This is a genomic window from Pedobacter sp. Hv1 (assembly GCF_001412215.1).
Taxonomy (GTDB): Bacteria; Bacteroidota; Bacteroidia; order Sphingobacteriales; family Sphingobacteriaceae; genus Pedobacter.
The window spans coordinates 288,358-346,028 of sequence record NZ_LLWP01000008.1; the positions used below are offsets into that span (position 1 = coordinate 288,358).

Sequence of the window (57,671 nt, forward strand, 5' to 3'; positions counted from 1 at the left end):
GAGATTAACGTACGTGCAAAAGACGACCAGAAGAACAATTTGGAAGTGCTTCGTAATTTGAAAATGACCTATCGTGATATGGCTATGGGTGGTCAGATTAGGCAAGTTCCAATCTCTTCTTTTGTCAATATCCAATATGTAAATACCTATGGCGGTATTAAACGTAAACAGCAAAAACGAATCATTATCCTTTCTTCAAACGTATTGAGCGATGCCAACCCAAATCAGGTAGTAGCTAACGTTACACAAGAAGTTAACCAGTTTAAAACACCAAATGGTGTAGAGATTAAAATGGCCGGAGACCAAGAAGAACAAGCAGAAACCATGGGCTTTTTAGGTATGGCTTTCTTAACCGCAATTGGATTGATCTTGATCATTTTGGTAACGCAGTTTAACTCGATCAGTAAACCAATTATTATTTTGGTTGAGGTATTGTTCAGTTTAATTGGTGTACTGGGTGGCTGTATCTTATTCAATATGCCATTCTCTGTAATGATGTCGATGTTGGGTATTGTAGCCCTTGTTGGTATTGTGGTAAGAAACGGAATTTTGTTGGTAGAGTTTACTGAACTCTTGATTAGCCAAGGTTCTACCGTTAAAGATGCGGTAATTGAGGCTGGCCGTACCCGTATGACACCGGTATTGTTAACCGCAACTGCAACCATGTTAGGTCTAATTCCATTGGCTGTAGGTTTAAACATCGATTTTGTGAAGTTATTTACAGAATTGAACCCACACTTGTACTTTGGTGGAGATAATGTAGCCTTCTGGGGACCACTATCATGGACCATGATTTTCGGTTTAAGTTTTGCTACTTTCCTAACCTTAATCTTGGTACCATGTATGTACATTGTAATGGATAAAAATTCAAGAGCCATTAAAGGATGGTTCAAGAAAAAACCAACTTTACAAGCCGCTCCTACAGCAGTAGCTGATGATACCGCTAGTGAAGGTTCAACAAATCACTAAATAAAATAAACATTAAAAAAGCCCTTTAACCTCAAAAGTTAAAGGGCTTTTTTATTTAACATCCATCCACTCTATTCCCTATTTCCCATTCCCTATTTACTACTTCCTATTCCCCATTCCCTATTCCCCGCCCCTACCTAATCGCACTAATCTTAGCCACAATTACAGAAATCAATAAGCCGAAACAACCAATTACAGCATAAGAATAACGCAGGCTAGACAATGCAGAAATATAACCGATTAAAGGCGGCCCCATTAAAAAGCCAAAATAACTCACCCCCGAAACCATGGCCAAAGCAATGCCCGGCGAAACCTTGGTATTGCTCCCTGCTATGCTATATACCATCGGCACAATACCAGATACCCCAATGCCCACCAACATAAAACCAAGCGTTGCAGGCACTAGAAAAGGGAAAATAACAGAAATAAACATCCCACTAGAAATGATGATCCCACTAACCTGAAGCAATCTTTTTCTACCATAACGGGCAATCACCTTATCTCCCAAAAATCTACCGGTAGCCATCATGATCATAAAAGAGGTATAACCTAAAATGACCAAGGCCTGAGGCGCTTTTACAATTTCCTTAAAATATACTCCACTCCAATCGAACATGGCACCTTCTGTGGCCATGCTACAAAAACCAATAATACCCAACTGTATCAATACGCCTTGAGGTTTGGTAAACAATTTCGGTTTCTCTGTTTCCTTTGGTTTTTGCCAGCCCAATAAATACCGATAATTGATACCAATATGTAACCATGCCAAAGCTGCAACGATACAAAAATGCACATAGGGCGAAAGATGAAGGTTGACCATTAACAAGCCTATCAGCGCACCAGAAAAACCACCTACACTCCATGCGCCATGAAAAGAAGTCATAATTGGTTTGCCATAATAACTTTCGCCGGCCACACCTTGCGTATTCAATGCAATATTGCAGATATTACCCGTTACTCCAAACAAGAATAAAAAAAGTGCCAACTGCCATCCTGCTGTGGCCAAGCCTAAAATAGTTAAAGCCAGTGCATAAAGTGGCGCACCAATAGTTAACATCTTTCTGCTCCCAAAAATGGTGGTCAATCTGCCAGAAATGGGCATGGTTAACAATTGCCCCAATGGCAAGGCCAATAAAACACTACCCAAAGCCGCATCAGAAAGTTGCATGCTAGCTTTTAGATCTGGAATACGACTAGCCCATGAAGCAAAACAAACCCCTTGCCCAAAATAAAATAAAGAAACGGCCAGCCTTACTCTTTTTCTACTATAAGGATGGTTTAAAAACGGATTTGCTATAGCCGGAGCTTCAATAATTTCGGACATAATTGGTGTAAGGAGAATGAAAAATGCGGAAGCACAAAGGTCTTCAAATCTATTGGCAAAAGAAAGCCCTGTTTATCATCTGGATATAATTATTAGCACTTCCCCCTAATAAAGAAAGCTGATCATCCAACCAAATGGAGTGTCAGCCTGAGCCTGTCGGAGGATAATTCCAACAAAAAAGCCAGTAATCAATTACTGGCTTTCTATTATGTTAAAGTTTTGATACCTACAATTTATTAGGCTGATAAAATCTCATTGTTCCATCTTCTTCGCTGGCTACAATTAACAAACTTCTTCCATTCGGGCTATCTTTAGCTTTCACAAATAGTAAACCCTCTGGTGCATCTCCTGTTTCAAAAACTTGTATAAATTTAGGTGCATTTGGTATGCTGATATCATAAACTGCAATAGCATCAGCACGTTCCATTCCAATAAAGGCAATGGTTTTTCCATTGATCTCTGCTACCGTAACGCTTTCAACTTCTACTCCTTTTTTAGGCGAACGTTTATCATCGTATTTATTATTAAGATCGGCTGCAACATGTTGCTCTAAATCTTTTCCAATATGTGCAACCACAGCACCAGTAGCGGCATTGTGAATGCTCATGCTTCTGCCACCTACTGCATATAATTCTTCATAAAAACCATCCTTGTTTTTACCAGAGGCTTCGGTAATCACCAACTTGCCCATATTGGCATCTAACTGTAAAGTGGCAGCATTAGGAAACTTAACAGGATCTAATTTCACTTTTTTAACCGTAGTTTCTTCTTTATAGCCATCGTACTCACGGGTATCGCCTTCATTGGCCAAGGCAAAATAACCTGTTCCATTTACAGTAAAATGAGAAATGGCATCTGGCAGGTAATAGGCTTTAAGTGGCCAAGTTTTTGCTTCGTATTTACCATCTTCTGTTACATCAAATGCATTTTCTGCTAAACTGATATCACGTGTACCCAAAGGCATTACTTTGGTAATTACACCAGCAACAATATCAACCTCTGCTACGCCATTATTTTCTTGCAGGGTAACGTAAGCTTTTTTAGAATCAGCACTAATGGTAATATATTCTGGCTCAATATCTTGGGCAAAGCTAGATTTACTGCCTTCTGGACCACCGAAAATTCTAAATCCACCAGCCATTAAAGTGGTTTGATTGCCTTCGAAACCTGCAAAGTTCAATGTTTTAACAGCATAATTGTTTTTAACATCAATAATAGAAATAGAACCTACTGGATCAACGGTATAACTGGCGTTAGGCTCGCCCTCGTTGGCCGACATGATATAGTTGCCATCTGGACTAAAAGTTACCATATCTGGCAAGGCTCCAACTGTTACTTTTTTAACTTCTTCGTAAGTAGACGTTTTAAATACATAAATGCTACCATTATCTTGTTTTACTGCAGCCTCTACAGCTACCGCTAATAATCCATTTGATACCGCTACACTATTTGCCCAACCTTGGCCAGCAAATTCAATGCTTTTAACTTTAGTTACCGTTGGGAAATTGCTCAGGTCAATTACATCAACTCTCGATGTAGTTTCGTTATTGACTACAAATAGTTTTTTGGTCAAAGGGTCATAGGCAGAAATTTCTGCGGCAGCAACGCCACCCAAATCGATCATGGCAGCCTGTTTAAAAGTTGCTACATCTTCTTTAATTTCAACCTCAGGTTCAATTTGAGTGTTCTTTTTACAGGCACTCAGGGCTAGCGAAAAAATCACCAATCCCGTCAATAATTTTGTTTTTACGGTCATCTTGTTATCTGTTTATCTAACCGCAAAAATATTTCACGAACCCCTCAACAATGTTTACTCAGGATTATCATTGTATTAAATATAACATCTTTTTTAGTATCAAGATTGGAGTGTCAAGTATCAAGACCGTTTGTTTATCCTTTATCTAACTAAACTTTCTGATTCCAGACTTTCAACCTTTAACTTTCAACTTCCCTCAATAAGCTCCTATTGGCGTCCCCACCAATAGTGGCTAGCAAATTCCAGACTCTAAACTTTCAACCTTTAACTTTCAACTCCATACGATAAGCTCCTGTTGGCGTCCCCGCCAATAGTAATTAGCAAATTCCAGACTTTAAACTTTCAACCTTTAACTTTAAACTCCCTACCTCCTTCTCCAATAAACAATAGCTACCAACATTAATAAAAACCCACTAAAGCCTAAGGCAATAGGCAAAGAGAAATGATGTGCAATTACACCTAACAAAGCCGGTCCGGCCAATTGTCCGGCATAACCAATGGTAGTAATGGCCGGGATAGCAATAGCAGCAGGCACCTGTTTTAACTTTCCGGCCTCGGTAAAAAATACAGGCACAATGTTAGCCGCACCAATACCCAAAAGCACAAAGCCCAGTAGCGAAACCAAAGTGTTTGGAACTATTACCGCCAAAAACAGACCAAAAGCAGCAATAAGTCCACCACCTACTACTATTTTTTTGGCATTTAATCGATGGATCAAACCATCGCCTAATAAACGCATGGTAGCCATGGCCAACGAAAATGCAGCATAACCCATTCCTGCAAATGCTTCTTCAACGCCTCTATTTTCTTTCAAAAATACAGCACTCCAATCCAATATTGAACCCTCTGCTAAAAAAGCAGCAAAACACATTGCCCCCACAGACAGCACACTGGCATGTAGCCATAAAAATTTGCCTACTGGTTTAACAATAAGTTCCTCAGTTTCTTGTTCATTATTCGCGATTTCTTTTTCAACAGAAAGTGTAAACAGTGAACTATACATACTGCATACAATCACAACAATTAGTAAAGCGATACTAACTGCTGCATACATAGGCTGTAAACCTAATTTAATTAAAAAACCTAAACCTAATGAACCCAATAAACCACCCACACTAAACAAGCCATGCATAGCCGACATGATGTGTTTACCATGCTTGTTCTGTACTTGTACCGCATGCGAGTTCATGGCTACATCTAAAGTACCAACCGCAGCCCCGAAAATAAACAAGGCCACTCCCATTAGCAAAACAGAAGAAAATAACAGCAATAAAGGCAGCATTAGCGCTAATACCAATGAAGCTGCCAATATTAGAATTCTACTTCCATACTTATGTCCCAATATGCCACTAATAGGCATCATGCTAATCGCACCTCCACCTAAAAAGAGCAATAAAAGACCTAAACTGGCATCATTAATCCCCAGCCTTTCCTTTACCAACGGCACCATAGGTGCCCAACTTGCTATACCCAAACCACATACCAAAAAGATAGCCCTTGTTGCAACAGCAGCACGTTTTACACTATTCGAATTCATTATTTCTATATTAACAATTGCAAATATATGCAAATTTGCATATATTTGCAATTGTTAAGCAATGAGTACTGCTTGGCAAACAGTTTAATTGAAAAAAACTATACAATATAGGCTATGCAAAAGGAAGAAAGGTTCGACTACATCTTAAACCAATTGAACACAAAAAAACGTGTCGATTACAAATCGCTCGCTAAAGAAATAGGTATTTCTGAAGATACCATAAGGCGAGATATTGCGATGTTGTATAAAAATGGCCTACTCTCTAAGGTAAGTGGTGGTGCAGTTATCCGTAGCAACAATCCTTTAAGCTTTCAAGACCGATCAAAGCATTACTCGGCTGCAAAAGACGTCATTGCCATTAAAGCACAACAATTTGTAAAAAAGGGGCAAACCATATTTATGGATGGAGGAACAACTATTTGTGCCATTGCCGCACGTTTCCCTATCGATGCTTCCTTTAAAGTGGTTACCAATAACATGGCTTTATTGCCTATTCTAGCACACCACAAAAATATAGAGGTTACAGTATTGGGAGGCGCCTACCATAAAGACATGAAAACCAATTTTGGGATCCAAACTTATAGAGAGGTAAACAGTTATATGGCCGACGTTTATTTTATGGGTACCTGTGCTATAGACGCGTCTGAGGGCATTACTGCTGGTGTTAGCGAAGAAGGAGAAATTAAACGTGCCATGTTGGTTAATGCCATGAAAACAATAGCTATTAGTAATGTTGAAAAATTAAACAGCACCTTTCACTTTAGGGTTTGCGATATTGAACAGATCAACGTGCTGATTACAGATCTACCTAGTAACGATATCCGATTAGATGACTTCCGTAACCTGGGTATTGAACTAGTTTAACCTAATAAAAGTTAAATCTCGTTGGCGAGGACGCCAACAGACAGCATAAACCTACACCTTATTATTGTTGGCGGAGATGCCAACAAAAGCATCATTGAAATATCAAGGCTATCTGTTTATCCTTTATCTAACTAACCTTTCTGATTCCAGACTTTCAACCTTTAACTTTCAACTTCCTTCCATAAGCTTCTGTTAGCGTCCTCGCCAACGGCAAGATTCCAGCTTACCATCAACGAATAGACCTACCAATCTGCTGGATAAAACCATGGAAGTTCAGTTTCTTTTGTCTATCGCCCAAACGCACAACAATTACTTTGTTTTGTGGATTGATATAAACCGATTGGTGAAACATTCCTTGCGCCTTATAATCGTAAACTTTATTGGCATAAAAATATCTACCATCTGGACTTCTTTCTACCGGATAGTTCAATCCATCCTTCTGCAATTGGTTAACTGCACTTAGCGAATCTTTAAAATATCTAAAATCTCTGGTGGCCCAAAATTGATTTTTGTACCTGTATTTGGTTAGCGTATCTGGATTGGAGGTAGCGGTCACCCATTTTTTAGAAACGAGCTGTTTACCTTCCCAATTGCCATCTTTCAGATAAAGTCGACCAATTTTGGCAAAATCAAGTGCCGTAGCATTCAAACAGCAAAAGGCTTTAATGTGGTCTTCATCATCTAAGCTCCATAATGCATCACTTTCTGCACCTAAAGGTTTCCAAAGCCACTCTTGCATTAACCATTGTAAAGGTTTTCCGGTAGCTTTTTCCAATATAAAGGCCAATACTTGGGTATTGATACTCTGGTATTCGAAAACCTTTCCGGGTTCATGTTTCATTGTCAACTTCCCTACCATCTTTTTCAGGTCGGCGCCATAATAGCTTCTTGTAATTTTCGAAAAAGGATTAAAAGATCTTTCTGTAAAACGAAAACCACTTCGCATATCCAATACCTGTTGGATGGTTAAACGGTTAAAACGCTCATCATTTTTTGCCAGTTCTGGCAGGTATTTAATCACTAACTCGTTGGTCGATTGAATGGCGCCTTTGTCTATGGCAATGCCCACTAAAGTACCCACAAATGATTTAGACATCGAAAAGCTAGGTTGCCTGGCTTTCAATGTTGTGCCTTCAGAAAGGTATTGATAAATAATACTATCGTTTTTAATAACCAAAAACACATTGGTTTTGGAGTTTTTCAACGAGGTATCTAGCTGTGTTTTTAAAGAGGCATAGGTTGGGTTTGGGTAATTGTACTTAAAATGAAAAGGTGTAACCGATTTTTCAATAGTTACATTTTCAAATTTGGCACTATCGCCCAAATCTGGAATTAGATATTTAACAGCCCTTAAGGGCACACATGCAGCCAAAAAAAGTAAAACAGCAAGTAATAAAAAACTTATCCTCATCATTGCTAAAATACAAAACTTACCATAGCCATTGTTAACCTAGTCAAATAATTACATCTTGTTCATCTATCCTTTACATAAAAAATCCCACGGTACTTACCGCAGGATTTTTATTTTCTTTATCCGTTACTCAATTGAGAACTGTCAACTGGAAATTGTCAACTGAAAACTTAAATATGGATCGCTCTATTTTCGGTTGCTGCCATAGCCGCTTCCTTTAAAGCTTCTGTATAAGTTGGGTGCGCATGACAGATTCTTGCAATATCCTCAGCCGAAGCACGGAACTCCATAGCCACAACAGCTTCTGCAATCATATCAGCAGCACGTGGACCAATCATGTGTACGCCTAAAATTTCATCGGTAGCTTCATCAGCCAATACCTTTACAAAACCATCGGTATCCATACTCGCTTTAGCTCTTCCGCTTGCTTTAAAAGGGAAAGAACCTGCTTTGTATTTGGTGCCTTTTTCTTTCAATTGCTCTTCGGTATAACCTACAGAAGCAACCTCTGGCCAAGTGTAAACTACACCAGGAATTAGATTATAATTGATGTGTGGTTTCTGTCCTGCAATGGTTTCGGCCACATAAATTCCTTCATCTTCAGCTTTGTGCGCCAACATGGCTCCGGTAATTACATCACCAATGGCATATACACCTTTAACAGAAGTTTCTAAGTGCTCGTTTACTGGAATTTTTTTACCTCTCTCTTCTAAGGTAATGCCAATTTTATCTAAGCCTAAACCTTCGCTATAAGCAGTTCTACCTACGGCAACAATACAGTAATCGGCTTCTACTTTAACTGGTTCACCTTTGGCGTTATCGGCAGTAACGGTAACTGTTTTACCTTTAACACTAGCGCCAGTAACTTTATGGCCCATTAAGAATTCCATGCCTAAAGATTTCTTTAACACACGCTGCAATTCTTTACCTAAACCAGCATCCATGGTGCCAATAATTGCAGGCATAAACTCAACAACAGTTACTTTGGTACCCAAACGAGCATATACTGAACCAAGCTCTAGGCCAATTACCCCACCACCAATTACCACCATGGTTTTTGGCACTTCTTTAATATTTAAAGCTTCGGTAGAAGTAATGATGCGTTTTTTATCGATCGGTAAAAAAGGTAGCGCTGTAGGTTTAGAACCTGTAGCAATAATTACATTTTTTGCCGAAAGTGTTTCGGTAGTACCATCGGCCTTAGTTACCAAAATGGTGTTTTTATCAACAAAAGAACCTACACCTTCAAAGGCATCGATCTTGTTTTTCTTAAATAAATAAGTGATACCAGCAGTGTTTTGCGCCACTACATCATCTTTGCGGGCAATCATCTGTTTCATATCAACCTTTAAATCTTTTAGGTTAATACCGTGTGTAGTAAAACTGTGCGCCGCATTGTGATAATGCTCAGAAGAATCTAATAAAGCTTTAGAAGGAATACAACCTACATTTAAGCAGGTACCTCCATAAGTTTTATATTTTTCTACTACTGCTGTTTTTAAACCTAACTGTGCACAGCGAATGGCACCTACATAACCGCCCGGGCCCGAGCCTATAACAACTACATCGTATTGCATAACCTAAAAAATTTTGATGTGGCTAAGTTACACATTAGTTTTATTCTAGTAAAGGTGATTGGCAAAAAGTAATGTGTAAAAAGTACTAAGTACTAAGTATAAAGACATAGTTGTTCATTGGTTCATTAGTAAAAAGTACCAAGTATTAAGTATAAAGACACAGTAGTTCATTGGTTCAATTGTTCATTAGTAAAAAGTACCAAGTATTAAGTATAAAGACATAATAGTTCATTCGTCATTAGTTCATTAGTAAAAAGTACTAAATATAAAGTATAAAGACACAAGAGTTCATTCGTCATTAGTTCAATAGTTCATTTGTATAGCCTATCCAGTATAAAGATTTAGCGAGACATCCCAATTTTGTGAATACGCCTAACAAACTTCACATTTTGTGAACAACACAACTTATAACTTAAAATGTACAACTTTTAACTTTCAATCCATTTTCCATCTTACCTCTTACATATCTATTCCCTATTTACTATTCCCCAAAAAACCATCACAATCTTGATACCTATCTTCAAATAATTTATACAACAAAACCATTTTACATATATTTATACAATTAACCTACCCTATTAAATATGAACCGCTTAAAATCTACCCTGTTACTCCTCAGTTTTGTATTTTTCGTTACCAACCTGAAGGCCCAAAACACCTATATCAAAGACAATTACACCAAAACCGACACCTACATTACCATGCGAGATGGGGTAAAACTCTTTACTTCTATCTACACACCAAAAAATGCTTCGGCACAAAAAAAATACCCAATGATGATGCAGCGTACCTGCTATAGCATTGCTCCATACGGTATAGACAAATACCCTGGCAAGTTAGGTCCATCGGCTACCATGATGAAAGAGGGTTATATCTTCGTTTACCAAGATGTACGTGGTAGGTATAAAAGTGAAGGTACCTTTACCAACATGACCCCGGTAATAGCCAGCAAAAAAAGCAAAACAGATGTGGATGAAGGTTCTGATACTTACGACACGATAGATTGGCTGATCAAGAATGTAGCCAACAACAATGGCAATGTAGGCCAATGGGGCATTTCGTACCCTGGTTTTTATACCGCAGCTGGTATTTTGAGCAACCACCCTGCGCTAAAAGCCTCATCGCCACAAGCCCCAATATCTGATTTCTTTTTCGATGATTTCCATCATAACGGAGCCTTTTTACAAGGCTATTTCTTTACCTTCCCTGTATTTGGGGTACAGAAAAAAGACACCACTACTACAGCATGGTACAACAACCAAATGGTTAAAACAGGTACCAGAGATGGTTACCAGTTTGGTTTAGACCTTGGCCCATTAAGCTATGCCGATAAATACTACAAAGACAATTTCTTTTGGCAAGAGACCGTAAACCATCCCAACTATGATGAGTTTTGGCAAAAACGTGGCTTATTGAAACATTATACTGCCGATATAAAACCAGCAGTGATGACCGTTGGTGGTTGGTTTGATGCCGAAGATTTATCAGGTCCGCTTAACATTTATAAAACCATCGAAAAGAAAAATCCAAATGCCTATAACACCATTGTAATGGGTCCATTTGGGCATGGCCGATGGTCTAGTGAAGCAGGCCATACCATGCACAGCAACGTGTATTTTGGCGATAGCATTGCTACTTTCTACCAAAAAGAGATCGAATCTAAATTCTTTAGCCACTTTTTAAAAGGCAATGGCGATAAAAACACAGGCCTACCAGAAGCCTATATGTATGATACCGGTCTAAAAAAATGGAATACTTTTAGCAAATGGCCAGCAGCAAATGCAACCAAGCAGAAATTATATTTAGGTGCCAATGGCAAGTTGAGCATGACGGCACCAAAAGCTGCCGGTTCTACTACTTACCTTAGCGATCCTTTAAAACCAGTACCTTATACAGAAGATATTACTACCACTACAGGTTTTACCCCACACAACTACATGAGCGAAGACCAGCGTTTTGCAGGTCGCAGGCCAGATGTTTTGGTATTCCAAACTGATGTTTTAACAGAAGACATTACCTTGGGTGGCGAAATTATGTCGCATTTAAAAATAGCTACTACAGGCACCGATGCCGATTTCTTTGTAAAACTGATTGATGTTTATCCGGCAGACGAACCAAACAATGCCTACATGCCCAACAAGAACATTACCTTGAGCAATTATTGGCAAATGGTACGTTCAGAAATTATGCCTGCCCGTTTCCGTAACAGTTTCGAAAAACCAGAAGCCTTGGTTGCTGGTAAAAAAACAGACGTTAACTTCCGCTTGCAAGATGTGTTGCACACCTTTAAAAAAGGACACCGTATTATGATTCAGGTACAAAGCACCGCTTTCCCTTTGTTTGCCCGTAACCCACAGAAATTTGTACCTAACCCATACAAAGCGGCAGCAGCAGACTATATCAAAGCCACCCAAACCATATTTAACGATAGTTTTATTGAAGTAGACATTATCAAATAATGAAAAGCCTAAAATTAACCCTATTCACTGCCCTGATCTCATTTACCATGACAGCTACTGCTCAAGTAACCGATTCGGCTTACGTGAGAAACAACTATACCAAAATAGAAAGACAAATTCCCATGCGAGATGGCGTAAAACTATTTACAGCCATTTATATACCCAAAGACCAGAGTAAAAAATATCCCTTTTTAATTAACCGTACTCCTTACACGGTATCACCTTACGGCGAAGACAAATACAAACTTAGCTTGGGCAGTTTTCCGGGGCTGATGCGAGAAGGATTCATCTTTGTATATCAAGACGTTCGTGGCCGATGGATGAGTGAAGGCGAGTTTGAAGACATTAGGCCACAGACTACTAAAAAAGGAAAAAAAGACATCGACGAAAGTACCGACACTTACGATACGATTGATTGGTTGGTTAAAAACATCCAGAATAACAATGGCAAGGCGGGTATCTCTGGTATTTCTTACCCAGGCTTTTATTCTACCACTTCGTTACCCAATGCGCACCCAGCCTTAAAAGCGGTTTCGCCACAGGCACCTGTAACCGATTGGTTTTTGGGTGATGACTTTCATCACAATGGAAGCCTATTTTTAATGGATGCCTTTAGTTTCATGAGCAATTTTGGTGTACCACGTCCTAAACCGATTACCCCAGATAAAGGTCCTAAAGGTTTTGTTTTCCCTATTCAAGACAATTACCGCTTTTATTTAGAGGCCGGATCGGTTAAAAACCTAAAAGACAAATATTTTGCAGACAGTATCAAATTCTGGAACAACCTGTTCAAACATCCTAACCTAGACACTTTCTGGAGAGCCAGATTAATTACCCCACATTTAACCAATGTGAAGCCTGCAGTGATGGTGGTGGGCGGTTTCTTCGATGCCGAAGATGCCTATGGAACTTTTGCTACCTACAAGGCCATTGAGAAACAAAATCCTGGTGCCAACAATATTCTGGTAGCTGGCCCTTGGTTTCATGGTGGTTGGGTACGCAGTACAGGCAGCAGTTTTGGCGATATCCAATTTGGACAACCAACAAGTACCTATTACCAAGAAAACCTCGAGCTGCCTTTCTTTAAATTCTACCTTAAGGGCGAAGGCAACTTCAATCCTGCCGAAGCCAATATTTTTGTAACGGGCAGCAACCAATGGAAAAGATTTAATGCTTGGCCTCCTGCAGAAACCGAAAGTAAAAACCTGTACCTACAGCCCAATGGCAAACTGGCCTTTACCAAAGTTGGCCGTACAGATAGTTGGGATGAATATGTAAGCGACCCCGCAAACCCCGTTCCCTACCAAGATGGGGTACAGGCCAGAAGAACCCGGGAGTACATGATAGACGACCAACGTTTTGCAGCCCGAAGACCAGATGTAAAAACCTATCAAACTGATGTCTTAACAGAAGACATTACCTTAACAGGACCTGTTTTGGCCAATTTGGTAGTAGCTACCACTGGTACCGACGCCGATTATGTGGTAAAACTGATCGACGTTTATCCAGAAGATGCACCAAATCCTAGCCCTAACCCTAAAAATTTAATGATGGGTGGTTACCAAATGTTGGTACGTGGCGAAATTATGCGTGGCAAGTACCGCAACAGTTTCGAAAAACCAGAAGCTTTTGTACCCAATGCCATTACCAAAGTAAACTATGCCCTGCCAGATGTGGCACATACCTTTAAAAAAGGACACCGTATCATGATCCAGATCCAAAATACCTGGTTTCCATTGGCCGATAGAAACCCGCAAAAGTTTATGGACATTTATCAGGCAGAGCCGAAAGATTTTCAAAAAGCAACCCATAAAATATATCACGACACCTTTAATAGTTCGTTTATTACCGTAAACGTACTAAAGCCATAACCCCATGAAAAAATTAAGTTTCGCCATACTCGCTTTATGCTTATTGAGCTACGGTACAAAAGCCCAACTTTTGGGCCCCGAAAAGAGCCATAGCAGAGCTGATAGCCTAAGAGGGATGTTAACTCCCCTTCGTACTTGTTACGACATTAATTATTACCATTTAGATGTGAAGATAGACATCGACAATAAATCGGTAAGTGGCAGTAATGAATTTGCCTTTACCGCAACCCAAGATTTTACCAAACTACAATTCGATCTTTTCGAAAACTTAAAAATTGAAAAGGTAGTTTACAAAGGAGCCGAGCTTCCCTTTACCCGAGAATTTGGGGCTGTATTTGTAACCTTCCCAAAAATCATTAAAAAAGGCAGTAAAGATCGTTTTACAGTTTTCTATAACGGAAATCCTAAAGTAGCACGCAACCCACCTTGGGATGGCGGTTTTATTTTCAAAAAAGACAAAGCAGGCAATCCATTTGTATCGGTAGCCTGCCAAGGTTTGGGTGCCAGTGTGTGGTGGCCAACCAAAGACCACCAAAGTGATGAAGTAGACAGCATGTTGATCAGTATCTCAATACCTAAAGATCTGGATGAAGTTTCTAATGGCCGCTTACGCAGTATAGTAAATAAACCAAATGGTTACCGCCAGCACAATTGGTTTGTGGCCAATCCTATTAACAACTATAATGTAACCTTCTATATTGGTAAATATGCCCATTGGACAGATAGTTACAATGGCGAAAACGGGCCATTAAGTATTGATTATTGGGCGTTAAGAGAAGACAGTGCCAAAGCTCGCCCACATTGGGATGCTGATGTAAAACCAATGCTAAAATCGTTCGAATATTGGTTTGGCCCCTACCCTTGGTACAAAGATGGCTATAAACTGGTACAGGCACCACATTTGGGCATGGAACACCAAAGTGCAGTAGCTTATGGCAACGAATTTAAAAAAGGCTACTTAGGTCGCGATATGTCTAAGACAGGACATGGCTTAAAATGGGATTTTATTACCGTACACGAAAGTGGCCACGAGTGGTTTGCCAATAATGTAACTACCAAAGACATTGCCGACATGTGGGTGCACGAAGGTTTTACCACCTACTCTGAAGCTTTGTTTACCGAATCTACTCAAGGCAAAAAAGCCGGCGAAGAATATGTAATTGGCTTAAGAAAAGGCATTGGCAACCAAACTCCGATTATTGGCCCCTACAATGTAAACGAAGAGGGCAGCCCAGATATGTACCCGAAAGGCGCTAACCTGATCCACACCATTCGCCAGTTGATTAACAACGATGAAAAATTTAGAGCCATACTAAGAGGCATTAACAAAACCTTTTACCACAAAACCGTTACCACCGCAGAAATAGAGAACTATATTGCCAAACAAAGTGGATTAAAACTCAACAAAATTTTTGACCAATACCTACGTTACATCAAAATACCGGTACTGGAATATAAAATTGCCAATGGTACGTTATCTTACCGCTGGGTTACCGACGTAACGGGATTTGACATGCCTGTTAAAGTTACGCTTAAGGCAAATGCATACAGCCTCATTAAACCAAGCAACGATTGGAAAACCATTAAAGTAGATGCTTCTATTAACGTGGACAATTTTAAAGCCGATCCAAACTTTTATATCAACATTAAAAAAGCCGAATAACAAACCTTATTCAATTATATCCATGCCCAATTGTTAATCTTTAGCAATTGGGCATTTTCTTTTGTAAATCTAGGGAATAGAGAATGGGAAATAGGGAATAGAGAGTTAGAGTTCAAAGTGGAAAGTTTAAAGTTGTAGGTTATAAGTGGGCTTTGTTCACAAAATGTGAATTTTGCTATGTGTATTCACAAAATTTGGATGCTTTGCTAAGTCTTTATACTAATGAACCAATGATGAATGAACTATTGTGTCTTTATACTTAGTACTAGGTACTTTTTACTAATAAACTAATGGCAAATGAACCAATGATAAAAAGTATGTCAGTCTGAGCCTGTCGAAGACCTCTTGGTAAAACATTTCGACAGGCTCAATGTGACAATTATTAGTTTTCAGTAAGCCAATTAACTAATGAACGATTGAACCAATGAACAATTCTGTCTTTATACTTAGTACTAACTACTTTATACTAATGAACCAATGACAAATGAACTATTATATCTTTATACTTTGTACTTACTACTTTATACTATTGAACTAACAAACAAATTTTCCCTTCCCATGCAACGTTTTCAAAATAGAGAGCGTCTAATAAGAAAAGACCATTAATCTGGAGTGTTAGGACTCTAGAGCAACCATAAAAATAAACCAAAATGAAAAAATTATTTATCTCTTTAAGCCTTAGTGTAGTATTGCTTAGCTTAAGCCTCGAGCCAGTTTTGGCTAGCTATCCAGTTTCGGTTTCCTTCTCTAAATCTAAAAAACAAGAAAGAGACGTTAAAAACTTTAATGGCGTAGCAGCTGGCGGGCCTATCAATGTAGTAATTACCTTAGGTAGTACCGAAGGTTTGAGATTTGAAGGCGATGCTGATGCAATCTCCACCTTAGTTGTTGAAGTAAAAGGCAATATCTTAGTGATTAGACCAGAAAATAGTTGGAAAAGCTGGTCGAGAAAATACGACAATAAAAAAATCACAGCCTACGTTTCGGCCAAAACCATTAAAAGCTTAACCATGAGTGGATCTGGCAATCTATCTGTTAATGGAAAAATTAAAGAAAATACGCTAACAACCACTTTAAGTGGATCAGGTAGCATTACTGCAAATGCAGATATCGCTAATTATACTGGCGTGATCAGTGGATCGGGCAACCTGAACATTAGTGGTGGAGCAGACGATGCTACCATTACCATTAGCGGATCGGGTGCATTTACCAGAAAAGGATTTTCGGTAAGTCGTTTAAGCACGGTAATCAGTGGATCAGGTAGTGTTACAATAGTGGCTCAAGACAATATTGATGCAGTAATCAGCGGATCAGGTAGTATCAACTATAGCGGTGACCCTAAAGTAGAAAAAAGAGTATCAGGCTCTGGAAGAGTAAGAAAAATATAAACGCTTTTAACACACACACAAAAGCTAAGCTTCTCAATGGTATTGGGAAGCTTTTTTGTTTATTGACTACACCATGTTGGTCTGGATTTGCATGTTGGTCTGGATTTGCAATCCAGACTTATGATGAATTGAGATTTGTAATCTCTATATCGTATTTGTTTCATATGTATTACAATGGTCGAGAAAATATTTCCAGACCAACATCCGACCAACAGCACAACAAAAAAGCCAATCCTCAACAGATTGGCTTTTAAAGTTTATTTAGAACTGGAAGCCTAAAACGGTTAGGCTTTCTACATATCTTATGGTTTGACTGGCCTTATCAATACTATTTCTGCCAGTGGTATGAATCTTAGTCAAGTCTGTAAAACCTACTTTAGCAGAACTTTGCAAATAGAACTTCTTGGTAAAATTGAATTTTAATCCTGCTTTTAGAGAAACGCCATAACCTGCAAAATTCCAGAAATTGTTTTCTCCAACGCCAAACAACCTTACATCGGTACGTGGGATCATGGCTCCTACACCAACACCTGTTTCTAAGGTCAACATCTGTTTTTGCGAACGGGCTACCCAAATATCATCGTAACGCTCTAACTCCGTGCTTACATAATTAAACCCATCGGTATGCTCAAAAGTTAACATTTCTTCCTTTACCTGCAATGGGGTATTGTTGTACGTACCTGCATAAGCACCAGTTGCAATATCAGGGCTAGAGATAGTAGAATTGATATAACCATCAACCTTAACCGTTTGCGGAATCTCCATTACATATTTCATGTGATCCCAACCCAAAGAGATGCTGTAATTATCTTTAATGAAATAACCAAAACGCACATTGAACTGTGGTGTGGTCAATTCCATTGGATTGACGTAATCCCAAGATAATTTAGAAGGTCTGTCTTTTGCCTTTACATCCTTTAAGGTAAAATCGTAGCCAGGTCCTTTAAAGTTAATATCGCTGGTATCGTACCAAGAAAAGTTCCAGCCCCAATGCACAAACCATTCTCCTTTACGAGAGAAATTTCTTTTGGGCTCTCTAGAGAAAAGACTTCTACCAATTTTAGGTTGATCAACAGCTCTAGGGATGATATCTTGTGCACTTACTTTTTTTCCAAAAAGTAGCGCAAAAACTAGGATAGGTAAACGTCTCATGTTTCAAAAATCGGCAAAAAGTGTGATTTTTTATTTTATTTAACATTTCAAATGTATCAACAATGTTAAATATGACTTTAAATCATTAAAACCTAGTGTACACCGCCAACTGCACTACATTATTTACCGTGGTATTATTAACTCCTTTAATTGCTTGGTTAAGGTAACCAGCTTCGATATCTATCTTCTTAGAGAAACGGTAACCTGCAGCTAAATAAGCTCTGTTCTGATCAAAAAAACTCTTGTTCAACAAATCCTTATTTTGGATATTCAAGAAGGTCTCATTCTGCAAAGCAACAAATGCACCTTTGGTAAAAGCATCCTGCTTTTTTTGCAGTGGTTGGATCAACCTAAAGAAATAGCGCAAACGCTGTGAAAAGATATCATCGCCATTGGTTTCGATAAAACGTTGCTCTAACCTAAAACGATGCATGGCAAATACTGAGCTCATTTTATGATTGACAATATACTGCTCCCAGATACGGTGCTCTAACAAGGTTTGTTTATTGGGTATAGGAGAAAATTTATTGTTGGTGGTAGCCAACATATAACCTGCGGTTACATTACTTTTATCGTTAAGGTAATACGTAAGCCCTGGTCTGAACAGGGTATTTCTTACATAGCCCCAGTCATCTGCGGTACGTACTTGTACATCGAGGGCAAGCCCCCACTTCTTGTTAAATTTGGTGGCATTAAAAAAGGCAAACCAACCCGAGTTTTGTTGTGTGGTTTGCGCACTTAACTGATTTACGCCTAAAAATAAAAAAAGGGCTACTGCTGCTATTCTTCTCATAAAATGGATCTATAGGTATACTTGCGAAAATAGAAGAAAAATACAACTACACCCAATTGTAACATCATTTTATCGTAAACAAAAAAGTCATTGCAAACAAAAAGCCCCATCAAAAAATTGACGGGGCTTAAAATATAATCAATTAAGGTTTTACACCCCTAATAGCAATCTAGCTGGATCTTCTAACAATTGTTTAACACGTACCAAGAAACCTACAGACTCACGTCCATCAATAATTCTATGATCGTAAGATAAAGCAATGTACATCATCGGACGAATAACCACTTCTTTGTTCTCAGCAATAGGACGCTCGATAATGTTGTGCATTCCTAAAATAGCCGATTGTGGCGCATTGATAATTGGTGTAGACATCATTGAACCAAACACACCACCATTGGTAATGGTAAACGTTCCACCAGTCATTTCTTCAATCGTCAATTTGCTATCTCTTGCTTTGGTAGCCAATTCAATTACCGTTTTTTCAATCTGTGCCAAGCTCATGCTCTCAGCATTTCTGATAATTGGCACTACCAATCCTTTTGGTGCAGAAACGGCGATAGAAACATCTACAAAATCATTGTACACAATTTCTTCGCCCTCAATACGAGCATTTACTGCAGGGAAATCTTTAGCTGCCTCACAAACTGCTTTGGTAAAGAAGCTCATGAAACCTAAGCCTACACCAAATTTCTCTTTAAATTGGTCTTTATATTTACCTCTCAAATCCATGATTGGTTTCATGTTCACTTCGTTAAAAGTGGTTAACATGGCTGTTTCATTTTTAACAGTTACCAAACGTTTGGCTACTGTTTTGCGCAATGGCGACATTTTCTCTCTGCGCTCTCCTCTAGCTCCTGCAACAGCAGCTGGTTGAGTTGTCGCTTTCGGGCTTTCTGCCTTTGCACTTGGTGCTTTTTCTGCTTTAGCAGCATCGTCTTTAGTAATGCGGCCATCAACACCAGTACCTTTTACACTACCTGCATCAACTCCTTTTTCTGCCAATATTTTAGCAGCCGATGGCGATGGTGTTCCTGTAGCATAGCTATCGCCAGATTTTTCTGCAACTGGTGCACTTACTTTATCAGCAACCGGAGCTGCTGCTTCAGCTTTAGGGCTTTCGGCCTTAGGGCTCGCTGCTGCGCCACCTTCTTCAATAGAACAAACTACCGCACCAATTGGCAAAGTATCACCTTCGCTTGCTACAATTTTTAAAGTTCCCGCTTTTTCGGCAGTTAATTCAAACGTTGCTTTATCCGATTCTAACTCTGCAATGATTTCGTCCATTTCAACAAAATCTCCATCGTTTTTAACCCAACGAGATAAAACTACTTCTGTAATCGATTCGCCAACTGGCGGAACTTTTATTTCTAAACCCATAATTTAAAATATATGTTGTATTGTTAAGATGTTGATTGGTTCATTCGTTCAATTGTTCATTGGTTCACTAGTTGTGATCCTTCTCCAATCTCACTTCTCCAATCTCATGTCTTTATTAATCTATGTTAACTAATTTCTTTGTCGCTTTGCCTACAATTTCTTTCACTTTCTCTGTTACCGGAACATCAAAAGCTGTTGCTACAATATAAGCTTGTTGGTTGGCATGTTGTTTAGCAAAACCAGTTGCTGTACTGCTGCTTTCTTTTCTCGAGATCACATCCATTTGGCCAAATGAAGTTTTTCTCAATCTGCGCAACAAATAAGGCCAAGCGCCCATATTTTCTGGTTCTTCTTGTACCCAAACTGCATCTTTAGCATTTTTGTAACGTTTGTAAACAGCCTCCATTTGGTCAACAGGTGTTGGATACAGTTGCTCTACACGTACCAAGGCTACATCACCTTTTTCGTTTGCTTTCTGTGTTTCCAATAAATCGTAATAGATTTTACCGCTACAGAAAACCACACGTTTTACGTTAGCTGGTTTTACATTGGCATCGTCTATTACTTCTTTAAATTTACCTTCTGTAAAGTCTGCTAATGGGCTTACACAAAGTGGATGACGTAATAAACTCTTAGGTGTAAACACCACCAAAGGCTTACGGAAATCGCGTTTAAACTGACGACGCAAAGCATGGAAGAAGTTAGCTGGTGTAGTACAGTTGGTTACTTGCATGTTGTAGTCTGCACAAAGCTCCATAAAACGTTCAATCCTTGCCGATGAGTGCTCAGGTCCCTGTCCTTCGTAACCATGTGGCAACAACATTACCAAACCATTTTCTCTTTGCCATTTGGTTTCGGCACTGGCTACATATTGGTCTACTACAATTTGCGCTCCATTAAAGAAATCGCCAAATTGTGCTTCCCAAATGGTTAAGGCATTAGGGTTGGCCATGGCATAACCATATTCAAAACCTAAAACACCATATTCTGATAAATGCGAGTTGTAGATATCAAACTGAGCCTGTTGCTCAGAAATGTTAGCTAATGGAGTATACTCTTCTTCGCTATCTTCTAAAGTTAATACCGCATGGCGATGAGAGAAGGTTCCTCTTTTCACATCCTGTCCACTTAAACGAACTCTTTTGCCTTCGGCCAATAAAGTACCGTAAGCCAATTGCTCGCCCATTGCCCAATCAAATACATGAGTGGTAGTGGCCATTTTATTACGTTCATCAAATAACTTCTCAATTTTTTTGAAGAACTTTTTATCTTTTGGTAAAGTAGAGATTCTTTTGGCAACTTCTAACAAAGTTGTTTTCTTAACTGAAGTATCTGGAGAAACATCAAAATCTTTGGCTGTAGCAATACGCATATCGGCCCAAGCTCCTCCAAATTTCACATCGTGATAAGTAGAAGTAATTTCTTTGGCTTCATTTAAACGCTCTTGTAAAATGCCTTTAAATTGTTTTTCCATCTCTTTCGCTAAACCAGCCTCTAATTCGCCTGTTTTAGTCAATTTATCGATATAGATATCTCTAGGATTGGCATGTTGCTCAATCGCTTTGTATAACAATGGTTGTGTAAATTTAGGCTCGTCTGCTTCATTGTGACCAAATCTGCGGTAGCATAAAATATCAATAAACACATCGTTTTTATATTTCTGACGATACTCCATGGCCAAGTTGATGGCATATACCAAAGCCTCAACATCATCTCCATTTACATGGAAAACTGGTGACAGGGTTACTTTAGCAATATCAGTACAATACGTACTTGAACGGGCATCTTTATAATTTGTAGTAAAGCCAATTTGGTTGTTGATCACCAAGTGGATGGTTCCACCGGTTTTGTAACCTTCTAATCCGGCCATCTGGATCACCTCGTACACAATTCCCTGACCTGCTACAGAAGCATCGCCATGGATCAAGATTGGTGCCAAGCGACTGTTATCGCCTGCATATTTGAAATCTATTTTAGAACGAGACATCCCTTCAACCACACCATTCACCGTTTCTAAGTGCGACGGATTTGGGCATAAGCTCAAGTGTACATTTTTACCATCAATAGTGGTTACATCTGTAGAGTAACCCAAGTGGTATTTCACATCACCCCCAAAAGGAGACTCGGCACTGTAGCCCTTGCCTTCAAACTCTGCAAAGATATCTTTATAAGTTTTTTGCATGATATTGGCCAATACGTTTAAACGACCACGGTGGGCCATACCAATTACAAACTCTTCAATACCCAATTCTGCACCTTTTTCAATTACTGAATCTAATGCTGGGATCAATGCTTCTGCACCTTCTAAAGAGAAACGTTTTTGTCCCAAAAATTTGGTACCCAAAAAGTTCTCGAAACTTACTGCTTCATTTAGTTTGGTCAAGATGCGTTTTTTCTCCTCGATAGAAAACTTAGGCGTATTGCGTTCGCTTTCCATTTTGGTTTCAATCCATTTTAAAATTTCAGGTGTACGTACATACAAGTACTCTGCACCAATAGACCTGCAATAGGTCTGTTCTAAGAAAGCAACAATGTCGCTTAATTTGGCAGGAGCACCAATTCCTGTTTCGATAGCTGAGTTGAAAACCGTATCCAGGTCGGCTTGTGCCAAACCAAAGTTTTCAATAGCTAAGGTTGGTAAATGTTTACGTCGCTCTCTTACCGGATTTGTTTTGGTAAACAAGTGTCCGCGTTGACGGTATCCGTTAATTAGATTTAAAACGTTAATTTCTTTTAAAAAATGTTCAGGAGCTTCAGTACTAACATGTGTTGCATCAGAACCTCTCCCAAAATCAAAGCCTTCAAAAAATTTCTGCCAGCCAAATTCTACCGAATTTCGGTCTTCTTTATAGCTTTGGTATAAGGATTCAATATATTCGGCATTAGCGCCATTGAGATAAGATAAGTTATCCATTGTGTATTTATTACGATAAGTATTGCAAAATTAGGATTTTACCTCAAGAAATGGCAATAAACTTAACAATTAATTAAATAAAAAGTGCTTTTTCTAACAGGGCAAATCTGGTCGTGTAATTTAATCCTACTTACAGCATAAATCGTACCAAGCGATTTCCCAAATTCATGACCAAAATCCGAGCAGAACAGTTGTGTTTCTATGTGGTGAAACTCCAATTGCTAAATTGATGAATTGCTAAACTGTTGAAATCGGTTAACTGTTTAAACTGAAGACTAGAGCACACCATCAATCTATGTGTCCTATGTCCCTATGTGGTGAAATTGATAAATTGCTAAACTGGTTAAATTGGCTAACTGTTTAAACTGAAGACTAGAGCACACCGTCCATCTATGTGTCCTATGTCCCTATGTGGTGAAATTGATGAATTGCTAAACTGTTGAAATCGGTTAACTGTTTATATTTATGCTCTTGCTGCTTGTGCGTAGGCACCCTTAGGATCTACAATTTTGAGCTGTTTCTGAAAATCGAAACTTGAAGTTAAACGTTGGTCGTTGCCTACACCTGCAACAGTTGCCCAATTGCCCCAGTTACTTGCCGGACAATAATCGATCAGTTTTTCTTCGAAATAAGCAGCCCCCATTACCCAATTCACCTTCAGTTCGTAAACCAAATAAGTAGCCACCAATTGCCTAGCGGCTGTATTGATATAACCAGTAGCATTGAGTTCTTGCATCATGGCGTCGACCAATAAATGCCCAGTATTTCCTGTTTTCCACGAATGCAATAGCTCGCTATCGGCCAATGGCACCAAGGCAAGTTCTTGTTTGAAACCTTCTGGTTTAAAAAAGGTATTGCGGTATTTTTTAAACATGAAACGATAATAATCGCGCCATAATAAGCCGAGTACAATCTGATTGAAATAAGGTTTTAGCCCATAGTTGGCTTCTGCCTCTTTCATTTTCCAATACACCTCTCGTGGTGACAAGCAACCTAATGCTAACCATGGGGAAAGTTTAGACACAATTTCATTCTTTTTTAAAGAAGCATTGGCCAAGGCCATTCCCTCTCCTGTATGCAAGAAATCGTGCAAATGGTTGAGCGCTTCTTCTTCGCCACCTTTAAATTCAGAATCCTGACTGAGTCCTTCTATATCTTCGTTCACTACCAGTTCGCTCAATTCGGGTAAAATCCCCCAATCTTGTACGGTCACAAAACTGATGGCATCTGGCGTTAAAAAACAAGGCTTTACAATGGCATCACGCTCTGTTTTCTTTTTAAACTGCGTAAAAACATCAGGAATATCCTTAATTGGGAAAGGTAAATCTTCTTTATTGTAAAGCGTATGTCCGATAAAGTGTTTCAGGTTTACTTTTTGTTTCCACAACAAGTCTTCTATTTGGGTAGAAATAGCTGTTTCTTCGCTTGCTACTTCCCTATGGTGATATACTTCTGCAATTTCATGCTCACTTACCAATGCTGGTAAAAGCTCTTCAGGTTTTCCATTTAAAATGAGGATATCGCCACCATAACTTTGCAAAGATTGACGAAGTGCGGCTACACTTTCTACTAAAAATTGAGCTCTTTTTGCACCTGTTTTAATACTATGGTAATTGGTGAGCTCAAACTGACGGGGATCAAAACAATAAACGGGCAAAATTTCATCAGATTTGGCAATGGCTTCAACCAGCATTTCATTATCATGCAAGCGTAAATCATTCCTAAACCAAACCAAAATCTTTTTGCTCATATCCGTAGCCATTTATATTGACCTGCAATTTGCACAAATTCTAGCAATTAGCCTTTTTAATAGCTCATTTTTTACATAGCGATAACACTATTTTGCCATTTGATTAACAAATTTGTTAAAAACAGAAACACAAAGCCTTATATTGCTAGTTGTAAAACTAAAACCTTGTGTTAAGGGTTTATGCTATATGTCGAAAAACATTTTAATTACAGGTGCCACAGGTTTGGTAGGCCGAAAACTGATCCCTGCTTTACAAGCAAAAGGACATCAGATTGCTATTTTAACCAGAAAACCAACTGCGATCAAAGATGTGAAGGTATACCTGTGGGATGTATACCAACAGACCATAGATGAAAAGGCCTTAACAGGAATAGATACCATTATCCATTTGGCTGGCGAAGGCATTGCCGATCAAAAATGGACACCAAAACGTAAAAAAGAAATTATAGATAGCAGGGTGCAATCTTGCCAGCTTTTATATCGGGCCATTGCCGCTACAAAGGCTCCTGTTCAAACTTTTATTTCTGCATCGGCCGTTGGTTTTTATGGCGATAGAGATGAAGAAATCTTAACAGAAACCAGCGCTCCAGGTGATGGCTTTTTAGCCGACTGTTGTATGGAATGGGAAAATGCGGCAACAGCTGGTCTTGAAATGGATATCCGTGTAGTTAAAATTAGAATCGGCCTGATTTTAAGCAAGGAAGATGGCGCATTGGCCGCAATGGAAAAACCCATCCGATTTTTTGTGGGTGCACCTCTAGGCTCTGGCAAACAATGGATGCCTTGGATCCATTTGGATGATATTGTGAAGATTTTTACCACTGCTGTTGAAGACCCCAACCTAACTGGGCCTTACAATGCCTGTGCTCCCTATCCCGTTACCAATAAATTACTCACCCAAACCATAGCCAAAAAACTACACCGACCAGTTTGGCCAATCAACGTGCCTCAGTTTGCATTGAAAACCCTAATGGGCGAAATGAGCATTTTACCTTTAATGAGCAGCAATACCTCTGCACAAAAACTGTTAGATGCTGGTTACCGATTTGAATATGTTGATTTGGAAAAGGCTTTGGATTCAATTTATCATTCCTAACTTTTAAAGTCGCTGATTTAAACTGACCATGTTGTCAGTCTGAGCTTGTCGAAGACTTACTTATGCAGGATATATTTATCTAGAATATATTTGGTCATCGGCATTAGTACCTTCTTATTATTTAATGGATAATTGCCACTATCTGTATAAAACTCTGCGCTATCCTGTTTAATCTTTACGTACCAAACTCTCCCCAAATCCTTCTCTGTAATTGTATCTAAACGATTAATTTTCTTTAATCCGACCAGTTTCTGTCTATCCAGAGCAATTACTGTAGCGTGATCAACCTTTACACTACAACCTACCGATTGGTATTCATTACCTGTCCAATACATACATTGTGTACTGATATGCTCAAAAAAAGTATAGGAAGCTAGAGCAATTAAGGTTACAGGAACGAGGGCTACTATGAATTTTTTCTTTTTAGCATTTGGCTCTCTTTCTAACCACTGAATAATTTTTTCAAGGAAGGAAGGCGAAGGCACTGGCTGGGGTGGTTGAGGTGGTAGCGGTGATATTACTATCCCTCCTCCACTATTGCTTCCACCTACTTTTGTTTCTTTCCAAGTGTCAAATGGTCTAGGCTCAAAATTGATTAGCCATGCAACTAGCTCTACTACCCTACGATTAGGATTACTCGTCTTATCAATAAGGAAATGATTAACTGGTCTAAATTTATCTATATCCAATTTACCTATCCCTACATTTTCAGATCCTTTGTAATTTCCTTCTGAGAATTTTAAAAGTATTTCTCTACCATCCTGCCTTTCCTCGTAAAGTTTCACTGCCTCATCTCTCAAATTAGCTGGCGTAGGGTTTTGCAAATCATGAGAAAGGTTAGGCTTTAATTTTTTATAGGCGACTAATATTTCTTCTTGATATTCTTCTATCATTTTCGAGCATTTTAAGCAAAAATAAACCGGAATTTCCGGAATTTTTACGGTTTTCCGGAATTCTAAACCGCACCAAAGGAATTAGCGGAATTCCTTATCACAAGCCGATTTCAGCCCACATCTTTGCTTCAGAAATCGAAACAAGCGTTTGCTCAAACTATAGTAAATGTACGAAACAGATTTCAGAACGAGTGAACATCGTGGAGGTTCGTAACCGGTTTGGGAAGCAGTTATAAGCTTCCGCGATTGACACTCAAAAAACACTTCCCAAAAATTTCAGAAGGCCTTCTGAATAACCCGCAGTAAACCTAGCGCATGGTGCGCTAGGAATTGCAATTATTCAACTTTTAAATTTTTGAAAAAAATGTTTTTACCATTAATTATAGCCATTTTATTAGGCTTAGTAAACCCAGCAAACTATAATACCAATTGTAACAGCGGAAGTACCGTTTATGTAAATGCTAACGGAACAAACTCAGGCGATGACCCTAACGATCCAGGAGATGGTGGTGATGGCGGCGATGAAGGCGGTGGAAATGAAGATGGTCCTGGTCATGGAGGTCCTGGTGGAAATACAGGACAGAACCCACCGATAAAACCACCAACACCATAAATTAATGAATAGGGCGATGATATCGCCCTATTCATTTTAACACTAAAATTAGATTAAGGAATGCGCTTTAATTTATTTTTTTAAATTTGGGTTAAACCCTAAACCGTGAAACGCCTCAATCTCCTACTTTTATTTTTAAGCATTTGTTTATGGTCTTGCTCAAAAGATCAGCTTAAAGAACAAAAAAAAGAACCTAATCCTCTATATGATCGAGCATCGGCTTATAAGGAAAATGGACAGGTCGATAGTGCCTTCATCTATTTCAATAAGGCCAAAGATTTAGCGCTACTCCAAAAAGACAGTCTTGTTGTAGGGCAATCTTTAGCAGGCTTGGCTATATTTTTTACAAACACTGGAGATGACCCTAATGGACAGGAATACTCATTAAATGCGCTTTCTTATTTAAACGAGAAAAAAAAACAGCATTATACAGCTCTCTCCTCCAACTATAACAATCTCGGAATTGCGACACATAATTTAAGGGATTATAAAAATGCCCATAAATATTATGATCTCGCCATTAAATTTTCAACAACCCTAGCGGATACAAATCTATACCGAAATAACAAAGCCTATTCCTATCAAGAAACTAAACAATATAAAAAAGCTTTAGAGATATATGATCTGATCCTGAAAACTGCTAGTAAGGACATGGAAGAATATCCACGAGTACTATCTAACATTTCTACTACAAAATGGTTGCTAAACCCAAATTACAATCCTTTGCCTGAGCTTTTAAAAGCTGCACATATTCGTGAAAAAGAAAATGATCTTTGGGGTCGGAACTCCAGTTATTATTATTTGGCTGATTATTATGGAAAAAGCAAACCAGATTCTGCTTTATATTATGCCCATCAAATGTATGATGTTGCAAAAAAATTAAAAAGCAATGATGATCAGCTGTTGGCACTTCAAAAATTGATCAAATTTAGTCCTGCACCACTAAGTAAGCAATATTTTGAAACCTACCTTAAACTTGATGACAGCGCCCTAGTTATTCGCAATAATGCCAAAAATCAATTCGCCATAGTTAGATATGATGTCGAAAAACATAAAGCAGCTAACTTTGTACTTCAACAAGACAACACCGAAAAAAAATACCAACTTATTATATTGATAACTGGCACCATTGTTTTGTTGATAGCTGGCCTATTTTGGTACCGAAAAAGAAAACAGCGACTACAGTTAGAAGCCCAAAACACCATTCGTGAAAACCAACTCAAAACCTCCAAAAAAGTACACGATGTTGTGGCCAATGGTTTGTATCGGGTAATGACAGAAATCGAAAATCAGGAAGATTTAAACAAAGACCATATCTTAGACAAGATTGAAGACATGTATGAGAAATCTCGTGACATTTCTTACGACCAACCTTCCTTGACACTCCAACCCTTCCACGAAAAGGTAAATGAAATCCTCTCTTCTTTTGCTTCAGAAAACAGGGTGATACAACAGTTGGGCAATACTGCCCAACTATGGAAAAAGGTGAATACTCAGATTCAATACGAAGTTGAGCATATTCTTCAAGAACTGATGGTGAACATGAAAAGACATAGTCAAGCTAACCTTGTAATACTACAATTTGAGCAAACAACAGATCATATCAATATCTATTATACAGACAATGGCATTGGCCTCTCAAAAGATACACTTTTTAAAAATGGACTCACCAATACGGGAAACCGTATCGATCACATCCATGGCACCATTACTTTTGATACCGAAACCGAAAAAGGACTGAAAATCAAACTTTCATTTCCAATTTCTTAACTACCTAAAGTATGTTTAAAAAAGTATTGATTGCTGAAGACCACGAAATTGCCAATTTCTCTGTACAAAAAACCCTCGCCGACCTAGGTATAACACATGATAGCAGAAATTATGTATACTATTGTGATGATGCCTTAACACGGATTCAAAAAGCATTGAACGAGAATGAGCCTTATGAATTGCTGATCACCGACCTTTCTTTCGACGATGACCATACCCAACAAAAAATTTCTAAAGGAACCGAACTGATCAAAGTTGCCAAACACATGCAACCAGATTTAAAGGTTTTGGTCTTCTCTATCGAGAACAGAACAACTGTAGCTCACACCTTGGCTCAGGAATTAGGTATCGATGCTTATGTACCCAAAGCCCGTAGAGATGCTCAGGATTTGAAGTTGGCCATAGAAACTATTTATAAAAACAAAAAATATCTTTCACCCAATTTAAAGCGGACACCAGAGGATAGAAATCATTATGACTTTACCGATTTCGACAAAACCATTCTCCACCTACTTTCGCAAGGAACGCTACAAAAAGATATCCCATTTCATTTACAGCAAAAGAACATCAAACCTTCTGGCCTGAGCAGCGTAGAAAAACGCCTCAATTTCATCAGAGAAGTATTAGATTTTTCGACCAATGAACAATTGATTGCTTATTGCAAGGACAAACATATTATCTAACTTTCATTTCCTCCCGATCGCATTGCAAAACTCTTTTATGTTATAGCAATCTCGCTTTCATTTACGGCATCTCAACCCTAAATAAATTTCCTTCTACAAGCTCAGGATGACAAATTTATTTGGGGTTTGTTCTATCTATACCATCTACAAGTTTAGGCTTACAGACCAATGTTTCGTTGTGAGATCCTCTTCACGAACACCTCAGACCAATCAAATACAATAAGCTGTTTATCAACAACTCACACCAAAACATAAGCGATCTAACCTTTTTAAAAATACTTTCTTGCTTTACGGTTTCCCGTAAATAAAGGGTTTGGCATCTGTATACATTTGAAGAGTTAACCAAATAAACATTTACAAACAATAAGTACATATGGAATATAAAGTTGTACCCTTCACTGCCATTTTAAATCAGCAAAAAGAAACAACAGATGTTGTAGCTAGACAGTTGGAAACACTAATTATGCGATTCACCAATGAGGGTTGGGAATACATCAGATTAGAAAGTGTTTCGACTTATATTCAGCCAGACCCAGGATGTTTTGGCTTTGGTGCAAAACCGGGTTACTTGGCGTCCTATCAAATGGTAGTTTTTAGCAAGGTTTAGTCATGAAAATACTGCTCTTGCTAATTATCAAATTATACTGGCTTACCGTCCCTAAAAACAAAAGAAGAAAGTGCATTTTCAAGATAAGCTGCTCTCAGCACGTATATCATACCACAAAAAAAGAAGGTCTCTTTAAAGGATTAAGCGCATTAAAATATCGATTTAGGAATTGCAGAGCGGGATACTACATTTTTGAGCATCCCATTACCAAATCTAAAATAATGGCATTGCCAAACGCTCAAATTATTACTGAGGCAGAAATTTCGGAAAGATTTATCAAATAACATTTAAACTCAATAAACAATGGGAAACTTCATCATCACCAAAAGAACAAACGGCGAATATCAGTTTAACCTGAAGGCCTCAAACGGACAAGTTATTTTAACCAGCGAAGGTTATGTAGCAAAAGCATCTTGTAAAGCAGGTATTGAATCTGTAAAAACAAATGCACCTACAGATACCAGATACGACAGAAACACAGCCAAAAATGGCTCTCATTATTTTAACCTAAAGGCTGGCAATGGCGAAATTATTGGCACCAGCCAAATGTATACCACAAGCTCGGCTAGAGACAACGGGATCGAATCGGTAAAAACAAATGCGCCTGGTGCAGCAACAATAGACGAAACTATCTAATTAAAAACATGGAACTCAAATTAAAGCTCGAACAATTGCACCAGCGTGTAAGCGGCTTAAAAGATCAGATCAATACAGAAGAAGCCACCAAAAATGCTTTTGTAATGCCTTTTATTCAAATCTTGGGCTACGATATTTTTAACCCAACTGAAGTTGTTCCAGAGTATGTCTGCGATATCGGCACCAAAAAGGGTGAGAAAGTAGATTATGTGATCAGAAAAAATGAAGAGCCAATCCTCATCATAGAGTGCAAACATTGGAAAGAAAATGTGGATGCGCACAACTCTCAACTTCATCGGTATTACCATGTTTCTAAGGCAAGGTTTGGTGTGCTGACCAATGGCATCATCTATAATTTTTACACCGATCTGGAGAAAACAAATATTATGGACGAGAAGCCTTTCTTAACCGTTAATATCGAAGACCTAAAAGATAGCTCCATTAAAATCTTAGAAAGTTTTACCAAAAATGAATACAATTTAGAAACTATTCTCGATTCGGCCGAAGCATTCAAATACATCAAAGCAATCAGGAAGGAGTTTGAAAACGAGATCGAAAACCCATCTGATGAAATGGTGAAATTATTGGTCAACCGATTTTTCGACAAGCCTTTAACCGCCAATCGGATGGTATCTTTTAAAGAATATACAAAAAAGGCTTTGACCATTTCAATTAACGAATCGATTAGCTATCGTTTAAAATCTGCTTTGAGTATCAACGAAAAGATTGAAACTAAAGTTGACGAAAAGGTTAACCTGATTGATGAAAACAATGGTTTACCTAAAGTGATTACCACAGTAGAAGAGCTTGAAGCCTTCCAGATTGTGAAAGCTATTTTAAGAGAGAAGATCACTGCCGAAAGAATTGCCCATAGAGATACCCAATCGTACTTCGGGGTATTGCTCGACGACAATAACAGAAAACCAATTTGCCGTTTCCATTTCAACAGCACCAATAAATACTTGGAGATATTCCATAAGGGTAAAGACGCCGGAGAAAAAACGCTCTTAAATAACCTGGATGAGATTTATAACCACAGAAGTGAGTTACATCAAACGGTAGAGAAATATAGTTCATAGAAGGATGAAAAGACTTTTTGGATACTTTATGTGTTATAGTCCTTTAATTTTAACTAATACTCTTTTGTCTAAGGAATGAGACGTTTTTACATAATTTGGCTTTGGATAAAACATTCCTTTAATTCTGGAAAACCTAGTTTCTCTCATTTAACTTATGCTAACTATGTAATTGAAGGTAAAAGCTATTTTATTTTTAGTTGGAAAATGAAAAATGCGTACCAATTAAAAGTTAAATCTGCAAACTTTACCTCTATTTTAAACTCAGGCTCAGCATACATTGCACTACCTGGCAATAATGATCAAACAACCGTTATAATTTCAAATTCATGGAGAAATCAAAAAGTTCTAATAAAACTAAAACAGATTATCCTTTGCAATCCGATAGAATTCTCTGCATCAATAAATAGGAGCTTTGTTGCTACAATTACTATCCCAAATCCAAAATCCAATTTTTCAAGCATCAAAGTAAATTCATTTAAAGCACACATTGTAAATAAAACACAAATCAAAACAATTATTAATATTTCATATCCAAATTAATATCTCATGAATAGCGAATTTTACCAATCCCCAAAATCTAGCAGTTTTATGCGCCTTTTCTGGAAAGCTGCTGGCGCTGACCGTTTTATTCTAGAAAGAAGCACTTATGGTGATCAAATTAAATATGTTTGCTTGGGTGGAATTATTATCGCTACTGGAGTTATGGCCGCCATCGCTGGAGGATATGCCTTCTATACCATATTTGCACCAAAAGGCAATGCAATAGACTCATTTAAAACAGTACAAGGTGTAGTAGGAGATTATGATTCAACAGATATTCCAACTGCATTAATTTCGGTAGTATTCGGTTTTATATGGGGCGCTATCATTTTCAATATTGATAGATTTATCGTTACCTCAACTGGAAAAGGTGATGGCACAGAGGCTATCACAAGAAAAGAGCTAGTAGGTGCCCTACCTAGAATTATTATGGGCGCTATCATAGCCCTCACAATTTCTAAACCAGTAGAAATAAGGATGTTCAAAACTGAAATTGATGTTGCCCTTCACGCTAAACAAATACAGCAAGAGCAGAGATATAAATCGGAGATTGAAAAGGTTGCAAATAGTGAAATTGAAAAAAAACAAAATATCATTAGAGAGCAACTTAATAGGATATCTAGACTTGATAGCATTAGTACAGTTAGAAAGGCAGATATAGCATATGAAAATTCTCATGGAGGATGTTCTGTCAAGTGTATTGAATTTAAAAACCAACTTGCTGCAAATCAAGCTGAAGTTTCAGCTATAAAAAGTGATCCTGAGTTTATTAAGGTAAAAAGAGATCTTGAAAACTTAGAGAATGATAAATTAAATAAACTAAAAGAAAGTGGAAAAGTTGCTGCGGGTTTAGATGGTTTACTTGAACGAATTAAGTTAGCACATGAAGAGGCTGGTTGGATAATTTCATTATTTGTTACGCTACTCTTTATGACAATTGAACTCACCCCAATCTTTTTCAAGTTAATGCTGATCAAAAGTCCTTATGATTATATGGAGGAAAATATTAAGGAATTAATCAAGGCGGATAAAGGAATAGAAATTAAACACAATTATTATCCAGATGGTGAAGGAATAGAAAGAGATCTCATAATCAATCACCAAGTACTAAGAGTTCTCAAAGAGAAAGTCCAGTTACTTGAGGCACAAAGCCAGCTTAGTAATGAAGCAATTAACGTTTGGAAAAATAAAAAGCATACTGACATTAATAATAATACAGAATCATACTTAAGTGAAGAATGATGGATAAGCAAAGATATGTGAGATTTTGGAGCAAAAAATCTATTGTGAGTTTAATTGGCATCGACTACCCAATTCTTGAACAATCAGAACATGATAATATATCTAAATTCTATTTTGCAGGTTTTCTTGTGCTAGTCATTTTAATGATAAGTTTTTGTTCTGTGTTTTATGCTTTTGATTTAATGTTTGACATGTGGCATGCAGAAATTTTGCTCTCATCTTTCTTTTCGCTAATGTTTTTTACAATTTATATATTTTTAATTCAAACATTCTCGAAAGAAGTATTTCCGACAAAGTACAGGTTTAAATTTTTTAACCTATCAAATTTATCTAGAATAGGATTTGTATTAATGATAGGATTTTTAATTGCACAACCTATAAAAATATTTGTGATTAGACATCAGTTAAGTAATGATTTAGAAATATATAAATCTCATTTATATCAGAACTTCTGCAGAATTAATAAGAACCTATATCTCTCAGACATCAAAAAACTTATCAATGATAAAAACCAATATCTATCAATGCCTAAATCCGAAACTTTAGATATTGAAATTATTAACATTAATAATGATATTGCTAGAATTGAAAATCAAATCAATTTGGCCAACATTAAGGCTAAAAACAGCATTTCAGATTCTAATTTTTTCATTAAACGAATAGAACTTGCTAATAGACACCCACTTACATTCTTTATCATTCTCTTTATATTAGCTCTTTTTTTTACACCAATTTTGTTAATTTATTCGATTTCTGGGACAAGTAGGTATTATAAACTAAAAAAGAATAATGACAAAAATTTAGTTTTAACAGAGTATTCAAGTTTTAAGTCTAAATACACATTACTATTTCAAAAGAAATATAATGTGCATAATATTCATTTTCATGAACCTTTTTTAGACGCTCCATTTAATACAAAACGTAAACCGAATCCTGATTATTTATCTCAGGACGATTTTTTTAATAATCTAATAAAGTAATGAAAGACTTTCAAAAAGATTATTATAAAACTCTAGGAATAGAAATATCTGCAACTGCAGATGAAGTTAAACTTGCCTATAGAAGACAGGTTAAAAGGTATCATCCTGACTTACACCCGAACAATCCTGAGTATGAAGATTTAATTAAAGAAATTAACGAAGCATATGAGATTCTAGGCAATAAAGATGAACGTTTCGCATATAATCAATATTTATTAAACAAAATTGAAAAGCAAAACGAGCAAACAAATTCAGAAAGTCCATTAAGCAAAAATAAAAAGACTTACACAAAAACTACGACTGTATATACAGAAGAGAAGACTTATCTAAAAGGTACAATCTTTATTAGATATTTTGGCCAACATGAAGAACAAGAAGCAGAAAACATCCTTAGAGAAATCTTTTACAAAATCACTGTCACCCAAACAGATGCTATAATAGAAACAATCTTTAAACAAAATTTAACTAAGGAATTTCAGAAAGTTTTCACTGCAAATAAACCAATAAAGTTAAAGATTAAACAACCTATTAATTGCAAGGTTCTCAATGAGAATAAAGATACTGTTGATTACAAATTAGAAATATTAGATCTCACCATCCCTAATCCAGAAATCATAAATGTTACTAAACACGAAGGAGAAAGTTTTGGAACAATAACAGGAACTTTCTATGGCTATTTAAAAGAAATCAAAAATCATGATGAAACTGTCATTGTAGAAGAGTGCTTTGGAGAAACAGGTCGAACCGAAGAAAAGAATGAAAATGGTGTAAACTATTACCGAAAAGAATATTACAATACCGACTGCAGCAAATATTGGGGAAATTGGATTGCTCAAGTCATTAGAGCTACTACTAAAACTACTGGCAATACTCAAAATAAAGGAAGCTATACAAGAACTGAGTATTATTATAATGATTATAAAAAAACCTATTGGGGGGATTGGAAACAAACTACTAAGACTTCCGCTAGTGGCGGTTGCTTAAATTCCTTAGGTAATATATTTGGAATAGGATTAAGCTGTTTGCTCTTTTTATTTTTATTTCCACAACTTGCATTTATTGTCCCTTTCATTGTTATACCTTTTCTATTAAATTTATTACCCATTAAATTTTGGAATTGGATAGTTAAGATCACTTTTGTTTTATTTGGGTTAATATTTATACTGGCTATTATTACGTCAATAGCATCAAATACTTATAAAAAGAAAGAAAGATTAGTTGTTAGGCCAAAATCAATTATTGAGAAACCCAAATACATACCTGTTTTAGATTCTCAATCAAAAAATTATATTATCGACACCCTCATATCTCATCATATGGTCTGGGATGATTATGATGGGCAGACTTATAACGGGGATTTTTCGATTAAGAAAAGCTCATTCAATCAGGCACACTCTTTTAAAGAAAATCTTAATATATCTGCTAATAGTGAATATAATTATGATAAAATAATTTTCTCTTTAAAAGAAAATGATAAAAACAATCTAGATGGACTATACTCAATGTTCGATTCATTAAAGTTAAATAATAAATCTAACTCAATGAAGTTTGCCGAAATAATAGTGTCTTTTGTGCAAGCCATCCCTTATACAATTGTACTTCCTAAATCGTGTAATGCGCAATTCTATAATGATGAATTCACTTCGAAATACTTGGCTTCTCCAAATGCTAGATGTGATGGATATGAAAGATATGGCATTAATACTCCTGTTGAATTTATGACAACCTTAAATGGTGATTGCGATACAAGGACCTTATTACTTTATACTATACTTTCACATTACAATTACGATGTGGCCTTGTTAAGCAGTACATACTATAGTCACTCAATTCTTGGTATAAATCTACCTTATGAAGGCTCAGCATTTCAATATAACAACCAACGATATGTTTTTTGGGAGACAACAGTTCAAAATGTTAAACCTGGAATTCTTTCAAATGAAATTTCAAATACAGACTATTGGCGTATATCATTAAAATCAAAATAATATGAATTCATTAAAATTAATTATCATTTCATGCTCTATTATCTTATTACTTATTCTATTACTACTTATAACTCATCTTCTAACTAAAAATTTCAAATCTAAAATTAATAATGATGGCAAGCTCAAAATATCATTTGGGATATGGTATTCAGCTATATTCTTATCTGGAGCGAATGTAATTTCTATTGTAATCAATACTCTCTCCGAAGTAGTAGATAATCTAATTAAAATACGTCCGGTTAATTTATACCTAGAGTTAATTAAAATAACATCACTAGTTATTGGGGTTGGTTTTACATGGCTAATCCTTTGGTTTATTGTAATTAAATTTTTAACCAAAATAACACACTTAAAAATGGATGAAAATGAGGAAATGGATGATGACAACTTTAGTTACTTTATTATAAAGGGAATAATGTTGTTTGCAATAATATTTAGCCTATCATCTATACTTTCTCTGATATTAAGATTATTTATTCCCAATATTGAAACACCCTTTTATCATTAAAAATCTATAATGAAAAAATTAAGTCTAATTATTTTTCTCTCCTTAAAAATCTTAACATGTTTTGGCCAGTCCTATTTAGGGACTATCATTAAAGATGTAAATCTAAGAAAAGGCCCAAATACCAATTATGAAATTTTAAGTTCAATTAAAGCAGGCTCACAAGTTTTTATAATTTCTTTAACAGATCAGAATGAATTCTATAATATAATAGATATAGAAACAAACCAAGAAGGTTTTATTAAAAAAACATTTATAAAAATTGGAAAGAAAATTAAAGAAAATGAGACTGGAATATTCACACCAAATGGCAATATATCAACCTACAACCCTAAAATTGATATATATAATGACACTGATAAAAGTCTAACCCTGAAATTAAATGAAGAAGTTTACCATTTTGAGCCTCAAGAAAGGAAAAATCTAGAATTACAGCCAGGTCGATACCTCTATAGAGCTTCAGCCCCAAAAGTAATACCTGACATAGGAGCGGAAGAAATGAAAAGTAATATGAGTTATACCTGGAAATTTTATATAATTAAACGTTATCGATGACAAATCTGATTAAAATTATCTTATCCATTATGTTTATCGCATGCTTGCTAGATATGCCCTATGGCTACTATCAATTAGTTAGGTTTATTGCAATGGTAGGCTTTGGGGTGCTCTCTTATCAAGCAAGCTGACAAAGTCATCAAAAAGAGGTGCTTGTTTATCTGGTTCTAGCCTTATTATTCCAACCATTTTTTAAAATCGCACTTGGCAGGTCTTTATGGAACATAGTGGATATGGTTGTGGGATTAGGCCTGATATTATCGATATCTAAAAATGAAGATGGTCAAAAGAAATGAATATCAGAACCTACTTAACTACAAAAGAGAATATATCTTATAATCGAGATTAACTTTAAAAACTACTCTAATTAACTATTATCATGAAATCCCTATTGCTATTCCTATTCTTACTAAGTAATGCCACCTGCCAAGAAACCAAGGAAAATAAAGAAAGCAAAGTAAGCGCAACCATTTATTTGTGCGATAGCCCAAATGCCAAAAAATATCATTTAAAGGCTGATTGTCGAGGTTTGAGCAATTGCAGTTATAGGATCATTAAAACCAGTCTGGATCAGGCCAAAAGGGAGAAGAAAAAATTATGTGGATGGGAAAAATAATTTCGTTTGTATTGTGCTTATCTCTCATTCCATTTTTTTGTCAACATCAGGTTGAGGCTTCAGACCAGCTCAACAAAGCAAATCTAACTTTTGTTGCAAAAGTAATTCGCATTATGGATGGCGATACCATGGAAGTGTTGTATAAAAACAGACCTACAAAAATCCGTTTGGCCCATATCGATTGTCCAGAGGTTAAAAAATCTCAACCCTTTGGTCAACATGCTAAAAAGGCCTTATCTGATCTTTGTTTTGGGCAGCAGGTGATGGTACTGGGTGAAAAAACTGATCGTTACGGCCGACTGATTGCTGTTGTGGTCAATCATCAAAAACAAATTATCAATCAGCAAATGATTAAACAAGGGATGGCTTGGCATTTCAAGAAGTATTCTCATGATCCAGTGTATGCCAATTTAGAAATAGCCGCCAGGAAAAATAAAGTAGGGCTATGGCAAGATCCTAGCCCTACGCCACCGTGGGAATGGCGAAAACCAAAGCGCCTGTCAACTGTTTTTAAGTAAGTATGCCATGCTAAAAATAAGGCGTTAAAAGTGCATCTTTATCCAAAATTAAATCAGTTGACCCCTACCTATGGACATTAGTATTTGTTGGCTACGCCGCGATTTACGTTTAACAGATCATGCTGCACTCTACCATGCACTTAAGGCTGGACGACCAGTATTGCTCCTGTTTATTTTTGATCAAAACATCCTCAGCAAACTGGACAATAAAAAAGATGCGAGGTTAACTTTTATACATCAAACCTTAAAAAGATTACGAGCAGAACTTCAAGAGCAAGGCTCTTCCCTATTGGTTAAATTTGGTAGTCCAGAAGAAGTTTGGCCAGAAATATTAAAGGAGTATAAGGTTAAGGCAGTTTATGCCAACCATGATTACGAGCCTTATGCCACTAAAAGAGATGATGGTTTAGCCGAATATTTAAGAAGCGAAGAAATCCCCTTTTTTACCTATAAAGATCAGGTGATTTTTGAAAAGGCTGAGGTGATCAAAGCAGATGGCAAACCTTATACCGTATTTACCCCATACTATAAACAATGGCTACAGAAGTTAAATACTTTCTATGCCAAACCTTATCCTACAGAACGTTATTTTAAGAACTTATTTCAAACGCCACATCTTCCATTTCCAAGTTTATCAGACCTAGGCTTTGAAGCAACCGACCATCAATTTCCATCTCCAGATTTTGAAAGTAAACTCCATCATTACCATGCCGATAGAGATTACCCCGCCAAAGATGCCACCACGCACTTGGGATTGCACCTTCGGTTCGGCACCATTAGCATTAGGGCGGCGGTAAGGGCAGCACAAGAACAGCAGGCCAGCAAGTGGCTTTCTGAGTTGGCTTGGAGAGAATTTTACATGATGATTTTATGGCACTTTCCGCACATTACCGATCGTGCTTTTAAACCTGCTTACGACAATATTGAGTGGCGGAACAATGAAACAGAATTTGCAGCTTGGTGCGAAGGAAAAACTGGTTACCCCTTGGTTGATGCGGGTATGCGCCAATTGAATGAAACGGGCTTTATGCACAATCGGGTACGCATGGTGGTGGCCAGTTTTTTATGCAAACACTTGTTGATAGACTGGCGCTGGGGAGAAACCTATTTTGCAGAAAAATTATTAGACTACGAATTGGCAAGTAATGTAGGTGGTTGGCAGTGGGCCTGTGGCTCTGGCAATGATGCTGCGCCTTATTTTAGGGTTTTTAATCCAGAACTCCAGTTACAAAAATTCGATCCTAAAAGGGAATATGTTTATCGATGGGCGCCAGCATACCGCTTGGCCATTGCACCCATACCTATAGTTGAGCATACCTTTGCAAGAGACCGGGTATTGAAAGCTTTTAAAAAAGCATTGACATAAGAAGTTAGGCTAACTTTTAACATAAAAAAACCTACTGTGTAATGCAATAGGTTTTTTTTTATATGATTTTAAACTAGCTTAGTTGGTAACATCAATAATTTCTATGTCGAAATCGAGACAAGAATGTAAAGGAATACCCGTTACCTGACGGCCACCATACCCTAAGTCAGAAGGGATAATGATGCGCATTTTTACACCTTTTTTCTTACCTAACAACATTTTCTGCCATCCTAACACGGTATCATTTAATATAATTTCTAGTGGTGCATCTGCAGTTTTTTGGTCAAAACTAGTTCCAGATAAAAACCTACCGTCGTATTTAACTTTGATGGTAGAAAATTTGCTAATTTCTGTGCCTGTACCAGGATCACTAATGTTATAATAAATTCCATCTGGACTTTTCGTTGCAGTTATTCCTTTTGCAGCAATAAATTCTCTGATCAATCGATCATCGCTTTGCCATTGTTTGGTTTCGGCATAAGTTGTAATCTCAGAAACAATCACCTCGTTTGATGGAACTGGTCCATTTCCATTTTTGCCATAAGCTAAATATGATGGAACAATTACCCTTACCTTACCTCCTCTATTCACAGCACTCATGGCGATACGATAAGCATCTGGCAAGATATAGCCCAAGTAATCTTTTGATGTTGAAAATGCAGCTGGTGAATAATAAACTTCACCATTTAAAGATTTCACGGTTACATTATAGAAAACAGAATCTTTGTTTAACATTACCCCACCTGTTCCTGGATCTAGAATCTGATAATAAAATCCACTTGGATCCTTAACAGCAGGAATATTGTTACTCTTGATATAGGCCTGTATTTTAGCTTCATCAATGTCTTTAATAGACTCATATTCCTTTTTACAAGAACTGAAAATCAAAATAACACCTAACAAGGCGTATATATATTTTGTTATATTTTTGTGCATTTGCATGTTATTGAACATTAACAACTTCTACTGTAAAATCTAAAACCGAGTTGGCAGGTATTCCTGTACGGGCTTCATTTTTGTAACCTAAACCAGAAGGGATCAATAACCTGATCTTTCCTCCTTTTTTAACCAAAGGAATTCCCTTTTGCCAACCTAAGATGAGATTACTTAGTGGAAAAGTAGCTGTAGTGGTCGATTTATCAAATACTGAACCTGATAAAAGTCTACCTTCATAATTAACCGATACCGTATTTGATATCGTAATATCATTTCCGCTTCCTTGCGCAATAACTTGGTAATATAATCCCGACGAATGTTTAACAGCTACAATACTGTTTTTGGCAATAAAATCAACAATTGCAGCATCATCTATTCTGGCTTGTTTGTCTGCATCGTAATCCTTTTTACAAGAAGAGAGTACGCCAACGCACACAAAAAGCACTAAAAAAAACTTGGTTTTTAACATAATTGGACAAAAATAAGCTTTTATTGCCGATGGCGCAATTTTTAACCAAATTTAACACTTGGTAAAGCGATAAGGCTCAATCAGCACACTATCTAAAGCAAAAAAGTTTAGGGCTTGGCTAAAATACCCAAATCCCTAAACCTTAAACTTTCAATTTGATGGCTTAAAAAATATATTTATTAGCCTCAATAATTTGTTGTGCTACATTCTGACGGGCCTGTTTCACATTAAACGGCTCCATTTTGGTAAATCTGCGTAAGCCAACCAACATCATGCGCTGCTCATCTCCTTCGGCAAATGCCCATAAAGCCTCTTTACCTGCCTTGGCTAGTCCATCAACTGCTTCCACAAAATAGATGCGCATCATATCTAGCTGACCTTTACAAGCTTCTTCGCCACGTAAGGCCACTAATTTTTCTGTTCTCAGCATGGCTGATTCGGCGATATACACATAACTGGCCATATCAGCGATGTTCATTAAAATTTCTTGCTCTTTAGAAAGGCTCATCATTAATTTCTGAACCGCAGCACCAGCCACCATTAAGGTTGCTTTTTTAAGGTTCTGAATAACTTTCTTTTCAGCAGCAAATAAGGTGGTATCTTCTTCTCCAAAATCTGGAATCGACATCAATTCTGCTGCTACAGCGGTTGCAGGAGTCATCAAATCTAATTCACCTTTCATGGCACGTTTCAGCATCATGTCAACGGTTAACAACCTGTTGATTTCATTCGTACCTTCAAAAATACGGTTGATACGGGCATCACGGTAAGATCTATCCATTGGCGCATCGGCAGAAAAGCCCATGCCACCATAAATCTGTACACCTTCATCAGTTACGTAATCCAACACTTCCGATCCCCATACTTTCAAAATGGCACATTCTACCGCAAATTGCTCTGTCGATTTCAATTTAGCCTTACCTGCATCCATACCAGCAGCCACCAACTCATCATAAGCATCGTCGATATTTTGGCCTGCTCTATAATTTGCTGATTCTACGGCATAAACCTTGGCCGCCATTTCGGCAATTTTATAACGGATGGCACCGTATTTAGAAATTGGCCTATCAAACTGAATTCTTTCATTTGAATAGTTTACTGCCAAATTTAATACACCTTTTGAACCACCAATTGCTGCCGCCGCCAACTTGATTCTACCAATATTTAAAATATTTACCGCAATCTTAAATCCATTCTCTCTTTCTGAAAGCATGTTTTCTACCGGCACTGGGCAATCGTTAAAAAACACCTGACGTGTAGATGAACCCTTGATCCCCATTTTATGTTCTTCAGGGTTCATGGTAATGCCACCAAAATCTTTTTCTACAATAAAAGCAGTTAGGTTTTTATCGTCATCAATTTTTGCAAAAACGATAAAAATATCTGCAAAACCACCATTGGTGATCCACATTTTCTGACCATTAATGATATAATGTTTACCATCTGCACTTAATTTGGCTTTGGTTTTACCAGAGTTGGCATCAGAGCCAGAGTTTGGTTCGGTTAAGCAATAAGATGCTTTCCACTCGCCAGTACCTAACTTAGGAATGTATTTGGCTTTCTGCTCGGCATTACCATAATACAAGATAGGCAGGGTACCAATACCTGTATGTGCTGATAGTGCAACTGCAAAAGAATGGCCTGCACCACAAACATCAGCCACCAACATAGAGGTATTGAAATTTTTGCCAAAGCCACCAAATTCTTCAGGAATGGAAACACCTAAAATACCCAATTCGCCAGCTTTATCCATCAACGATGGCATTAATCCCTCTTCTTGACTATCAATTCTATCCAAGATGGGATTAACTTCTGCTGCTAAAAAATCGCGACAGGTCTGTGCAATCATCTGCTGTTCTTCATCAAATTCTTCAGGAATAAATACATCCTGGTAAGTGGTTTCTGTAATCAAGAACTCGCCACCTTTAATTGTTTTCTTTTCCATTTTGTAAAGTATCAAGTAGCGAGTATCAAGTATCAAGACCCTCAAACTCGCTGGGTTTAATTTTATTTTAATTTCTTTTCCAAAGAATAAATCATCTTTTGAATTTCTGTTGTTTGATCTACAAGGCTTTTTGTCGTATCATCATTTAATAGTTCTAATCTATTTGAGATAATCAGTTGTGTTTCTAACTCAAATGCGGAACCCTGACTAATGTTTAAAAAATATTTAAACTGAGCTTCACTACCACGTCCAGCACCCTCAGCAATATTAGAAGATATAGAAATTGCGCATCTTTTCATTTGAGATATTAATCCAAACCGTTCATCAGTAGGCAATAATGCCATTACTTTGTATACCTCAACGGTCAAATCTATTGCCTTTTGCCAAACCTTTAAATCTTTATAATTATGCATATCTCTCAGTATGTAGCAGCCTGCATCAAGTATTGAAACACTCGAATAAACTTAATTTACGTGATGTTCATTTTTATGTTAACATCCCAATCTTGATACTTGATACTCATATCTTGATACTAATAAACTTCAAATATCCCCGCTGCGCCTTGTCCGGTACCTACGCACATGGTAACCATACCATACTTTTGGTCTCTTCTTTTCAATTCGTTAAATAACTGCACTGATAATTTGGCACCTGTACAACCAAGTGGGTGACCTAAAGCAATAGCCCCTCCGTTTACGTTGATCTTTTCTTGGTCTAAACCTAAGGTTCTGATGATGGCTAACGACTGTGAAGCAAAAGCCTCATTCAGTTCAATCAGTTCAATATCATCCTGTTTTAAACCCGCTTGTTTCAATGCTTTTGGAATAGCCTCAATTGGACCAATACCCATAATACGTGGAGGTACACCAGCTACTCCATAACTTACCAAACGGGCAATTGGTGTAGCACCCAATTCTTTCATTTTCTTTTCAGACACCACCAAAACAAAGGCTGCTCCATCTGATGTTTGCGACGAATTACCTGCAGTAATACAACCATTGGCTGCAAAAACTGGTTTGAGTTTAGCCAAACGTTCTATCGTGGTATCTGCTCTTGGTCCTTCATCGGTATCTACCACATAAGACCGGGTTTGCTTTTTCATGTTGGCATCTAAATAGTTTTCGTTTACCGTTATTGGTAATACACCTGCCTTTAAATGACCATTTTTAATGGCTTCTACTGCTTTTAAGTGCGATCGGTAAGAAAACTCATCCTGATCTTCTCTACTTACATTATATTCTTTAGCTACTGCCTCGGCAGTAAGGCCCATGCCCCAATACCAGTCTGGGTTGGTTTTGGCCACCTCCGGATTTGGCACCAATTTCCATCCACCAAATGGCATTCCCGACATTACTTCTACTCCACCCGCAACAATACAATCGGCCATGCCTGCTTTAATTTTAGCTACAGCTGTAGCAATGGTATCTAAACCAGAAGCGCAGTAACGGTTAATGGTTACCCCTGGAACTTTATCGGTATCCAAGCCCATTAAACTGATCATGCGGGCAATATTTAAACCTTGTTCTGCCTCTGGTGTTGCATTACCAACAATTACATCGTCAATCTGCTCCTTATCCAAATTCGGAACCGACGCCACCAAATCTCTAATTACTTGGGCTGCCAATTCATCTGCTCTGGTAAAACGGAATACACCCCTCGGGGCCTTTCCTACAGCGGTTCTAAGTCCTGCTATTATATATGCTTCCATATTTTAGTATCTAGTAGCTAGTATCAAGTATCAAGACACTTGAACAAGCCTAATTTTACATTCTATTTAATTGTTACCGTAATACCTCAATCTTGATACTTGATACTTATATCTTGATACTCTAACCCTAGTTCCTCAACGGCTTTCCTTTTGTTACAATCGATTGGATTCTTTCTAAAGTTTTGCGTTCGCCGCAAAGTGATAAAAATGCTTCTCGTTCCAAATCCAAAAGGTATTGTTCGGTTACTTCTGTTGGCGATGAAAGGTCTCCTCCGCACATTACCCAACCTAGTTTTTCTGAGATCTTTTTATCGTGTTCAGAGATATAGTTACCAGAGTACATGGTATTGGCTCCTGCATACACAATGCCCAAACCTTGCTTGCCCAACACTTTAATGTCTTTACGTGGAATTGGCTTGGTATAACCAGCATCTGCCAACTCAATGGCTTTTGCTTTGGCATCGGCAATTAAACGACTCCTGTTCATACTAATGGCAAATTTATCTTTCTTCAAATAGCCCAACTCAAATGCCTCTACTGCAGAAGTAGAAACCTTAGCCATACCAATGGTTAAGAAACGATCTTTCATGGTGTTCTGCACAATTTGGTCTGCCCTGTACTCGTCTGATGCACGTAAGGCAAACTCTTTGGTTCCGCCCCCACCTGGAATTACCCCTACACCAAACTCGACCAAGCCCATATAGGTTTCGGCATTCAACTGCACAAAATCGGCATGTAAACTAAACTCACAGCCACCGCCCAAAGTCAGGTTATGCGGTGCTACCACTACAGGAATTGACGAATAACGGATCCGCATAGATGTATTTTGGAACATGCGCACAGCCATATTCAATTCTTCCCACTCCTGCTCTACGGCCATCATAAAGATCATGCCCACATTGGCACCAGCAGAGAAATTGGCTCCATCATTTCCTATCACCACACCGCGGTAATCTTTTTCGGCCATATCAATGGCTTTATTAATGGCAGCTAGAGTATCGCCACCAATGGTGTTCATTTTAGAGTGGAATTCTACATTGATAATTCCATCGCCCAAATCTATAATTGAAGCTCCAGAATTTTTCCAAAGCACTTTATTTGCTCTTAGGTTATCAAGGACAATAAAATTATCAGCCCCCGGAATTGCCTGATAGCTTTTAGAAGGGATATCATAATATTTTTTAACCCCATCTTCTACTTTATAAAACGAAGTATGTCCAGCCGCCAACATTTCGGTAACCCAAGCTGCTGGGGTATGTCCATATTGTTTCATTCCATCTATCGAAGCCGAAATACCTACGGCATCCCAAACCTCAAATGGACCAAGATCCCAACCAAAACCAGCACGCATGGCATCGTCTATGCGATACAATTCGTCTGAAATTTCTGGAATGCGATCAGACACATACTCGAACAAACCAAAGAAAGAAGCCCTAAACAACTCGCCCGCTTTATCTTTACCGGCTGCAAAAACCTTCATGCGGTCTTTTACATTTTCTATAGCTTTGGTTAACTCTAGTGTAGCTGATTTTACCTTCTCTTGCGGACGGTATTCGAGCGTTTTAAGATCTAGTGCTAATATTTCAGTTTTGCCGTCGGCAGATTTTGTCTTTTTATAAAAACCTTGTTTGGTTTTATCGCCCAACCAATTGTTGGCTTCCATTTTTTGAACATACGCTGGAAGTTTGAACAGTTCGTGAGCTTTATCCTCAGGACAATTGTCGTACAGTCCTTTTGATACTTTGATCATGGTATCCAGTCCAACCACATCTGTAGTACGGAAAGTGGCCGATTTTGGTCTACCCAAAGCTGGCCCCGTAAATTTATCTACCTCTTCTACCGTCAGATCCATTTTCTCTACCAAGTGCAATAACGCCATAATAGAATATACACCAACCCTATTGGCAATAAATGCAGGTGTATCTTTACATAAAACCGTAGTTTTACCTAAAAACTTATCACCATAATGCATCAAGAAATCTACAATTTCGGGTTTGGTAAAAGGTGTCGGAATAATTTCCAATAACCTTAAATAACGTGGTGGATTGAAAAAGTGTGTACCACAGAAATTCGCTTTAAAATCGTCACTTCTGCCTGCGGCCATCATATGAATTGGAATACCCGATGTGTTTGAAGTAACCAAGGTACCCGGCTTGCGAAATTGCTCTACCTGCTCAAATACTTTTTTCTTGATGTCGAGATTTTCTACCACCACCTCAATAATCCAATCGTAATTGGCAATCTTGGCCATGTCATCATCAAAATTGCCCGTGCTAATGTTGGTTAACACTTGCTGGCTATAAATTGGCGATGGATTGGTTTTTACAGCTGTTTGCAAAGCAGTATTCACAATCCGGTTTTTTACTGCCGGATGTGTCAACGCCAAACCTTTTGCCTGTTCTTCGGCATTCAGCTCTTTTGGGGCAATATCCAAAAGCAGCACCTCTACACCAATATTGGCGAAGTGGCAGGCAATACGAGAACCCATAATGCCAGAACCCAATACAACTACTTTATTTATTTTTTTGTTCATCATGATCTTTTGTAGGGGAATAAGCCAATGTTAATTGGTTAACTTTATCTAAGGTTAAAATCAGTTGCTCTTTTTCTTTGGCACTTAGTTTTTCGTTTAAATATTCATTAAACTTGATGACTACATTACTGGCCAATTTTCTTTTCTCGATTCCAAATGGCGTTAAAAAAACTTTAACAGAACGTTTATCGCCCATGGCAGTCTCTCTGTAAATCAGCCCTAGCTCTTCCATATTATTTAACATTCTGGATAAGCTGGTTGCCTTTACACCAAGCAATGCTGCCAAGGCCGAAACTGCCGTGCCCTCTGCTTCTATATTAATTAGCACGTAACCAATGGCCTGCGTAATGCCAAAGCCCGATGCAATTTGGTTGTAGGTGTTGGAAACATTCTGCCAAACCACCTTTAAAAAATAATCTACTGTTTCTTTCTGCTTCATTAATTACTATGCTTGCATAACAAATTTAATGATTAATAATTAGAATGCAAATAGAAAATCAAAATATTTTTATGGCTTCATTTGTTCGGCTGTATCCTCTATTTTAAACGTCTAATACTTGATATTTGTTGTTTTTTTTCCAGATCATTACAGTAATATCATTGTCAATTAAAACATCATTGTGGCTAAATAGATATTGATCATTCTTCTTTTCTGGAAAGCAGTACCTGTAGCGTTTCGGATCCGATACTCCCATTATACGCTGTACTGCGTGCCGCTTCCATCGGGTTTAGCTAACCCAAGACCGTAACTCTTTTGAACATTTAGCTTCCTGGCGCAATGCCCTTGTCAATTAAACCTGATTGTAGCGAACACGGAGCCGCAGGCGAAGTAAAGCGGAAAGCCTGCCTACCGCAGGCAGGCAGGACTGGTGTGGCTAAGAACCACTGACATTCGTTTCCTAATCAATTTGTTAAACATTATTGCGAGCAGGGATTGATCATTCTTCTTTTCTGGAAAGCAATACCTGTAGCACTTCGGTTCCGACATCCCCGCTGTACGCTTTACTGCGTGCCGCTTCCATCGGGTTTAGCTAACCCAAGACAGTAATCCTTTTGAACATCTAGTTTCCCAGCGCAATGCCCTAGTTAATTAAACCTGATTGTAGCGAACACGAAGCCGCAGGCGGAGTAAAGCGGAAAGCGGGGCTGCTTTAGCCAAGAGAAACTGACACTCATTTCCTGATCTATTTATTAAAACACGATTGTCAACAAAATAGATATTGATCATTCATCATCTCTACCCTAAAGCGCATAAAAAAAGCGCCCCAATAATTGGAACGCTTTTTTAAAGATTCTGTTTCTACTAGTATAACGTAAATTCTACTCTTCTGTTTTGTTGACGACCAGCTGCTGTGGCATTGCTTGCAATGGGTTGATCTTTACCATAACCTGTTGCTTCAATTCTACTTGCATTGGCACCTTGAGATACCAAGTAAGTTTTAATCGCCTCTGCCCTGTCTTTAGATAAACGCATGTTCAACTCTGCAGAACCTGTGTTATCTGTATGACCAGCTAATTTTAGGCTAAAGTTTTTCTCTACCAATAAAGCCGCAACTCTATCTAAGGTAGGGTAAGATTTAGCACGGATGGTTGATTTACCCAAATCGAATTCTAAATTCGCAATGGCATCTCTAACTACTTTACGATCTGCTTCTGTTACCACCACCTGAGTTTCTTTGATAATTTGAGGTTTTGGCGTAACCAATGGACAACCAGAACCATCTACCACTGTACCCGCAGGGGTGTTAGGACATTTGTCCAATTTATCTGCTACACCATCACCATCGCTATCTTTTAATAGCTCACCCATGTCGGCACGCAACCTTGCATTTTCTGCTTTTTGTGCATCAAGATCAGATTTTAATGCGCCCGCTTCTCTTCTGGCAGCTAAGGCTTCATCGTAAGTTGCAGCGGTTGGACTATAGAAGGCTAATTGTTTCCCTTTACCCAATGCAAACTCTAAACCAGCATAACCATAGCTGTATTTATCGTTTCCACCTCTTTCGTAACCGTCCATATTGTCGCCATCAACAAAGTTTACGGTATAACCTAAATCAAGATTTACACCTTGAGATAAGCGAAACTTTGCACCCACACCAACTGGGACAATCATTTTGTCTACATTTTTGTTGGTTACACTTACATTTCCTGCTGTAGTTGTAGTGGCCTCGTAATTGGCAAAACCACCCCCTGCCGAAGCATAAAATTGCGCACCATTTTCTTGTTTAAACATGCTCCAATTGAACATATTTACCACCGCACTTAAACTTGCTGAATAACGCAATTGAGTAGAGAAAGAACTAAAGGGACTTACATTTACAGTGCCATCTCTATATGGTTCTGCATTGTTTCCAGTTAATTTACCTCTCAATCCGTCTGCACGTAATGCAAAATAAGGTGTAATTTGTTTCTTGATGTACAAGCCATAACCTAAATTGGTTTTCCAGTTAGAGAAATCTTCTTTTCCACCTAGCGGAGAAAAAGGCATTAATGCGCCTGCATTTACACCAATAGACCATGTTCTAAATGATGTAGAAGGGGCTGTCATTGGTTCTTGTGCTTGTGCAGCACTTCCAATAAATAGGGCAGCTAAGGCTACCGGCAATGTTTTAAATAATTTCTGTTTCATAAGAGAGATATTATAATAAGCTAATGTTATTTACAATATCTATAGGCAATCAATGTACCAAACTCGATACAAAACAATGCCAAACAGCGCTATTTATCTTATAAACAAGCCGTTAAATCACCTATACAACTCTGAGGAATTGTTAAAAAGTGTTAAAAAAGTGTGCACATTGCTATACAGTTGAAGCTGATAAGCAGCACAAAAGCACAATTGAATTGATATGCCTGTTGGCCAAGCTTTTAACTCTAGCGAAATACTTAACTATAACGATAAACAATTAAGGAATATTGCCTGCAAATTTCCATTGCGTGCTAAAATTTTCTGGCAACAATTGATTGGTTAAAATTGCCCTTACCATTTCAACCGGCATGTTGTTCTCTTTCAAAATGCGATCGTGAAACTGAATATTGCTCATTTTACCACTTGTTACCAATTCTTTATGCAATGCCCTAAACTCTAAGCCTCCCAACATGTATCCAATTTGATAGAGTGGTCCGTAACCACCCGTAAAAGAACGACGTACTTCGGCTTCGGCATTGGCTCTTTCAAACCCTACTCGTTCTACCAGAAAATCGATACACTGTTTTGGGGTCCATTTACCAAGATGGTAGTTCATAGAGAAAATGATACGGGCACAACGGTGCATACGCCAAAACAACATACCGATTTTATCTTCTGGTGTTTTAGCAAAGTCCTTATCCCACAGCAACATTTCCCAATATAACGACCAGCCTTCTGTCCAGAATGGAGTGCTAAAAGTTCTGCGGTAAGGTTTGTATCTGCTCTGCATAAAATATTGCAGGTTATGGCCCGGAATTAATTCGTGGAACACTACTGCTCTAGAAAAATGACGGTTGTTACCTCTTAAGGTCATCATTTTTGCATCTTCTGTCATGTCTTCGGTTGGGTAGGCAATCAATACCGACTCGCCACCTAAAAAGAAAGGGGCAAACAATTGTTCTTGCGGACTTAACATACGCATACGCCAGCCTTCTTTAGCTAGTGCTGGCACTGTAATTAATTTATTCTGCTCTATAAAATTAATAGCTTCATTGGCCAATTCGTATACCAATTCTGGTTGTTTACCTAAGGCAGGATAATCTGTTTTTACTTTTTCTAGGGCTTTTTTCCAATCGTTGCCAAAACCCATTTGGTTAGAGGCCTTTAACATTTCGGCATCGCACCAAGCAAATTCTCTAAGCGCAATGGCTTCAATCTGCTCTGGGGTATAGGCAATCATTTCGTCTTTTAGGCCACTCAACAAGGCTGCTCTTCCAATGGGGTTTCCTAAAATACCACTACCATCGTCTTTGGCATTAGAAAGTTTTGCCGTTTTGCCCAGTTCGCTAGCATATTCTTTTAAAGCTTTTAACACTTCTGGGTAGCTCTCTTTAGTAGCCTTAGTAAATTGTGGGTCGTAACCATCATAAAACTTATATGCTTCGGTAAATACCGTTACATATTGGTTAACCGTTTGTTGTGCCCAATTAGCCTGCATAGGTGTAATCACCAATTGTCCGTTACGGAAAGATTTTGTGGTATTTTCTATTGCTGTTGTTAATTGTTTAAAGTTTGAAGCTGTGGTTTGACCGTCTTGTTGCGTACCTATTCTTCTTTTCTGTTCAAAATCTATGATGGTTTTGGCAAAAGGAACGGTAAAGTTCGATGTTTTAAATTCGGCATAAGCTGCTTTTGAGGCTGCAGCATCTACATTGATATCGCGTTTAAGCAAAGTATAATCTACGCGTTCGTTTACATTTAGCTTGGCAAATGGCAGGGCTTTTAACTTGGCTAACCAGCTGGCATAAAACCGATCCATCCTTTGGAAGTATTCTTCAGAACGTTTTAAGCTGTACTTGCGGTTCAGCATTGTTTCGTCAGACTGGTATTGGTTAATGTAAGGGCTTAATAAGCTGGCCTCATTGCTTTGTGCAAAAGACACCTGTAGCGAAAGTGTAAGGGCGAGAAGCGAAAAAAATAGTTTGCGCATGGCTGATCGATTAGTTTGTGGTTAATGTAACTGAAACTACCTGATCTTGATCTCTTGCCAAACACGCCTTTGGTAGCCTACATTGGTAATAGCCGCAATATAATTAAAAGTAAAAAGTATTTGGTAAAAGTTAAAAGTGGAAAGTAGAAAGATGCAATACCTATGGATGATGAAAGGCTAAAAGAGCCACCAAATGAGCCATTGAGCTAATGAACCTATTTATTTGCTATCTAAATAGTTACAATACTTTTATTTTTTACCTTGCAATAAAGCAACTTTATAAGTTACGCCTAGGTTAACAAAGCTACTGCTTAAGCCACCATCTAATGCTTTTACATGACCAAATGAGCTTCGCAGATCTAAAACCGGAAGCAGGTGGTATTGTAAGCCAACACTAGGTTTAACGATCAGACCTTGTCCTACATCCATGTTACCACCTCCAGAGCCACCTGCCATTACTTGTGCAAATGCTTTAAACTTGGTGTGCATTTTATCTGCCGTTGTTACACCAAGCCCAAAAGTGCCTTCTCCATAAGCTCCAGCATTGCCAAAGTTGGCGAAAGATACATGCGTAGCCAAGTACCACTGTTTTTTAAGATAGAAATTGATCTGGGTAAACACCTGTTGCATATTTTCGGTTGGGTTTACCTGTCTTTTTGCATTAAAATAGATTTCCTGACCTGCAATAATTTCTAGTCCTTTAAAAACAGCCGAATCAAAATGTTTATCATTATCGTACACAAACCCATTTTGTTGCAGGTTAAATTGTAGGGCAAGACCAAGGGTTGAACCATAGAAATGTTGATTAGGTGTCATCAACAAACCTTTGTTCAAACTGATGCTGATGTTTTTCCAAATTTTTTGGGTAATGGAAATATCTGGATAAATTAAAAAGCCGCCTTGCGTATCTACACCACCACCGCCTCCAGGGCCTAGACCAAATTTCAATGCAATATTTGTGTTGTCGTTAAAGAATAAAAAGCGATGTCCGTAACCCACCAAAACATCTAAATACCCGCCTTGAATTCCTTTATAAGCGCCATCTGCCCTAGCAAATAGAAAGTCGTTTCTCCCAAGGTCGCTGCTCAGCTCGAAACCTACCAATTGAATGGTTCTTCCTACCAAAGAATTTCCAGTGGTTTCTTGCGATTTCTTTTTTGGAGACAACTGATTAAAACGCAATGCGAAACTGACGTTTTTACTCTTGGTATTCCATTGTGTATTTTTAGCTTCTGTATAGTTGATCGTTTTTTCAGAATCTGCAAAAGGTGCATGTTTTAACTGGAATGGAATACGAACGGCATAGTTCAATTGGCTACCCTTGATTAGGCCACCATCAAAAAAATTAATGTAACTATAACCCGCAGTGATTGCAAATTTTGGGAACTGATACCCTAAATTAACATGCGATAAAACCACAGCACCGCCCCCATCGGGTGCATCGGCACCACCACCGCCACCAAAATAGGCACCAGCATCAACAAATAGTTGCTTACTGATGTTAGCTTGCACTCCCGCTTTAAGACCAAGGGTAAAAAAACCACCTCTCAAACCCGAAACTGCCCCATAATAACCCAAACCAGCATAAAAATTTTTGTTGATATTGAGGTTGTAATGTATGCCAGTAAGTCCTATGTTTTTTTCTCCATTGGGCATTTTAACAGCTAAAAAGTCTGCCTGTAAAAAACCTTTCTGCTTGTACCTTGGAATTAAACGAACCGAATCTTCTTGCGAAAAAGCAGTGAAAGAGAACAGCAAAAAAAAGAGGGTTACGAGTGCTTTCATCAAAAACTTGTTTACTATTTCTAGTTTGGATATTCAATTTTAAACAAATCTAAGATTAACTCTGTATTCCTGTATAACTTTAATTATAAATAAGTACTGATCTGTACATATCATTTATCCAGGTCATTAGGTCTTAAAGCATTGCGCACTACCAGTTTTCCATCTTCTAAAATAAGGTAACGCGGAATTGAATAACCCAATTACAAAAATAGAAATAGCCTAAAAATGTGATCAATTACCATCCAATAGCCTTGTCATCTCCTCTTGGGTCTGCACCACCTTGGTAATAGCCCCATTTGGTTTTCAGAATGGCATCTACCCTTCCAATAGGACCACGGGGAACAATTTTATAGCCTTTTGCTTTGAGTTTAACGGTGGTTAAACTGTCTAATGCTTTTTCTTCTACATCTACCTGATCTGGCAACCATTGGTGATGGATTTTTTTGGCATTTACAGCCGACTGCATTGATTGGTTGAAATCAATTACATTTAAAATAGTCTGGAAAACAGAGGTAATAATGGTAGAACCACCCGGGGTACCTACTACCATAAACAATTGCCCGTCTTTGGCTAAAATTGCAGGTGTCATTGAACTTAACATTCTTTTGCCCGGAGCTATAGCATTGGCCTCGCCACCTACCAATCCGTACATATTAGGTGCACCCGGTTTAACCGAAAAGTCGTCCATTTCGTTATTGAGCAAAAATCCTGCTCCTTTTACTACTACAGCTGCCCCATAAGAACCATTTAAGGTAGTGGTAATGGAAACGGCATTGCCGTCTCTATCTACAATAGAAAAATGGGTGGTTTCTTCATGTTCTGTAGGTGCAATTTCGCCAGCATTGATTTCGGCACTTGTGCTCGCTTTTTGCCAGTTAAAGGTGCTCATGCGTTGTTTAATGTACGCATCTTCAATCAGTTTGTTTTGCGGTACAGGATAAAAATCTGGATCACCCAAGTGTGCTGCCCGATCTGCATATACCCTACGCTCTGCCTCTACCATTAGCTGCACGGTAGAATCTGAGTTAAAACCCCATCTTTGTAATGGATAAGGTTCTACAGATTTCAATAACTGCACTAATGCAATTCCTCCACTTGATGGTGGTGGCATGGTAATCACCTCATAACCTCTATAATTCCCGGTTACAGGTTTACGCCATACGGCTTTATAATTGGCCAAGTCTTGTTTGCTGATGATACCTCCGCCACGTTGCATTTCTGCTACGATCGAATCGGCTACCGCTCCTTCGTAAAATCCATTTCTACCTTTTTCTTTGATCTGTTTTAGGGTATTAGACAGTTCAGTTTGCACCAAGACATCGCCTTCAGTCCATGTAGTTTCTTTAACCAAAGCTGTACCTAGCGGATTTAGTTTTTTAAACCTGGCTTTGAGCCCATTTAATTCTCTGGCCTGTCTGGCAGTTAGTTTAAAGCCACTCCCAGCTAAACGTACAGCTGGCGCTAGCAGTTCTTCCCATTTTAAGCGTCCATATTTTTGATGTGCTTCGGCCATGCCTGCTACAGAGCCCGGTACACCCGCAGCCAATTGTCCATACAAACTTTTGTCGACAATGGGGTTGCCTGTGGCATCCAGATACATATCTCTTCCTGCACCTGCTGCTGCTTTTTCTCTAAAATCGAGGGTATTGCTTTCGCCTTTGGCAGAACGATACACCATAAAACCACCGCCACCAATGTTTCCTGCATTGGGGTATACCACAGCCAGAGCAAACTGAACGGCCACTGCCGCATCTACTGCATTGCCACCTTTTTTAAGGATATCGACACCCACTTGCGAAGCCAACTCACTGGCCGAAACCACCATCCCGTTGCGGTATTCGCCACTGTTATTTTTACCTAGTTGGCCACCGGCACAACCCAAAAATAGGCTACTTGCCAATAAGGAAACAGCAAGTACGGCTAGCGTTAATTTATGCTTTGTAGTTTTCTGCATCTTTATAGATCTGATCAATTGTTGCGGCATTTTTTTCCAATACCACTTTACGTTTAAAACTCAATTTAGGGGTAAGCTCACCTCCGTCTATACTAAATTCTTTGGCCAACAAGGCAAAACGTTTCACCTGTTCCCATTTGCCAAATTCGGCACCCAGCTGGGCAATAATTCTGGTATATTTATCCAATACTTGTGCATTGGTAATCATTTCTTCGTTGGTAGTATAAGGAATTCCTTTTTTCTGGCACCATGTTTTTAGGGCCGCAAAGGTAGGCACGATCAAAGCTGCTGGGAATTTTCTGTTTTCGCCCAATACCATAATCTGCTCAATTAATGGCGATTCTTTATACCTGTTTTCTAACATCTGTGGGGCCACATATTTACCACCAGCAGTTTTAAAAATCTCTTTTTTACGATCGGTGATCTTTAAGAATTTACCTTCTAAAATCTCACCTATGTCTCCGGTATGGAACCAGCCTTCTTGGTCAATACATTCGGCCGTAAGATCTTCTCTTAAGTAATACCCTTTCATTACGTTATGACCACGCACCAAAATCTCGCCATCTTGCGCAATCTTAATTTCTACGCCTTCTATTACCGAACCTACGGTACCAAACATGGTGGCATCAAAATGGTTAACGGTAATTACCGGCGAAGTTTCTGTTAGCCCATAACCTTCGAATATCGGCATGCCTGCTGCCCAAAAAATACGGTTCAATCTAGGGTTTAAAGCGGCACCGCCAGAAACGATTACAATGATGTTACCGCCCAAGGCTTCTTGCCATTTTTTAAATACCAATTTACGGGCTATACCCAATTTAAAATTGTACCACCAGCCTTTGTTATGGTCGAATTTTTCGGCCAGCGCCAAAGACCAAAAGAAAATCCCTCTTTTAATCCCTGTTAGGTCTTTCCCTTTTTCCATAATCTTATCGTACACCTTTTCTAATAGACGGGGTACGGTAGAAAAAGCATTCGGTTTTACATATTGGATATCGGCTACAATGGTATCGGTACTTTCGGCATAATATACAGCTACACCAGTATAGGCATAGAGGTAAGAGATCATTCTTTCGAAAATATGCGACAGCGGCAAAAAGCTCAATGCCTTTTCTAAACCCGGAGGGATCAATACTGAAGATTTCTCAAAATTCTCTACCAGGTTATGGTGGGTTAACATTACGCCCTTAGGGGTACCCGTAGTGCCAGAAGTATAAATCAATGTTAAAA

Annotated in this window: 46 protein-coding genes and 1 pseudogene (2 of these 47 only partly in view); 24 read left to right on the forward strand and 23 right to left on the reverse strand. The window is 38.1% G+C overall.

Translation table 11 applies throughout. From position 1 onward, the window contains the following. Positions 1 to 969 carry the 3' end of an efflux RND transporter permease subunit gene (locus AQF98_RS15580; protein ID WP_055132879.1) on the forward strand. 2,496 nt of this gene lie to the left of the window's left edge, so 969 of the gene's 3,465 nt are visible here — the last part of the coding sequence; the start codon falls outside the window, past its left edge; the stop codon is at positions 967 to 969. A gap of 133 nt (positions 970 to 1,102) precedes the next feature. On the opposite strand, the gene AQF98_RS15585 is transcribed toward AQF98_RS15580, so the two are convergent. The 3 genes from AQF98_RS15585 to AQF98_RS15595 form a co-directional block, all read right to left on the reverse strand. Beyond that, on the reverse strand, positions 1,103 to 2,293 hold the full coding sequence (locus AQF98_RS15585; RefSeq protein WP_055132880.1) for an MFS transporter: 1,191 nt from the start codon (positions 2,291 to 2,293) through the stop codon (positions 1,103 to 1,105). A gap of 226 nt (positions 2,294 to 2,519) precedes the next feature. Continuing rightward, complete coding sequence (locus AQF98_RS15590; RefSeq protein WP_055132881.1) at positions 2,520 to 4,049, reverse strand: choice-of-anchor I family protein; 1,530 nt, start codon at positions 4,047 to 4,049, stop codon at positions 2,520 to 2,522. A 364-nt stretch (positions 4,050 to 4,413) separates the two neighbouring features. After that, positions 4,414 to 5,586, reverse strand: a complete 1,173-nt coding sequence (locus AQF98_RS15595) for an MFS transporter (protein ID WP_055132882.1) — start codon at positions 5,584 to 5,586, stop codon at positions 4,414 to 4,416. A 114-nt stretch (positions 5,587 to 5,700) separates the two neighbouring features. On the opposite strand from AQF98_RS15595, the gene AQF98_RS15600 reads away from it, so the two are divergent. Next, complete coding sequence (locus AQF98_RS15600; protein WP_055132883.1) at positions 5,701 to 6,450, forward strand: DeoR/GlpR family DNA-binding transcription regulator; 750 nt, start codon at positions 5,701 to 5,703, stop codon at positions 6,448 to 6,450. A 229-nt stretch (positions 6,451 to 6,679) separates the two neighbouring features. On the opposite strand, the gene AQF98_RS15605 is transcribed toward AQF98_RS15600, so the two are convergent. Beyond that, entirely contained in the window at positions 6,680 to 7,864 is a 1,185-nt protein-coding gene (locus AQF98_RS15605; protein WP_082435110.1) for a serine hydrolase, read from the reverse strand. 167 nt (positions 7,865 to 8,031) lie between these two features. Beyond that, complete coding sequence (lpdA, locus tag AQF98_RS15610; protein WP_055132885.1) at positions 8,032 to 9,438, reverse strand: dihydrolipoyl dehydrogenase; 1,407 nt, start codon at positions 9,436 to 9,438, stop codon at positions 8,032 to 8,034. A gap of 584 nt (positions 9,439 to 10,022) precedes the next feature. Here lpdA and AQF98_RS15615 point away from each other — a divergent pair. The 4 genes from AQF98_RS15615 to AQF98_RS15630 all read left to right on the forward strand — a co-directional run bounded on the left by AQF98_RS15615 (position 10,023) and on the right by AQF98_RS15630 (position 16,819). Continuing rightward, on the forward strand, positions 10,023 to 11,897 hold the full coding sequence (locus AQF98_RS15615) for a CocE/NonD family hydrolase (protein WP_055132886.1): 1,875 nt from the start codon (positions 10,023 to 10,025) through the stop codon (positions 11,895 to 11,897). Further along, complete coding sequence (locus tag AQF98_RS15620; protein WP_055132887.1) at positions 11,897 to 13,768, forward strand: CocE/NonD family hydrolase; 1,872 nt, start codon at positions 11,897 to 11,899, stop codon at positions 13,766 to 13,768. Before AQF98_RS15615 ends, AQF98_RS15620 begins: the two co-directional genes overlap by 1 nt. A gap of 4 nt (positions 13,769 to 13,772) precedes the next feature. Continuing rightward, positions 13,773 to 15,431 (forward strand): M1 family metallopeptidase, encoded by a 1,659-nt coding sequence (locus tag AQF98_RS15625; RefSeq protein WP_055132888.1) that lies wholly within the window; start codon positions 13,773 to 13,775, stop codon positions 15,429 to 15,431. Positions 15,432 to 16,081: 650 nt separating this feature from the next. Next, positions 16,082 to 16,819: a head GIN domain-containing protein gene (locus AQF98_RS15630; RefSeq protein ID WP_055132889.1), complete on the forward strand. Its 738-nt coding sequence runs from the start codon at positions 16,082 to 16,084 to the stop codon at positions 16,817 to 16,819. 261 nt (positions 16,820 to 17,080) lie between these two features. Here AQF98_RS15630 and AQF98_RS15635 read toward each other — a convergent pair whose 3' ends face one another. The 5 genes from AQF98_RS15635 to AQF98_RS15655 form a co-directional block, all read right to left on the reverse strand. Then, on the reverse strand, positions 17,081 to 17,971 hold the full coding sequence (locus AQF98_RS15635) for a hypothetical protein (protein ID WP_055132890.1): 891 nt from the start codon (positions 17,969 to 17,971) through the stop codon (positions 17,081 to 17,083). An 85-nt stretch (positions 17,972 to 18,056) separates the two neighbouring features. Beyond that, a complete protein-coding gene (locus AQF98_RS15640) occupies positions 18,057 to 18,764 on the reverse strand; it encodes a DUF2490 domain-containing protein (RefSeq protein ID WP_055132891.1) in 708 nt (235 codons plus the stop codon). A gap of 150 nt (positions 18,765 to 18,914) precedes the next feature. Further along, positions 18,915 to 20,141 carry a 2-oxoglutarate dehydrogenase complex dihydrolipoyllysine-residue succinyltransferase gene (gene odhB, locus AQF98_RS15645; protein WP_055132892.1) on the reverse strand — a complete coding sequence of 409 codons (1,227 nt, stop codon included), beginning with the start codon at positions 20,139 to 20,141 and terminating at the stop codon, positions 18,915 to 18,917. A 115-nt stretch (positions 20,142 to 20,256) separates the two neighbouring features. Continuing rightward, positions 20,257 to 23,055: a 2-oxoglutarate dehydrogenase E1 component gene (locus AQF98_RS15650; protein WP_055132893.1), complete on the reverse strand. Its 2,799-nt coding sequence runs from the start codon at positions 23,053 to 23,055 to the stop codon at positions 20,257 to 20,259. Between the two features lie 463 nt (positions 23,056 to 23,518). Next, positions 23,519 to 24,805 (reverse strand): DASH family cryptochrome, encoded by a 1,287-nt coding sequence (locus AQF98_RS15655; protein WP_055133007.1) that lies wholly within the window; start codon positions 24,803 to 24,805, stop codon positions 23,519 to 23,521. A 187-nt stretch (positions 24,806 to 24,992) separates the two neighbouring features. Here AQF98_RS15655 and AQF98_RS15660 point away from each other — a divergent pair, with 187 nt between their 5' ends. Next, positions 24,993 to 25,901, forward strand: coding sequence for a TIGR01777 family oxidoreductase (locus tag AQF98_RS15660; RefSeq protein ID WP_055133008.1), 909 nt, complete (start codon positions 24,993 to 24,995; stop codon positions 25,899 to 25,901). 56 nt (positions 25,902 to 25,957) lie between these two features. Here the strand turns inward: AQF98_RS15660 and AQF98_RS15665 are convergent, their stop codons facing one another. Further along, positions 25,958 to 26,794 carry a hypothetical protein gene (locus tag AQF98_RS15665; protein ID WP_055132894.1) on the reverse strand — a complete coding sequence of 279 codons (837 nt, stop codon included), beginning with the start codon at positions 26,792 to 26,794 and terminating at the stop codon, positions 25,958 to 25,960. Positions 26,795 to 27,158: 364 nt separating this feature from the next. On the opposite strand from AQF98_RS15665, the gene AQF98_RS15670 reads away from it, so the two are divergent. The 17 genes and pseudogenes from AQF98_RS15670 (at position 27,159) to AQF98_RS15750 (ending at position 40,492) form a co-directional block, all read left to right on the forward strand. Next, the gene (locus AQF98_RS15670) at positions 27,159 to 27,407 is read left to right on the forward strand and encodes a hypothetical protein (RefSeq protein ID WP_055132895.1); all 249 of its coding nucleotides are present in this window, start codon (positions 27,159 to 27,161) and stop codon (positions 27,405 to 27,407) included. A gap of 105 nt (positions 27,408 to 27,512) precedes the next feature. Further along, the gene (locus AQF98_RS15675) at positions 27,513 to 29,177 is read left to right on the forward strand and encodes an ATP-binding protein (protein WP_235524242.1); all 1,665 of its coding nucleotides are present in this window, start codon (positions 27,513 to 27,515) and stop codon (positions 29,175 to 29,177) included. 11 nt (positions 29,178 to 29,188) lie between these two features. Then, entirely contained in the window at positions 29,189 to 29,860 is a 672-nt protein-coding gene (locus AQF98_RS15680; RefSeq protein WP_055132896.1) for a response regulator transcription factor, read from the forward strand. A 373-nt stretch (positions 29,861 to 30,233) separates the two neighbouring features. Continuing rightward, positions 30,234 to 30,467, forward strand: a complete 234-nt coding sequence (locus tag AQF98_RS15685; protein ID WP_055132897.1) for a hypothetical protein — start codon at positions 30,234 to 30,236, stop codon at positions 30,465 to 30,467. Positions 30,468 to 30,469: 2 nt separating this feature from the next. Further along, complete coding sequence (gene yidD, locus AQF98_RS22445; protein WP_055132898.1) at positions 30,470 to 30,751, forward strand: membrane protein insertion efficiency factor YidD; 282 nt, start codon at positions 30,470 to 30,472, stop codon at positions 30,749 to 30,751. 19 nt (positions 30,752 to 30,770) lie between these two features. Beyond that, positions 30,771 to 31,103 (forward strand): YegP family protein, encoded by a 333-nt coding sequence (locus AQF98_RS15695; RefSeq protein ID WP_055132899.1) that lies wholly within the window; start codon positions 30,771 to 30,773, stop codon positions 31,101 to 31,103. An 8-nt stretch (positions 31,104 to 31,111) separates the two neighbouring features. After that, a complete protein-coding gene (locus AQF98_RS15700) occupies positions 31,112 to 32,182 on the forward strand; it encodes a type I restriction endonuclease (protein ID WP_055132900.1) in 1,071 nt (356 codons plus the stop codon). A gap of 204 nt (positions 32,183 to 32,386) precedes the next feature. Further along, positions 32,387 to 32,722, forward strand: coding sequence for a hypothetical protein (locus AQF98_RS15705; RefSeq protein WP_152969737.1), 336 nt, complete (start codon positions 32,387 to 32,389; stop codon positions 32,720 to 32,722). A 6-nt stretch (positions 32,723 to 32,728) separates the two neighbouring features. After that, positions 32,729 to 33,964, forward strand: a complete 1,236-nt coding sequence (locus tag AQF98_RS15710) for a DUF4407 domain-containing protein (RefSeq protein WP_200911901.1) — start codon at positions 32,729 to 32,731, stop codon at positions 33,962 to 33,964. Further along, the gene (locus AQF98_RS15715; RefSeq protein ID WP_055132903.1) at positions 33,961 to 34,944 is read left to right on the forward strand and encodes a DUF4407 domain-containing protein; all 984 of its coding nucleotides are present in this window, start codon (positions 33,961 to 33,963) and stop codon (positions 34,942 to 34,944) included. The genes AQF98_RS15710 and AQF98_RS15715 overlap by 4 nt, the downstream gene beginning before the upstream one ends. Continuing rightward, on the forward strand, positions 34,944 to 36,932 hold the full coding sequence (locus tag AQF98_RS15720; RefSeq protein WP_055132904.1) for a J domain-containing protein: 1,989 nt from the start codon (positions 34,944 to 34,946) through the stop codon (positions 36,930 to 36,932). Before AQF98_RS15715 ends, AQF98_RS15720 begins: the two co-directional genes overlap by 1 nt. 1 nt (position 36,933) lies before the next feature. Next, the gene (locus AQF98_RS15725; RefSeq protein WP_055132905.1) at positions 36,934 to 37,440 is read left to right on the forward strand and encodes a hypothetical protein; all 507 of its coding nucleotides are present in this window, start codon (positions 36,934 to 36,936) and stop codon (positions 37,438 to 37,440) included. Positions 37,441 to 37,449: 9 nt separating this feature from the next. Then, positions 37,450 to 37,992, forward strand: coding sequence for an SH3 domain-containing protein (locus AQF98_RS15730; RefSeq protein ID WP_055132906.1), 543 nt, complete (start codon positions 37,450 to 37,452; stop codon positions 37,990 to 37,992). Between the two features lie 53 nt (positions 37,993 to 38,045). Continuing rightward, positions 38,046 to 38,288: pseudogene (locus AQF98_RS22450) on the forward strand (DUF6804 family protein). A gap of 83 nt (positions 38,289 to 38,371) precedes the next feature. Continuing rightward, positions 38,372 to 38,608, forward strand: a complete 237-nt coding sequence (locus tag AQF98_RS15740) for a hypothetical protein (RefSeq protein WP_055132907.1) — start codon at positions 38,372 to 38,374, stop codon at positions 38,606 to 38,608. Further along, positions 38,596 to 39,126 (forward strand): thermonuclease family protein, encoded by a 531-nt coding sequence (locus AQF98_RS15745; protein WP_235524243.1) that lies wholly within the window; start codon positions 38,596 to 38,598, stop codon positions 39,124 to 39,126. Before AQF98_RS15740 ends, AQF98_RS15745 begins: the two co-directional genes overlap by 13 nt. Before the next feature lie 70 nt (positions 39,127 to 39,196). Further along, positions 39,197 to 40,492, forward strand: a complete 1,296-nt coding sequence (locus AQF98_RS15750) for a deoxyribodipyrimidine photo-lyase (RefSeq protein ID WP_055132909.1) — start codon at positions 39,197 to 39,199, stop codon at positions 40,490 to 40,492. Between the two features lie 78 nt (positions 40,493 to 40,570). Here the strand turns inward: AQF98_RS15750 and AQF98_RS15755 are convergent, their stop codons facing one another. The 12 genes from AQF98_RS15755 to AQF98_RS15810 form a co-directional block, all read right to left on the reverse strand. Then, a complete protein-coding gene (locus tag AQF98_RS15755) occupies positions 40,571 to 41,428 on the reverse strand; it encodes an FKBP-type peptidyl-prolyl cis-trans isomerase (RefSeq protein WP_161805881.1) in 858 nt (285 codons plus the stop codon). A 7-nt stretch (positions 41,429 to 41,435) separates the two neighbouring features. Next, positions 41,436 to 41,897: an FKBP-type peptidyl-prolyl cis-trans isomerase gene (locus tag AQF98_RS15760; RefSeq protein WP_055132911.1), complete on the reverse strand. Its 462-nt coding sequence runs from the start codon at positions 41,895 to 41,897 to the stop codon at positions 41,436 to 41,438. 163 nt (positions 41,898 to 42,060) lie between these two features. Further along, positions 42,061 to 43,842 (reverse strand): acyl-CoA dehydrogenase family protein, encoded by a 1,782-nt coding sequence (locus tag AQF98_RS15765; protein WP_055132912.1) that lies wholly within the window; start codon positions 43,840 to 43,842, stop codon positions 42,061 to 42,063. A 62-nt stretch (positions 43,843 to 43,904) separates the two neighbouring features. Next, positions 43,905 to 44,255, reverse strand: coding sequence for a four helix bundle protein (locus tag AQF98_RS15770; RefSeq protein ID WP_055132913.1), 351 nt, complete (start codon positions 44,253 to 44,255; stop codon positions 43,905 to 43,907). 119 nt (positions 44,256 to 44,374) lie between these two features. Then, the gene (locus tag AQF98_RS15775; protein WP_055132914.1) at positions 44,375 to 45,550 is read right to left on the reverse strand and encodes an acetyl-CoA C-acyltransferase; all 1,176 of its coding nucleotides are present in this window, start codon (positions 45,548 to 45,550) and stop codon (positions 44,375 to 44,377) included. A 127-nt stretch (positions 45,551 to 45,677) separates the two neighbouring features. Further along, the gene (locus tag AQF98_RS15780; RefSeq protein ID WP_200911911.1) at positions 45,678 to 48,083 is read right to left on the reverse strand and encodes a 3-hydroxyacyl-CoA dehydrogenase/enoyl-CoA hydratase family protein; all 2,406 of its coding nucleotides are present in this window, start codon (positions 48,081 to 48,083) and stop codon (positions 45,678 to 45,680) included. Beyond that, on the reverse strand, positions 48,064 to 48,522 hold the full coding sequence (locus AQF98_RS15785) for a MarR family winged helix-turn-helix transcriptional regulator (protein ID WP_055132916.1): 459 nt from the start codon (positions 48,520 to 48,522) through the stop codon (positions 48,064 to 48,066). Before AQF98_RS15785 ends, AQF98_RS15780 begins: the two co-directional genes overlap by 20 nt. 864 nt (positions 48,523 to 49,386) lie before the next feature. Next, a complete protein-coding gene (locus AQF98_RS15790; RefSeq protein WP_055132917.1) occupies positions 49,387 to 50,712 on the reverse strand; it encodes an OmpA family protein in 1,326 nt (441 codons plus the stop codon). A gap of 277 nt (positions 50,713 to 50,989) precedes the next feature. Next, on the reverse strand, positions 50,990 to 52,702 hold the full coding sequence (locus AQF98_RS15795; RefSeq protein ID WP_055132918.1) for a DUF885 family protein: 1,713 nt from the start codon (positions 52,700 to 52,702) through the stop codon (positions 50,990 to 50,992). 249 nt (positions 52,703 to 52,951) lie between these two features. Beyond that, the gene (locus AQF98_RS15800; protein ID WP_055132919.1) at positions 52,952 to 54,487 is read right to left on the reverse strand and encodes a hypothetical protein; all 1,536 of its coding nucleotides are present in this window, start codon (positions 54,485 to 54,487) and stop codon (positions 52,952 to 52,954) included. Between the two features lie 235 nt (positions 54,488 to 54,722). Further along, on the reverse strand, positions 54,723 to 56,441 hold the full coding sequence (gene ggt / locus AQF98_RS15805) for a gamma-glutamyltransferase (RefSeq protein ID WP_055132920.1): 1,719 nt from the start codon (positions 56,439 to 56,441) through the stop codon (positions 54,723 to 54,725). Beyond that, on the reverse strand, positions 56,419 to 57,671 hold the 3' portion of the coding sequence (locus tag AQF98_RS15810) for a long-chain fatty acid--CoA ligase (protein WP_055132921.1). Its footprint extends 517 nt past the window's final position; only the last 1,253 of its 1,770 coding nucleotides appear in the window; its start codon lies off the right edge, out of view; the stop codon is at positions 56,419 to 56,421. The genes ggt and AQF98_RS15810 overlap by 23 nt, the downstream gene beginning before the upstream one ends.

What these genes read in the sequence shown, in the direction of transcription:
- AQF98_RS15615 (WP_055132886.1), top strand. Translation starts at nt 10,023, where the DNA reads ATGAACCGCTTAAAATCTACCCTGTTACTCCTCAGTTTTGTATTTTTC.
- AQF98_RS15640 (WP_055132891.1), bottom strand. Translation starts at nt 18,764, where the DNA reads ATGAGAAGAATAGCAGCAGTAGCCCTTTTTTTATTTTTAGGCGTAAAT.
- AQF98_RS15665 (WP_055132894.1), bottom strand. Translation starts at nt 26,794, where the DNA reads ATGATAGAAGAATATCAAGAAGAAATATTAGTCGCCTATAAAAAATTA.
- AQF98_RS15780 (WP_200911911.1), bottom strand. Translation starts at nt 48,083, where the DNA reads ATGAACAAAAAAATAAATAAAGTAGTTGTATTGGGTTCTGGCATTATG.
- AQF98_RS15725 (WP_055132905.1), top strand. Translation starts at nt 36,934, where the DNA reads ATGAATTCATTAAAATTAATTATCATTTCATGCTCTATTATCTTATTA.
- AQF98_RS15625 (WP_055132888.1), top strand. Translation starts at nt 13,773, where the DNA reads ATGAAAAAATTAAGTTTCGCCATACTCGCTTTATGCTTATTGAGCTAC.
- lpdA (WP_055132885.1), bottom strand. Translation starts at nt 9,438, where the DNA reads ATGCAATACGATGTAGTTGTTATAGGCTCGGGCCCGGGCGGTTATGTA.
- AQF98_RS15600 (WP_055132883.1), top strand. Translation starts at nt 5,701, where the DNA reads ATGCAAAAGGAAGAAAGGTTCGACTACATCTTAAACCAATTGAACACA.
- AQF98_RS15635 (WP_055132890.1), bottom strand. Translation starts at nt 17,971, where the DNA reads ATGAGACGTTTACCTATCCTAGTTTTTGCGCTACTTTTTGGAAAAAAA.
- AQF98_RS15595 (WP_055132882.1), bottom strand. Translation starts at nt 5,586, where the DNA reads ATGAATTCGAATAGTGTAAAACGTGCTGCTGTTGCAACAAGGGCTATC.
- AQF98_RS15660 (WP_055133008.1), top strand. Translation starts at nt 24,993, where the DNA reads ATGTCGAAAAACATTTTAATTACAGGTGCCACAGGTTTGGTAGGCCGA.
- AQF98_RS15790 (WP_055132917.1), bottom strand. Translation starts at nt 50,712, where the DNA reads ATGAAACAGAAATTATTTAAAACATTGCCGGTAGCCTTAGCTGCCCTA.
- AQF98_RS15585 (WP_055132880.1), bottom strand. Translation starts at nt 2,293, where the DNA reads ATGTCCGAAATTATTGAAGCTCCGGCTATAGCAAATCCGTTTTTAAAC.
- AQF98_RS15775 (WP_055132914.1), bottom strand. Translation starts at nt 45,550, where the DNA reads ATGGAAGCATATATAATAGCAGGACTTAGAACCGCTGTAGGAAAGGCC.
- AQF98_RS15705 (WP_152969737.1), top strand. Translation starts at nt 32,387, where the DNA reads ATGAAAAATGCGTACCAATTAAAAGTTAAATCTGCAAACTTTACCTCT.
- AQF98_RS15730 (WP_055132906.1), top strand. Translation starts at nt 37,450, where the DNA reads ATGAAAAAATTAAGTCTAATTATTTTTCTCTCCTTAAAAATCTTAACA.
- AQF98_RS15685 (WP_055132897.1), top strand. Translation starts at nt 30,234, where the DNA reads ATGGAATATAAAGTTGTACCCTTCACTGCCATTTTAAATCAGCAAAAA.
- ggt (WP_055132920.1), bottom strand. Translation starts at nt 56,441, where the DNA reads ATGCAGAAAACTACAAAGCATAAATTAACGCTAGCCGTACTTGCTGTT.
- AQF98_RS15795 (WP_055132918.1), bottom strand. Translation starts at nt 52,702, where the DNA reads ATGCGCAAACTATTTTTTTCGCTTCTCGCCCTTACACTTTCGCTACAG.
- AQF98_RS15630 (WP_055132889.1), top strand. Translation starts at nt 16,082, where the DNA reads ATGAAAAAATTATTTATCTCTTTAAGCCTTAGTGTAGTATTGCTTAGC.
- AQF98_RS15715 (WP_055132903.1), top strand. Translation starts at nt 33,961, where the DNA reads ATGATGGATAAGCAAAGATATGTGAGATTTTGGAGCAAAAAATCTATT.
- AQF98_RS15720 (WP_055132904.1), top strand. Translation starts at nt 34,944, where the DNA reads ATGAAAGACTTTCAAAAAGATTATTATAAAACTCTAGGAATAGAAATA.
- AQF98_RS15670 (WP_055132895.1), top strand. Translation starts at nt 27,159, where the DNA reads ATGTTTTTACCATTAATTATAGCCATTTTATTAGGCTTAGTAAACCCA.
- AQF98_RS15770 (WP_055132913.1), bottom strand. Translation starts at nt 44,255, where the DNA reads ATGCATAATTATAAAGATTTAAAGGTTTGGCAAAAGGCAATAGATTTG.
- AQF98_RS15680 (WP_055132896.1), top strand. Translation starts at nt 29,189, where the DNA reads ATGTTTAAAAAAGTATTGATTGCTGAAGACCACGAAATTGCCAATTTC.
- AQF98_RS15755 (WP_161805881.1), bottom strand. Translation starts at nt 41,428, where the DNA reads ATGCACAAAAATATAACAAAATATATATACGCCTTGTTAGGTGTTATT.
- AQF98_RS15695 (WP_055132899.1), top strand. Translation starts at nt 30,771, where the DNA reads ATGGGAAACTTCATCATCACCAAAAGAACAAACGGCGAATATCAGTTT.
- odhB (WP_055132892.1), bottom strand. Translation starts at nt 20,141, where the DNA reads ATGGGTTTAGAAATAAAAGTTCCGCCAGTTGGCGAATCGATTACAGAA.
- AQF98_RS15745 (WP_235524243.1), top strand. Translation starts at nt 38,596, where the DNA reads ATGGGAAAAATAATTTCGTTTGTATTGTGCTTATCTCTCATTCCATTT.
- AQF98_RS15760 (WP_055132911.1), bottom strand. Translation starts at nt 41,897, where the DNA reads ATGTTAAAAACCAAGTTTTTTTTAGTGCTTTTTGTGTGCGTTGGCGTA.
- AQF98_RS15620 (WP_055132887.1), top strand. Translation starts at nt 11,897, where the DNA reads ATGAAAAGCCTAAAATTAACCCTATTCACTGCCCTGATCTCATTTACC.
- yidD (WP_055132898.1), top strand. Translation starts at nt 30,470, where the DNA reads ATGAAAATACTGCTCTTGCTAATTATCAAATTATACTGGCTTACCGTC.
- AQF98_RS15765 (WP_055132912.1), bottom strand. Translation starts at nt 43,842, where the DNA reads ATGGAAAAGAAAACAATTAAAGGTGGCGAGTTCTTGATTACAGAAACC.
- AQF98_RS15710 (WP_200911901.1), top strand. Translation starts at nt 32,729, where the DNA reads ATGAATAGCGAATTTTACCAATCCCCAAAATCTAGCAGTTTTATGCGC.
- AQF98_RS15700 (WP_055132900.1), top strand. Translation starts at nt 31,112, where the DNA reads ATGGAACTCAAATTAAAGCTCGAACAATTGCACCAGCGTGTAAGCGGC.
- AQF98_RS15750 (WP_055132909.1), top strand. Translation starts at nt 39,197, where the DNA reads ATGGACATTAGTATTTGTTGGCTACGCCGCGATTTACGTTTAACAGAT.
- AQF98_RS15590 (WP_055132881.1), bottom strand. Translation starts at nt 4,049, where the DNA reads ATGACCGTAAAAACAAAATTATTGACGGGATTGGTGATTTTTTCGCTA.
- AQF98_RS15740 (WP_055132907.1), top strand. Translation starts at nt 38,372, where the DNA reads ATGAAATCCCTATTGCTATTCCTATTCTTACTAAGTAATGCCACCTGC.
- AQF98_RS15605 (WP_082435110.1), bottom strand. Translation starts at nt 7,864, where the DNA reads ATGATGAGGATAAGTTTTTTATTACTTGCTGTTTTACTTTTTTTGGCT.
- AQF98_RS15800 (WP_055132919.1), bottom strand. Translation starts at nt 54,487, where the DNA reads ATGAAAGCACTCGTAACCCTCTTTTTTTTGCTGTTCTCTTTCACTGCT.
- AQF98_RS15650 (WP_055132893.1), bottom strand. Translation starts at nt 23,055, where the DNA reads ATGGATAACTTATCTTATCTCAATGGCGCTAATGCCGAATATATTGAA.
- AQF98_RS15655 (WP_055133007.1), bottom strand. Translation starts at nt 24,805, where the DNA reads ATGAGCAAAAAGATTTTGGTTTGGTTTAGGAATGATTTACGCTTGCAT.
- AQF98_RS15785 (WP_055132916.1), bottom strand. Translation starts at nt 48,522, where the DNA reads ATGAAGCAGAAAGAAACAGTAGATTATTTTTTAAAGGTGGTTTGGCAG.